At 58.9% G+C, this 56939-nt stretch carries 53 protein-coding genes, 3 tRNA genes, 1 other RNA gene and 1 other annotated feature (2 of these 58 running past the window's edge); of the genes, 36 read left to right on the top strand and 21 right to left on the bottom strand.

The genetic code is table 11. The annotated features are described in order from the left end of the window. Positions 1-1120: the 3' portion of an ABC transporter substrate-binding protein gene (locus tag ACUTSC_RS04130; RefSeq protein ID WP_197772977.1), read on the top strand. Its footprint begins 14 nt before the window's first position; 1120 of the gene's 1134 nt are visible here — the last part of the coding sequence; the start codon falls outside the window, past its left edge; its stop codon occupies positions 1118-1120. A 37-nt stretch (positions 1121-1157) separates the two neighbouring features. Here ACUTSC_RS04130 and ACUTSC_RS04125 read toward each other — a convergent pair whose 3' ends face one another. Continuing rightward, positions 1158-1844, bottom strand: coding sequence for a MarC family NAAT transporter (locus ACUTSC_RS04125; RefSeq protein ID WP_141969165.1), 687 nt, complete (start codon positions 1842-1844; stop codon positions 1158-1160). Positions 1845-1959: 115 nt separating this feature from the next. Next, a complete protein-coding gene (locus ACUTSC_RS04120) occupies positions 1960-2148 on the bottom strand; it encodes a hypothetical protein (RefSeq protein ID WP_197767718.1) in 189 nt (62 codons plus the stop codon). A gap of 224 nt (positions 2149-2372) precedes the next feature. On the opposite strand from ACUTSC_RS04120, the gene ACUTSC_RS04115 reads away from it, so the two are divergent. The 25 genes from ACUTSC_RS04115 (at position 2373) to ACUTSC_RS03995 (ending at position 27751) form a co-directional block, all read left to right on the top strand. Further along, positions 2373-3422, top strand: coding sequence for a hypothetical protein (locus ACUTSC_RS04115; protein WP_039566428.1), 1050 nt, complete (start codon positions 2373-2375; stop codon positions 3420-3422). Between the two features lie 240 nt (positions 3423-3662). Then, positions 3663-4286 (top strand): hypothetical protein, encoded by a 624-nt coding sequence (locus tag ACUTSC_RS04110; RefSeq protein ID WP_197767719.1) that lies wholly within the window; start codon positions 3663-3665, stop codon positions 4284-4286. 215 nt (positions 4287-4501) lie between these two features. Continuing rightward, positions 4502-6430, top strand: a complete 1929-nt coding sequence (gene thrS / locus ACUTSC_RS04105; RefSeq protein WP_025159696.1) for a threonine--tRNA ligase — start codon at positions 4502-4504, stop codon at positions 6428-6430. Positions 6431-6433: 3 nt separating this feature from the next. Next, complete coding sequence (gene infC, locus ACUTSC_RS04100; protein ID WP_048233542.1) at positions 6434-6985, top strand: translation initiation factor IF-3; 552 nt, start codon at positions 6434-6436, stop codon at positions 6983-6985. A 98-nt stretch (positions 6986-7083) separates the two neighbouring features. Continuing rightward, positions 7084-7281: a 50S ribosomal protein L35 gene (rpmI, locus tag ACUTSC_RS04095; protein ID WP_004931418.1), complete on the top strand. Its 198-nt coding sequence runs from the start codon at positions 7084-7086 to the stop codon at positions 7279-7281. A gap of 43 nt (positions 7282-7324) precedes the next feature. Further along, positions 7325-7681, top strand: coding sequence for a 50S ribosomal protein L20 (gene rplT, locus ACUTSC_RS04090; RefSeq protein ID WP_004931417.1), 357 nt, complete (start codon positions 7325-7327; stop codon positions 7679-7681). 113 nt (positions 7682-7794) lie between these two features. Further along, positions 7795-7917, top strand: a sequence feature (Phe leader region). After that, positions 7799-7843, top strand: coding sequence for a pheST operon leader peptide PheM (gene pheM / locus ACUTSC_RS04085; protein ID WP_197767832.1), 45 nt, complete (start codon positions 7799-7801; stop codon positions 7841-7843). It overlaps the preceding feature by 45 nt. A 187-nt stretch (positions 7918-8104) precedes the next feature. Then, entirely contained in the window at positions 8105-9088 is a 984-nt protein-coding gene (pheS, locus tag ACUTSC_RS04080) for a phenylalanine--tRNA ligase subunit alpha (protein WP_004931416.1), read from the top strand. A 14-nt stretch (positions 9089-9102) separates the two neighbouring features. Next, positions 9103-11490: a phenylalanine--tRNA ligase subunit beta gene (gene pheT, locus ACUTSC_RS04075; RefSeq protein ID WP_197767720.1), complete on the top strand. Its 2388-nt coding sequence runs from the start codon at positions 9103-9105 to the stop codon at positions 11488-11490. Between the two features lie 4 nt (positions 11491-11494). Next, positions 11495-11791, top strand: coding sequence for an integration host factor subunit alpha (gene ihfA, locus ACUTSC_RS04070; RefSeq protein ID WP_004931414.1), 297 nt, complete (start codon positions 11495-11497; stop codon positions 11789-11791). Between the two features lie 553 nt (positions 11792-12344). Further along, complete coding sequence (locus ACUTSC_RS04065; protein ID WP_445653108.1) at positions 12345-12755, top strand: DUF2502 domain-containing protein; 411 nt, start codon at positions 12345-12347, stop codon at positions 12753-12755. Positions 12756-12934: 179 nt separating this feature from the next. Continuing rightward, positions 12935-13942, top strand: a complete 1008-nt coding sequence (btuC, locus tag ACUTSC_RS04060; protein ID WP_130017977.1) for a vitamin B12 ABC transporter permease BtuC — start codon at positions 12935-12937, stop codon at positions 13940-13942. A gap of 45 nt (positions 13943-13987) precedes the next feature. Then, positions 13988-14539: a glutathione peroxidase gene (locus tag ACUTSC_RS04055; protein WP_197767722.1), complete on the top strand. Its 552-nt coding sequence runs from the start codon at positions 13988-13990 to the stop codon at positions 14537-14539. 5 nt (positions 14540-14544) lie between these two features. Then, positions 14545-15300 carry a vitamin B12 ABC transporter ATP-binding protein BtuD gene (gene btuD / locus ACUTSC_RS04050; protein WP_197767723.1) on the top strand — a complete coding sequence of 252 codons (756 nt, stop codon included), beginning with the start codon at positions 14545-14547 and terminating at the stop codon, positions 15298-15300. A 398-nt stretch (positions 15301-15698) separates the two neighbouring features. Beyond that, positions 15699-16853, top strand: coding sequence for a UDP-4-amino-4-deoxy-L-arabinose aminotransferase (gene arnB, locus ACUTSC_RS04045; RefSeq protein ID WP_445653107.1), 1155 nt, complete (start codon positions 15699-15701; stop codon positions 16851-16853). Continuing rightward, positions 16840-17820, top strand: a complete 981-nt coding sequence (gene arnC / locus ACUTSC_RS04040; RefSeq protein WP_063989690.1) for an undecaprenyl-phosphate 4-deoxy-4-formamido-L-arabinose transferase — start codon at positions 16840-16842, stop codon at positions 17818-17820. The genes arnB and arnC overlap by 14 nt, the downstream gene beginning before the upstream one ends. Further along, positions 17820-19802: a bifunctional UDP-4-amino-4-deoxy-L-arabinose formyltransferase/UDP-glucuronic acid oxidase ArnA gene (gene arnA, locus ACUTSC_RS04035; protein WP_197767833.1), complete on the top strand. Its 1983-nt coding sequence runs from the start codon at positions 17820-17822 to the stop codon at positions 19800-19802. Before arnC ends, arnA begins: the two co-directional genes overlap by 1 nt. Then, entirely contained in the window at positions 19799-20704 is a 906-nt protein-coding gene (gene arnD / locus ACUTSC_RS04030; protein WP_197767725.1) for a 4-deoxy-4-formamido-L-arabinose-phosphoundecaprenol deformylase, read from the top strand. Before arnA ends, arnD begins: the two co-directional genes overlap by 4 nt. Next, positions 20701-22365 (top strand): lipid IV(A) 4-amino-4-deoxy-L-arabinosyltransferase, encoded by a 1665-nt coding sequence (arnT, locus tag ACUTSC_RS04025; RefSeq protein ID WP_197767726.1) that lies wholly within the window; start codon positions 20701-20703, stop codon positions 22363-22365. The genes arnD and arnT overlap by 4 nt, the downstream gene beginning before the upstream one ends. After that, complete coding sequence (gene arnE / locus ACUTSC_RS04020; RefSeq protein ID WP_033642887.1) at positions 22362-22706, top strand: 4-amino-4-deoxy-L-arabinose-phosphoundecaprenol flippase subunit ArnE; 345 nt, start codon at positions 22362-22364, stop codon at positions 22704-22706. The genes arnT and arnE overlap by 4 nt, the downstream gene beginning before the upstream one ends. Further along, positions 22703-23095, top strand: coding sequence for a 4-amino-4-deoxy-L-arabinose-phosphoundecaprenol flippase subunit ArnF (gene arnF / locus ACUTSC_RS04015; protein WP_063989693.1), 393 nt, complete (start codon positions 22703-22705; stop codon positions 23093-23095). The genes arnE and arnF overlap by 4 nt, the downstream gene beginning before the upstream one ends. Before the next feature lie 176 nt (positions 23096-23271). Beyond that, positions 23272-23736 carry an NlpC/P60 family protein gene (locus tag ACUTSC_RS04010; protein ID WP_016927954.1) on the top strand — a complete coding sequence of 155 codons (465 nt, stop codon included), beginning with the start codon at positions 23272-23274 and terminating at the stop codon, positions 23734-23736. 59 nt (positions 23737-23795) lie between these two features. Beyond that, a complete protein-coding gene (locus ACUTSC_RS04005; protein WP_445653106.1) occupies positions 23796-24809 on the top strand; it encodes a lipoate--protein ligase A in 1014 nt (337 codons plus the stop codon). Between the two features lie 510 nt (positions 24810-25319). Further along, complete coding sequence (locus tag ACUTSC_RS04000) at positions 25320-26051, top strand: EAL domain-containing protein (RefSeq protein WP_197767728.1); 732 nt, start codon at positions 25320-25322, stop codon at positions 26049-26051. Between the two features lie 257 nt (positions 26052-26308). Beyond that, positions 26309-27751: a protein adenylyltransferase SelO gene (locus ACUTSC_RS03995; protein WP_445653105.1), complete on the top strand. Its 1443-nt coding sequence runs from the start codon at positions 26309-26311 to the stop codon at positions 27749-27751. 34 nt (positions 27752-27785) lie between these two features. Here the strand turns inward: ACUTSC_RS03995 and ACUTSC_RS03990 are convergent, their stop codons facing one another. The 9 genes from ACUTSC_RS03990 to ppsR all read right to left on the bottom strand — a co-directional run bounded on the left by ACUTSC_RS03990 (position 27786) and on the right by ppsR (position 36724). Beyond that, positions 27786-28571: a heme ABC transporter ATP-binding protein gene (locus tag ACUTSC_RS03990; protein WP_063989697.1), complete on the bottom strand. Its 786-nt coding sequence runs from the start codon at positions 28569-28571 to the stop codon at positions 27786-27788. Next, positions 28564-29568 (bottom strand): FecCD family ABC transporter permease, encoded by a 1005-nt coding sequence (locus ACUTSC_RS03985; RefSeq protein ID WP_033638351.1) that lies wholly within the window; start codon positions 29566-29568, stop codon positions 28564-28566. The genes ACUTSC_RS03990 and ACUTSC_RS03985 overlap by 8 nt, the downstream gene beginning before the upstream one ends. Then, positions 29568-30398, bottom strand: coding sequence for an ABC transporter substrate-binding protein (locus ACUTSC_RS03980; protein ID WP_197767730.1), 831 nt, complete (start codon positions 30396-30398; stop codon positions 29568-29570). Before ACUTSC_RS03980 ends, ACUTSC_RS03985 begins: the two co-directional genes overlap by 1 nt. Further along, positions 30395-31432 (bottom strand): hemin-degrading factor, encoded by a 1038-nt coding sequence (locus tag ACUTSC_RS03975; protein WP_197767731.1) that lies wholly within the window; start codon positions 31430-31432, stop codon positions 30395-30397. The genes ACUTSC_RS03980 and ACUTSC_RS03975 overlap by 4 nt, the downstream gene beginning before the upstream one ends. A gap of 66 nt (positions 31433-31498) precedes the next feature. Beyond that, complete coding sequence (locus tag ACUTSC_RS03970; RefSeq protein ID WP_197767732.1) at positions 31499-33580, bottom strand: TonB-dependent hemoglobin/transferrin/lactoferrin family receptor; 2082 nt, start codon at positions 33578-33580, stop codon at positions 31499-31501. Between the two features lie 94 nt (positions 33581-33674). Next, positions 33675-33857, bottom strand: coding sequence for a hemin uptake protein HemP (gene hemP, locus ACUTSC_RS03965; RefSeq protein WP_016927944.1), 183 nt, complete (start codon positions 33855-33857; stop codon positions 33675-33677). 171 nt (positions 33858-34028) lie between these two features. Then, positions 34029-34514, bottom strand: a complete 486-nt coding sequence (locus ACUTSC_RS03960; protein ID WP_038871031.1) for a glutathione peroxidase — start codon at positions 34512-34514, stop codon at positions 34029-34031. A gap of 105 nt (positions 34515-34619) precedes the next feature. Continuing rightward, positions 34620-35666, bottom strand: a complete 1047-nt coding sequence (locus ACUTSC_RS03955) for a 3-deoxy-7-phosphoheptulonate synthase (protein WP_445653104.1) — start codon at positions 35664-35666, stop codon at positions 34620-34622. A gap of 197 nt (positions 35667-35863) precedes the next feature. Beyond that, positions 35864-36724 (bottom strand): posphoenolpyruvate synthetase regulatory kinase/phosphorylase PpsR, encoded by an 861-nt coding sequence (gene ppsR / locus ACUTSC_RS03950; protein ID WP_049239973.1) that lies wholly within the window; start codon positions 36722-36724, stop codon positions 35864-35866. A gap of 459 nt (positions 36725-37183) precedes the next feature. Between ppsR and ppsA the strand changes: the two genes are divergently transcribed. Further along, the gene (gene ppsA, locus ACUTSC_RS03945) at positions 37184-39562 is read left to right on the top strand and encodes a phosphoenolpyruvate synthase (RefSeq protein ID WP_060424302.1); all 2379 of its coding nucleotides are present in this window, start codon (positions 37184-37186) and stop codon (positions 39560-39562) included. Between the two features lie 109 nt (positions 39563-39671). Here ppsA and rprA read toward each other — a convergent pair. Further along, an RNA gene (gene rprA / locus ACUTSC_RS03940) (antisense sRNA RprA) lies at positions 39672-39781 on the bottom strand. A gap of 257 nt (positions 39782-40038) precedes the next feature. Continuing rightward, positions 40039-41139 (bottom strand): AI-2E family transporter YdiK, encoded by a 1101-nt coding sequence (ydiK, locus tag ACUTSC_RS03935; RefSeq protein ID WP_025302642.1) that lies wholly within the window; start codon positions 41137-41139, stop codon positions 40039-40041. Between the two features lie 244 nt (positions 41140-41383). On the opposite strand from ydiK, the gene ydiJ reads away from it, so the two are divergent. Beyond that, on the top strand, positions 41384-44440 hold the full coding sequence (gene ydiJ, locus ACUTSC_RS03930) for a D-2-hydroxyglutarate dehydrogenase YdiJ (protein WP_197772988.1): 3057 nt from the start codon (positions 41384-41386) through the stop codon (positions 44438-44440). Beyond that, the gene (gene menI, locus ACUTSC_RS03925) at positions 44437-44853 is read left to right on the top strand and encodes a 1,4-dihydroxy-2-naphthoyl-CoA hydrolase (protein ID WP_445653103.1); all 417 of its coding nucleotides are present in this window, start codon (positions 44437-44439) and stop codon (positions 44851-44853) included. Before ydiJ ends, menI begins: the two co-directional genes overlap by 4 nt. A 45-nt stretch (positions 44854-44898) precedes the next feature. On the opposite strand, the gene ACUTSC_RS03920 is transcribed toward menI, so the two are convergent. Next, positions 44899-45303, bottom strand: a complete 405-nt coding sequence (locus ACUTSC_RS03920; protein WP_004931369.1) for a hypothetical protein — start codon at positions 45301-45303, stop codon at positions 44899-44901. 526 nt (positions 45304-45829) lie between these two features. Here ACUTSC_RS03920 and sufA point away from each other — a divergent pair. The 7 genes from sufA (at position 45830) to ACUTSC_RS03885 (ending at position 52749) form a co-directional block, all read left to right on the top strand. Continuing rightward, positions 45830-46201, top strand: a complete 372-nt coding sequence (gene sufA / locus ACUTSC_RS03915) for a Fe-S cluster assembly scaffold SufA (RefSeq protein ID WP_445653102.1) — start codon at positions 45830-45832, stop codon at positions 46199-46201. Positions 46202-46215: 14 nt separating this feature from the next. Beyond that, positions 46216-47712: a Fe-S cluster assembly protein SufB gene (gene sufB, locus ACUTSC_RS03910; RefSeq protein ID WP_033638360.1), complete on the top strand. Its 1497-nt coding sequence runs from the start codon at positions 46216-46218 to the stop codon at positions 47710-47712. A gap of 43 nt (positions 47713-47755) precedes the next feature. Further along, positions 47756-48502: a Fe-S cluster assembly ATPase SufC gene (gene sufC / locus ACUTSC_RS03905; protein ID WP_004931365.1), complete on the top strand. Its 747-nt coding sequence runs from the start codon at positions 47756-47758 to the stop codon at positions 48500-48502. Continuing rightward, positions 48477-49763 carry a Fe-S cluster assembly protein SufD gene (gene sufD, locus ACUTSC_RS03900; protein WP_197767736.1) on the top strand — a complete coding sequence of 429 codons (1287 nt, stop codon included), beginning with the start codon at positions 48477-48479 and terminating at the stop codon, positions 49761-49763. The genes sufC and sufD overlap by 26 nt, the downstream gene beginning before the upstream one ends. Then, the gene (gene sufS / locus ACUTSC_RS03895) at positions 49760-50986 is read left to right on the top strand and encodes a cysteine desulfurase SufS (RefSeq protein WP_197772990.1); all 1227 of its coding nucleotides are present in this window, start codon (positions 49760-49762) and stop codon (positions 50984-50986) included. Before sufD ends, sufS begins: the two co-directional genes overlap by 4 nt. A 36-nt stretch (positions 50987-51022) precedes the next feature. Then, positions 51023-51439, top strand: coding sequence for a cysteine desulfuration protein SufE (sufE, locus tag ACUTSC_RS03890; protein WP_060432959.1), 417 nt, complete (start codon positions 51023-51025; stop codon positions 51437-51439). A 296-nt stretch (positions 51440-51735) separates the two neighbouring features. Further along, complete coding sequence (locus ACUTSC_RS03885) at positions 51736-52749, top strand: L,D-transpeptidase family protein (protein WP_197772991.1); 1014 nt, start codon at positions 51736-51738, stop codon at positions 52747-52749. 140 nt (positions 52750-52889) lie between these two features. On the opposite strand, the gene ACUTSC_RS03880 is transcribed toward ACUTSC_RS03885, so the two are convergent. The 7 genes from ACUTSC_RS03880 to ACUTSC_RS03850 form a co-directional block, all read right to left on the bottom strand. Continuing rightward, positions 52890-53126, bottom strand: a complete 237-nt coding sequence (locus tag ACUTSC_RS03880) for a major outer membrane lipoprotein (RefSeq protein WP_004931354.1) — start codon at positions 53124-53126, stop codon at positions 52890-52892. Positions 53127-53434: 308 nt separating this feature from the next. After that, on the bottom strand, positions 53435-54847 hold the full coding sequence (gene pykF / locus ACUTSC_RS03875) for a pyruvate kinase PykF (protein ID WP_197767739.1): 1413 nt from the start codon (positions 54845-54847) through the stop codon (positions 53435-53437). Positions 54848-55240: 393 nt separating this feature from the next. Continuing rightward, positions 55241-55546 (bottom strand): cupin, encoded by a 306-nt coding sequence (locus ACUTSC_RS03870; RefSeq protein ID WP_445653101.1) that lies wholly within the window; start codon positions 55544-55546, stop codon positions 55241-55243. A 117-nt stretch (positions 55547-55663) separates the two neighbouring features. Next, positions 55664-55740, bottom strand: a tRNA-Val gene (locus ACUTSC_RS03865). A 20-nt stretch (positions 55741-55760) separates the two neighbouring features. After that, positions 55761-55837: transfer RNA gene (locus tag ACUTSC_RS03860), tRNA-Val, on the bottom strand. Between the two features lie 20 nt (positions 55838-55857). After that, a tRNA-Val gene (locus ACUTSC_RS03855) sits at positions 55858-55934 on the bottom strand. 181 nt (positions 55935-56115) lie between these two features. Further along, a protein-coding gene (locus ACUTSC_RS03850; RefSeq protein ID WP_445653100.1) for an MATE family efflux transporter crosses the window boundary here: on the bottom strand, positions 56116-56939 show its 3' portion. 553 nt of this gene lie beyond the right edge of the window; only the last 824 of its 1377 coding nucleotides appear in the window; the start codon falls outside the window, past its right edge; it ends in the stop codon at positions 56116-56118.

Below are 56939 nucleotides of genomic sequence, written 5' to 3'. Positions count from 1 at the left end.
CACTTTGCCGGCGCTGGTTTGCGCCGCCGTGCTAGCCTCTCCGGCGATGGCCACCACCTATCCGTTGACCCTGACCGACACCTCCGGCCAGACGCTCACCCTCCAGCAAGAACCGAAACGCATCGTGGTGCAGGACGGGCGCGACATTCTCACGCTGGCGCTGCTCGATCGTGCCAACCCGTTCGGCCGGCTGGTGGCCTGGAACAACCTGCTGAAGAAAAGCGACGCGGCGACCTGGACTATCTTGCAGAGCAAATGGCCGGCGGCGAAAAACATCATCGATATGGGCTTTAGCGACAAAGGTGAAGTGAATCTGGAGAGCGTGATCGCCAAGCGGCCCGATCTGATGATCGCCCAGCTGCGTTCCAAGCCTTCGTTGAGCCAAACCGGCGTGCTGGATAAGCTGAAGGCCTTGAATGTGCCGGTGCTGTTTATCGACACCATGCTCAAGCCGGTGGAAAACACGCCGAAAAGCGTGACGCTGCTGGGGGAAACGCTCAACCGCGAAAGCGAAGCCAGGCAATATACCGATTATTATCAGCAGCATTATCAGGCCATTCTGGCCAAAACGCAGGCGGTGGAACCCAAACCGCTGGTATTCTTCGAAGCCAAGGCCGGCCTGAACGGGCTGGAATCCTGCTGCTTCACCCATGCTCACGTCGGTTGGGGGGCGCTGGTAGAGGCGGTCGGCGCGCGCAACATCGGCTCTGCGCTGCTGCCGGGCGCGACCGGCGACGTGGCGCTGGAAAAAGTGATCGCCATGAAACCGGATGCCTACATCGTTTCCGGCTCGCAGTGGGCCAGCAAGACCAACGCCGCGGTGCCGTTCGGCTATGGCGTCACGCAGCAGCAGGTGGATGAGGCGTTCAACCGCATGAAGCAGCGCCCGGGGTTCGCGCAGCTGTCGGCGGTGAAGGAAGGGCGGTTCTACGGCATCTACCATAACTTCTACAACCACCCGTACAACATCGTGGGGCTGGAGTATCTGGCGAAGTTTATCTATCCGGCGCAGTTCCCGGATCTGGATCCGGCCAAGACCTACAGCGAGATCCTCAGCCGCTTTACCGAAGTGCCGGAAGGCAAGGGCATCTTGGGCGCGCAGGCGCCGGCGGGGAAATAACGGCAACGGGCGCGATGATCGCGCCCGTTTTGTAGGGTCAGGCGGCCGGCGTATAGGTGGAGATGATCTCCAGCACGCCGTTGATGATGAACTGCACGCCCATGCACACCAGCAGGAAGCCCATCAGGCGCGAGATCGCCTCGATGCCGCTTTTCCCCACCAACCGCATGATGGCACCGGAACTGAGCAGGCAGCCCCACAGGATCACCGCGACCGTCAGGAAGATGGCGACCGGCGCCACCGCCAGTACCCAGGGTTCAAAACCCAGCGAGTTCGCTTTGACGCTCGACGCCGAGCTGATGATCATCGCGATGGTGCCCGGCCCGGCGGTGCTTGGCATGGCCAGCGGCACGAAGGCGATGTTGGCTGACGTCTTGTGCCGCAGCTCGTGCGACTTGCTCTCCACCTCCGGCGCCTCTTCAGGGCTCTGCTGGGGGAACAACATGCGGAAACCGATGAAGGCGACGATCAGGCCACCGGCGATGCGCAGGCCGGGGATCGAAATGCCGAAGGTGTTCATCACCACCTGCCCGGCGTAAAACGCCACCGTCATGATGCAGAACACATAAACCGAGGCCATCAGCGACTGCTGGTTGCGCTCTTCGCGCGTCATATTACCGGACAATCCGAGCAGCAACGCCACTGTGGTCAGCGGGTTGGCCAGCGGCAACAGCAGCACCAAACCCAGTCCGATGGCCTGGAATAACTGCAAAATACCCGTCATAAAAAACTCCCTGTGCAACGTTCAAGCCGCCAGGCGCCGCCAGGCGGCGGCCCATGAGCTGAACAGCCTAGCCTGCCGCGTGCCTGGCGGCAATGGGGATAGCTCGTAAGGTTAATTAACCGTCGGCCGGCGTTTCATCTTCGCCGTTGCACTCGCCGGCGAGCTCCGGTTCATCCTCACACCCCAGCGGCGCTTCATTGACCGCAATCGCCCGCGGCACTGAACGCGAGCCAAAATGCACCCGCCCATACAACGTCGCTAATACCGCGCATAGCACGACGAGGATTGCGAGTAACCGGTTCATATTATGAGCTCAAGACCTGTTCACCAGTGAATAACGTAAGGATAGTGATGCCAAGACGCTCTGTCAGCGTGTTGTCGCCGAGAGTAGGCACGCCCGTGCTGTAATTATGATTAATTATTTTTAACTGTTTTTACCATTTAACCGCTTAAGAGATTAAACACTTCTATACTGGTAAGGCTTTGTGGCATTTCTTTATAATCGAAAAGCTTAAAAGGAGTTTTACTATGGAAGTGGCAAAAGAATGGGTAGCGGCGAAAAAAATCTCCTGGGGCAGCGTCATTGGTGGTGTTATCACCGTATTGGCTGTTTCACTGTTGCTGTCGACGTTGGGCACCAGCCTTGGATTTTCCATCGTGGATCCGACGTCAGACGATCCAATCAATGGAGCCGGTACCACCGTAGTGATTTGGTCCGCTGTTTCAATCATTATTAGCTTGGCTGCCGGCGCTTTTATTGCCGGACGTTTGGCAGCTAATGACGGCCTGATTCATGGCTTCCTGGTATGGGCTACGTCACTGATTGTGGCGGCGGTGCTGGGCGGGATGCTGGTCGGGTCTGCAGTGAAGGCCACCGGCAATGCGCTGGGTGCTATCGCTTCGACCTCTGGCAGCTTGCTCTCCGGTGCCGGTTCAGCGATTGGCAAAGGGGCAACCGGGTTAGCGGACGTGGGTGGCAAGGTGTTTGACAAGTTGGGTATAGACACCACGTTGGAACCTGAACAGCTGCATGGTGATGTGGTTACGGCGCTTAAAAAAAGTGGTATTCCGTCATTGCAGCCTGAATTCATGCAGCAACAGTTGAATGCGGCCAAGACTGATTTGGCAGACGCAGTAAAAGCTCTGGCACTTCAGCCTGACAACAGCGATGCGATTATTAAGCAACTGGTCGACAAGCTTAAAAAACATGGTGAGGCCATCTCGCAAGATGTGGATCAAGACACACTGAAAAAAGCTCTGGTTGAAAATACCAATATGACGCCGCAGGAAGTAGACCAGACTGTGAAGAATTTGGTCGACGCCAAAAATAAAACTGCGCAGCTGGTTAATCAGCGTTTGGATGAAGCCGAAGCAAAAATCAATCAGGCAAAACAGGAGTATGCTGAGCTGAAACAGAAGGCGCGCGAACAGGCTGCCGCGGCTGCGGACGAATTGTCTCGGGCTGCCCTGTGGTCATTCTTTGCATTGTTGATTGGCGCAGTGGTCAGTGCATTGGCAGGTTTGTGGGGCGTTAACACCAACGCCCGGCGTGTCACCGTATCATCTCCGCAGGCGTAATTTCCAGGCTCGTTTGCGCGTCTCGATGATAGAGGGATGAGAGCCTGAAATACTGACGGTGATGAAATGACAGCCAGGAAAGACTGGCGCTTCCCCCCGGCCATGTGCCGGGGTTTTTATTGTTTGCGGCGTGATTAATGACCACCTTTATCGCTGTGTACGGTATTAGGCATCAATTGCCACGATCCCTGAGAACAGGTGGATAACATAGATGCGCTGTAAATAATAATGAGTGTGATTATGAAACAAGAACTGCATATTTTGCTGGGGAAGGCCGTTGCCTTTCTGTTCTACGGCGCTTTTTTGGCGGCTTTGGTCGGCCTGGTGTTTATCGACGTACACTGGCTGCATAACTTCGTGCATGAAACCTCGCTGACCGAAGCGGCGCAGGAACTGTTGCTGTTCGCCATCGCCGGCGGTTTTTTCGCCGCGGCCTGGCGACAGGCTGAACGACGCTCCGCCTGGATGCTGGTCGGTGGCTTCTTTCTCTGCATGTTGATCCGCGAGATGGACTTCGCCTTCGATGCGCTGTGGCACGGCGCCTGGGTGTGGTTCGCGCTGGCGGTCGCCTTGGTTTGCCTGTGGCATGCCGCCAGGCACATCGCGGCGACGGTGCGCGGCCTGGCCGCTTTCGTGACGCATCCCGGCTACGGCATGATGTGCGCGGGCCTGCTGTGCATTCTGGTGTTTTCACGCCTGTTCGGCATGAGCGCGCTGTGGCAAACGCTGATGTTGGACGGCTATAACCGGGTAGTGAAAAACATGGTGGAAGAGGGCTGCGAACTGCTGGGCTACGGCCTGTGCCTGCTGGCCTCCCTGAGCTACATGAAAACCGTTTTTGCGCCGGATGGCGCGAAAGCGTGAGGGCGGCGCTTTATTTATCCGGAACAATTTTAGTGATACTATTCGCTTAGCCGAATGCGGCTGAGAAGGTATGCGTTCCATTCTGTATACCCAGTGAGGTTTCAATCTGGCAATTGTGGGCGAGATCTGAAACCTGGCTGACCAAACCCAAAACCCAATTTTCGTACTGCATGTGATCTGTCGTGTGGGTCACCACTGTAGATAAGGAATTATTAATGCCTGTTATTACTCTTCCTGACGGTAGTCAGCGTCATTTCGACCACCCCGTTTCCCCGATGGATGTCGCGCGCGATATCGGCCCTGGCCTGGCGAAAGCCTGCATCGCCGGCCGCGTCAACGGCGAGCTGGTTGATGCCGGCGATCTGATCGAATCGGATGCGCAGCTGGCCATCATCACCATCAAAGATGAAGACGGTCTGGAAATCATGCGCCACTCCTGCGCGCACCTGCTGGGTCATGCGATCAAGCAGCTGTGGCCGGATACCAAAATGGCGATCGGTCCGGTGATCGACAACGGTTTCTATTATGACGTGGATATCGACCGCACCCTGACGCAGGAAGACCTGGATCTGCTGGAAAAGCGGATGCACGAGTTGGCCGATAAGGATTACGACGTCATCAAGAAGAAGGTCAGCTGGCAAGAAGCCCGTGACACCTTCGCTGAGCGCGGCGAAATCTACAAAGTGGCGATCCTGGATGAGAACATCAGCCATGACGATCGTCCTGGCCTGTATCACCACGAAGAATACGTCGACATGTGCCGCGGCCCGCACGTGCCGAACATGCGTTTCTGCCACCATTTCAAGCTGCAGAAAACCTCTGGCGCTTACTGGCGCGGCGACAGCAAAAACAAAATGCTGCAGCGTATCTACGGTACCGCCTGGGCAGACAAGAAGCAGCTGAACGCCTACCTGCAACGTCTGGAAGAAGCGGCCAAGCGCGATCACCGCAAGATCGGCAAACAGCTCGACCTGTATCACATGCAGGAAGAAGCGCCAGGCATGGTGTTCTGGCACAACGACGGTTGGACTATCTTCCGCGAGCTGGAAGCCTTCGTGCGCATGAAGCTCAAAGAGTACCAGTACCAGGAAGTGAAAGGTCCGTTCATGATGGACCGCGTGCTGTGGGAAAAAACCGGCCACTGGGAAAACTACAAAGACGCCATGTTCACCACCGCGTCGGAAAACCGCGAATACTGCATCAAGCCGATGAACTGCCCGGGCCACGTGCAGATCTTCAACCAGGGCCTGAAGTCGTACCGCGATTTGCCGCTGCGCATGGGCGAATTCGGCAGCTGCCACCGCAACGAGCCATCGGGTTCCCTGCACGGCCTGATGCGCGTGCGCGGCTTCACGCAGGATGACGCCCACATCTTCTGTACCGAAGAGCAGGTGCGCGCCGAAGTGAACGAATGCATCCGCATGGTGTATGACGTGTACGGCACTTTCGGTTTCGACAAGATCGCCGTCAAGCTGTCGACTCGTCCGGAAAAACGCATCGGCACCGACGACATGTGGACCCGTGCGGAAGAAGACCTGGCCGCTGCGCTGACCGAGAACGGCATTCCGTTTGAATATCAGCCGGGTGAGGGTGCCTTCTACGGACCGAAAATTGAATTTACCCTGCATGATTGTTTGGATCGCGCATGGCAATGTGGTACCGTGCAGCTCGATTTCTTCTTGCCGGGCCGTTTGGGCGCTTCGTATGTTGGCGAAAACAACGATCGCGTCGTGCCGGTAATGATTCACCGCGCCATTTTGGGCTCCATGGAACGTTTCATCGGTATCCTTACCGAAGAATACGCCGGGTTCTACCCGACCTGGATCGCTCCGGTGCAGGTGGTGGTGATGAATATCACCGACAGCCAGTCTGATTATGTCCAGCAATTGACCAAAAAACTGCAGGATGCAGGCATTCGCGTTAAAGCGGACTTGAGAAATGAGAAGATTGGCTTTAAAATTCGCGAACATACTTTACGTCGAGTCCCTTACATGTTGGTGTGCGGTGACAAAGAGGTCGAAGCAGGCAAAGTTGCCGTTCGTACCCGCCGTGGCAAAGACCTGGGAAGCCTGGACGTAAACGAAGTCGTAGACAAGCTGCTGAAAGAGATTCGCAGCCGTAGTCTTCATCAACTGGAGGAATAAAGTATTAAAGGCGGAAAACGAGTTCAACCGGCGCGTCCTAATCGCATTAACAGAGAAATTCGCGCGCAAGAAGTTCGCCTAACCGGCGTCGATGGCGAGCAGATTGGTATTGTCAGTCTGAATGAAGCTCTTGAAAAAGCTGAGGAAGCGGGCGTTGATTTAGTAGAAATCAGCCCAAATGCCGAACCGCCAGTTTGCCGAATCATGGATTACGGCAAATTCCTCTACGAGAAGAGCAAGTCGACGAAAGAACAGAAGAAGAAGCAAAAAGTTATCCAGGTTAAGGAAATCAAATTCCGTCCTGGCACCGATGATGGCGACTATCAGGTCAAACTACGCAACCTGATTCGCTTTCTGGAAGATGGCGATAAAGCCAAAATCACCCTGCGTTTCCGCGGGCGTGAGATGGCGCACCAGCAGATCGGTATGGAAGTGCTTAACCGCGTCCGTAAAGACCTGTGTGAAGATATGGATCTGGCAGTGGTCGAATCCTTCCCTACGAAGATCGAAGGCCGCCAGATGATTATGGTGCTCGCTCCTAAGAAGAAACAGTAAGGCTTACAAGTAATGGAACCCGCGCGGCGCTTGCGCCGTGTGGGTTTTATTCGCCCAACTGATTCGTTGTTTAACAATGCGAAGTGGATTTAATTAAAATGCCAAAGATTAAAACTGTACGTGGTGCAGCCAAGCGCTTCAAAAAAACCGGCAGCGGTGGTTTTAAGCGTAAACATGCCAACCTGCGTCATATTCTGACCAAAAAAGCAACCAAGCGTAAACGTCACCTGCGTCCGAAAGGCATGGTGTCTAAAAACGATCTGGTCCTGGTTACCGCGTGCCTGCCGTACGCATAAGCCATTTTTTTTGAATTTAGAATAAGACTTTAGGAGAGAGCATATGGCTCGCGTAAAACGTGGTGTAATTGCACGCGCACGTCACAAGAAAATTATGAAGCAGGCGAAAGGCTACTACGGTGCCCGTTCGCGCGTATATCGTGTTGCCTTCCAGGCAGTAATCAAAGCAGGCCAGTACGCTTACCGTGACCGTCGTCAACGTAAGCGTCAGTTCCGTCAGCTGTGGATTGCACGTATCAACGCAGCTGCTCGTCAGAACGGTCTGTCTTACAGCAAGTTCATCAACGGCTTGAAAAAAGCGTCGATCGAAATTGACCGTAAGATCCTGGCTGACATCGCAGTCTTCGACAAAGTGGCCTTCGGCGCACTGGTTGAGAAAGCGAAAGCAGCTCTGGCGTAAGTCAGTAGAAGAGGGAGCTTGCTCCCTCTTTTAATCTTTGTTTTCAGCGACAAATATTGACTTTCATTGCCTACCGCTATATCACTGGTGGACAATCATCGACAAGGTACCGCAATCATGCTCGCAGCTATTTTTCGTTTCTTTTTTTACTTTAGCGCCTGACTTCAGGAGGCTTTGCGCGTAAGAAAAGAAACGAAAAGTAGCGCCTAAGCCTCCCTCGTGGAGGCTTTTTTGTTTTTGGCCATCGTCTCGTCTTGCACATTGCTGCGGCGAGGGTGGCAGACGCTCAGCCGGCCCTGTGCCGCGCAGGTGAGTCACCTGGCCGACAGCGCATTGAAAAATCTTTGAAGATTGCTCAAAGGCGTGTTCGAATAATAGATAACAATTACTTAGGGCCATCCCGGCCAGAGGAAGAGGAAAGCAATGCCACATCTCGCAGAGCTGGTTGCCAATGCCAAGGCAGCCGTAGAAGATGCCCAGGATGTTGCCGCGTTAGATTTGGTGCGCGTCGAATATTTTGGCAAGAAAGGTCATTTCACCTTGCAGATGCAGTCTCTGCGTGACGTACCGGCGGAAGACCGTCCGGCGGCCGGCGCGGTGATCAACCAGGCCAAGCAAGAGGTGCAAGACGCTCTGAACGCGCGTAAGAACGCGCTGGAAAGCGCTGCGCTGAATGCGCGCCTGGCGGCTGAAACCATCGACGTGTCCCTGCCGGGCCGTCGCATGGAGAACGGCGGCCTGCACCCGGTGACCCGCACCATCGACCGTATCGAAACCTTCTTTGGCGAGCTGGGCTTCTCCGTTGCCACTGGCCCGGAGATTGAAGACGATTACCATAACTTCGACGCGCTGAACATTCCAGGGCATCACCCGGCGCGCGCCGACCACGATACTTTCTGGTTCGACGCCACGCGCCTGCTGCGCACCCAGACTTCCGGCGTGCAGATCCGCACCATGAAGAACCAGCAGCCGCCGATCCGCATCATTGCGCCGGGCCGCGTTTATCGTAACGACTACGATCAGACTCACACCCCGATGTTCCACCAGATGGAAGGGTTGATCGTCGATAAAGACATCAGCTTCACCAACCTGAAAGGCACGCTGCACGATTTCCTGAACAACTTCTTTGAAGAAGACCTGCAGGTTCGTTTCCGTCCGTCCTATTTCCCGTTCACCGAGCCGTCCGCTGAAGTGGACGTGATGGGCAAGAACGGCAAGTGGCTGGAAGTGCTGGGCTGCGGCATGGTGCATCCGAACGTGCTGCGCAATGTGGGCATCGATCCGGAAGTTTACTCCGGCTTCGCCTTCGGCATGGGCATGGAGCGCCTGACGATGCTGCGTTACGGCGTCACTGATCTGCGCGCATTCTTCGAAAACGATCTGCGTTTCCTCAAACAGTTTAAGTAAGGCGGGAATATCACATGAAATTCAGTGAACTCTGGTTGCGCGAGTGGGTAAACCCGGCCATCAGCAGCGAAGCATTATCCGATCAAATCACCATGGCCGGTCTGGAAGTGGACGGCGTGGATCCGGTTGCCGGCGCGTTTAACGGCGTCGTCGTGGGCGAGGTGGTCGAGTGCGGCCAGCACCCGAACGCCGACAAACTGCGCGTCACCAAGGTTAACGTAGGCGGCGATCGCCTGCTCGATATCGTCTGCGGCGCGCCGAACTGCCGTACAGGTCTGAAAGTGGCGGTCGCCACCGTGGGCGCTGTGCTGCCGGGCGATTTCAAAATCAAGGCCGCCAAGCTGCGCGGCGAACCTTCGGAAGGCATGCTGTGCTCGTTCTCCGAGCTGGGCATTTCCGACGATCATGACGGTATCATTGAGCTGCCGCTGGATGCGCCGATCGGCACCGACATCCGCGACTATCTGAAACTGGACGACAACACCATCGAGATCAGCGTTACCCCGAACCGCGCCGACTGCCTAGGCATCATCGGCGTTGCGCGCGACGTGGGCGTACTGAACCAGGTTGCGCTGACCGAGCCGGACATGAGCCCGGTGGCTGCCACCATCGACGCCACGCTGCCGATCCGCGTTGACGCGCCGCAGGCGTGCCCGCGTTATCTGGGCCGCGTGGTGAAAGGCATCGACGTCAAGGCGCCAAGCCCGCTGTGGATGCGTGAAAAACTGCGTCGTTGCGGTATCCGTTCTATCGATGCCGTGGTAGACGTCACCAACTATGTGCTGCTGGAACTTGGCCAGCCGATGCACGCCTTCGATCTGAGCCGCATCGACGGCGGCATCGTGGTGCGCATGGCGGAAGAAGGGGAAACCCTGACGCTGCTGGACGGCAATGAAGCCAAACTGAGCGCCGACACCTTAGTGATCGCCGATCATCAAAAAGCATTGGCGATGGGCGGTATCTTCGGCGGCGAGCATTCCGGCGTCAACGGGGAAACTCAGGACGTGCTGCTGGAGTGCGCCTTCTTCAGCCCGCTGTCTATCACCGGCCGCGCACGCCGTCACGGCCTGCACACCGATGCTTCTCATCGCTATGAGCGCGGCGTCGATCCGTCGCTGCAGTACAAAGCGATGGAGCGCGCCACGCGTCTGCTGCTCGATATCTGCGGCGGTCAGGCCGGCCCGATTATTGACGTGACCCATGAAAACGAACTGCCGAAGCGCGCTACCATCACGCTGCGCCGCGAGAAGCTGGATCGCCTGATCGGCCACGTGGTGCCGAGTGAGCAGGTTAGCGACATTCTGCGCCGCCTGGGCTGCCAGGTGACCGAGCAGGGCGACAACTGGCAAGCGGTCGCGCCGAGCTGGCGTTTCGATATGGAGATCGAAGAGGACCTGGTGGAAGAGGTGGCGCGCGTTTACGGCTACGACAACATCCCGGATGTGCCGGTTCGTGCCGATCTGGTGATGACCCAGCATCGCGAAGCCGATCTGACGCTCAAGCGCGTGAAGACCATGCTGGTCGATCACGGTTATCAGGAAGCGATCACCTACAGCTTCGTCGATCCGAAAATGCAGGCGCTGCTGCACCCGAATGAAGAAGCGCTGATCCTGCCGAGCCCGATTTCGGTCGAAATGTCGGCGATGCGTTTGTCGCTGTGGACCGGTTTGCTGTCTGCGGTGGTGTATAACCAGAACCGTCAGCAGACGCGTCTGCGCCTGTTCGAAAGCGGCTTGCGCTTTGTGCCTGATAGTGCGGCAGATCTGGGTATTCGTCAGGACGTCATGCTGGCAGGCGTGATCGCCGGCCATACGCACGATGAGCATTGGGATCTGGCGCGCAAGCCCGTCGACTTCTATGATTTAAAAGGGGATCTGGAGTCTGTCCTCGAGCTGACCGGTAAATTATCCGAAATTCAGTTCCGGGCGGAAGCCAATCCGGCCCTGCATCCAGGGCAAAGTGCGGCGATTTATTTGCACGGCGAACGCGTAGGTTTCATCGGTGTGGTTCACCCGGAACTTGAACGTAAACTGGATCTTAACGGCCGCACCGTGGTGTTTGAACTGGAGTGGAACAAGCTTGCGAGCCGCGCCGTGCCTCAGGCGCGGGAGATTTCGCGCTTCCCGGCAAACCGCCGTGATATCGCCGTTGTGGTGGCTGAAAACGTCCCCGCAGAAGATATTTTGGCCGAGTGTAAGAAAGTTGGCGCAAATCAGGTAGTTGGCGTAAACTTGTTTGACGTGTACCGTGGCAAGGGCGTGGCAGAAGGTGACAAGAGCCTGGCTATCAGTCTGGTATTGCAGGATACCGCTCGTACACTGGAAGAAGAGGAGATAGCCGCTACCGTTGCAAAATGCGTAGAGGCTCTAAAACAGCGATTCCAAGCATCCTTGAGGGATTGAACCTATGGCGCTTACTAAAGCTGAAATGTCAGAACACCTGTTTGAGAAGCTTGGGCTTAGCAAACGGGACGCCAAAGACCTGGTGGAACTGTTCTTTGAAGAGGTCCGTCGGGCCCTTGAGAATGGCGAACAGGTAAAACTGTCGGGTTTTGGCAACTTTGATCTGCGTGACAAGAACCAACGTCCGGGGCGTAACCCGAAGACCGGCGAAGACATTCCGATTACGGCGCGCCGCGTGGTGACCTTCCGTCCGGGGCAGAAGCTGAAAAGTCGGGTAGAAAACGCCAGCCCGAAAGGGTGAGTGACGTGACATCAAAAAAGGCCGCTTGCGCGGCCTTTTTCTTTTTTTTTGGAAAATTCAGTTTATTCCTAGTGGGCAATATGAGAATTAAAATTACTCATTAAAGCACTGCGGCGTAAATTTATTTAATCTCATTTGCGGAATGTTCTTATATCTTATCTTATTTGGTGGGTGGCCTTATTTGTCATTTCAATAACGGCCATAATAATGGCCTGGGCCGTCGCCGCGGTGGCCGCCGCCCCAGTGCGGGCCCCAGCAGCAGGCGCTGAGGCTTGAGGCCAGGGCCACAACGGCCAGCAACATACCTATACGTTTAATCATCTTATTACCCTCCAGTGGGAATCCATTTAATTATAATTGTCATGCGGCTTGAGAGACGTCAGTTATTCGTTAAACCTTGTCAGTGGTTATGATAATTAAAGGCGGCGGCAAACAGTGTAGGGATTGTGTAAGGCCGTCGAAAACGATCTGAAAATAGGCATCGACGAGATAGTCGTTAAATAAGCACGCTGATATAACCACTGCAGCAAGAAAAATAGAGTGAGAAGGTCAAATGAAAAAGATCCTGTTGCTGGTGTGTTTTCCGCTGTTGCTGCCGCTGGCGGCGCAGGCTGATGTGTCCGTCGATATCAACGTGCCGGGCGTTTCTCTGCATCTGGGGGATCAGGACCGTCGCGGCTACTACTGGGATGGCTACGATTGGCGTCCACCGCAGTGGTGGCATGCGCACCAGGGCCGCAGTCTGGGTGAGCGCAATGCGCGCGGTTTGTACTGGGACGGCGGACGCTGGCAACCTTCGCCGCCGCGAGGCTATGAGCATCGCGAGCCGGAACGCAGCGGCAATCCGTTCCACGGCGATCGCGATAATCGCGACCGCCGTCATGACGATCGTGGTGGCTCTGATCGCCGTGATGACGGCCGCGGCCAGCCTTATCCACCGGGCAACACTGGCCCGCATCGTTAATTCCCGAGTTTATCGGCGGCTGGTTTTGCCATCACCGTTGTGATGACGGGTAAGGCCAGCCGCTGCTTTCCTGCGCCATCATCCACGCAAGGCTTCCCCTTGCGGCGTTAACCCCCTAATATTCGACTCAAACGTCAATTATCCGGCCACGACAGCGGCCGGCAGGGAATCGCCGCGCCATGCCAACCAGCCGTACCTTCACCTTACTGTTGCAACATCAACGCTATCGCGATAAACGCCAGCTCAGTCTGTTGGCGCTGGGCGTGGTTGTGGCGTTGCTGTTCAGCCTTTGCGCCGGCGATCAATGGATATGGCCGTCAGAGTGGTTCAGCGATCGGGCGCAACTGTTCGTTTGGCAACTGCGTTTGCCGCGCGCGCTGGCAGTAATGCTGGTCGGCGCCGCCCTGGCGGTGGCGGGCGCGGTGATGCAGGCGCTGTTTGAAAACCCGCTGGCGGAGCCCGGGCTGCTGGGCGTCGCTAACGGCGCCGGCGTTGCGCTGGTGCTGACGGTGCTGTTGGGGCACGGTTTGTTGCCGGTGGCGCTGATGAGCGCCGCCGCGATAGCCGGTGCGCTGGCGATGACCTTCTTGTTGCTGGGCTTTGCTCGCCGGCGACGCCTGACCAATGCGCGACTGTTGCTGGTCGGCGTGGCGCTGGGCATCGTGTGCAGCGCGCTGATGACCTGGGCGGTCTATTTCAGCACCAGTCTCGATTTGCGGCAGCTGATGTACTGGATGATGGGCGGTTTCGGCGGAGTTGACTGGCGCCAAAAATGGCTGGTGCTGGCGCTGCTGCCGGTGCTGCTGTGGCTGTGTGGCCAGGGGCGGGCGCTCAACCTGATGGCGCTGGGCGAAGTGCAGGCGCGCCAGCTTGGGTTGTCACTGCATCTGTGGCGCAATCTGCTGGTGCTGGCGGTCGGCTGGCTGGTCGGTGTCAGCGTGGCGCTCGCCGGGGTGATCGGCTTCGTCGGGCTGGTGATCCCGCATATTTTGCGGCTCACCGGCCTGACCGACCAGCGCTATCTGCTGCCGGCCTGCGCGCTGGCGGGGGCCGCGGTGTTGCTGGTGGCCGATGTGATCGCCCGCGTTGCGCTACTGGCGGCCGAACTGCCGATCGGCGTGGTGACCGCCACGCTGGGGGCGCCGCTATTTATCTGGTTACTGACCCGGACAAAAGGCGTAAGGTAGTTTTCTTCATTCACCTGCGATTAAAAAACCAAAGGATGACAACCGATGAGCAAGCCAATCGACAACCTGCCGTTACAAACCATTGAAAATCAGCCGACCACGCTGGGCGCCTATCAGGGCAAGGTGCTGCTGGTGGTCAACGTGGCTTCGGAGTGCGGCCTGACCAAGCAGTACGAAGGGCTGGAAGCGCTGTACGAAACCTATCGCGAGCGTGGGCTGGAAGTTCTGGGGTTCCCGTCCAATGAGTTTCTGGGCCAGGAGCCGGGCAGCAACGAAGAGATCCTGGCGTTTTGCCGCGGCACCTTCGGCGTGCAATTCCCGATGTTCGCCAAGATTGAGGTGAACGGCGAGCGCCGTCATCCGCTGTATCAGGCGTTGATTGCCGCACAACCGGAAGCTGTCGCACCGGAAGGCAGCGAGTTCCTGGCGCGGATGACCAGCAAAGGGCGCGCACCGAAGCACCCCGGCGATATTCTGTGGAACTTCGAGAAATTCCTTGTCGCGCGCGACGGTACGGTGATCCAGCGCTTCTCGCCTGACACCACGCCAGAGGATCCGGCGCTGGTGGCGGCGGTGAAACAAGCGCTGGCAGGTTAATACGGATGCTGCAACTCGTTGAGGTTGGGGTGGCGGGGCGCCTGGCGCCTTTTTCGGCACAGATTGACGGCGGGTTGCAGGTTCACCTGATCGGCCCAAATGGCGCAGGGAAGAGTACCTTGCTGGCGCGGGCGGCGGGCATGCTGCCGGGGTTGGGCGAGGTTCGCCTGGACGGGCGCGCGTTGGCCGATTATCCGGGGAGCGAGCTGTCGCGCCGCCGCGGTTATCTCAGTCAGCAACAGCCGCCGGTGTCGCTGATGCCGGTGTTTCAGTATTTGGCGTTGCACCGGCCTGCCGGCGCGGCGCAAACCGAGGTGGAGCATGCCATTCTCTATCTGTGCCAGCGGTTGAAACTGGTGGATAAGCTGTCACGCATGTTGACGCAGCTATCCGGCGGAGAATGGCAACGGGTGCGGCTGGCGGCGGTATTGCTGCAGGTGTGGCCCAGCGTCAATCCGCACAGCCGATTGTTGTTGCTGGATGAGCCGACCAACAGCCTGGATGTGGCGCAAAAGGTCGCGCTGGATCGCCTCCTGCGCGAATTCTGCCAAAGTGGACGCAGTGCGCTGGTGTGCGCGCACGATCTGAATCATACCCTGCAGCAGGCCGATCGGGTTTGGTTGCTGCACGCTGGGCAACTGGTCGCGCAGGGCATCACCCGTGAGGTGATGGCGCCCGCGCTGCTGTCGCAGATCTATGAAGTGGATTTCCACCTGCAATGGGTGGGGAACCAGCGTTGGATCATGACCCGCACGGCTTAAATTGCGGCGGCGTTGAGCAACGTAAACGAAAACTAAACGTAGTGAATATAAATAGCCGGGTAATCATCGGCTATTATTGTGCTGTCTCTCATTTTCTTGTGGATTTTCTTGAAAAACGTCAATGACGTGCTACGCTTGATTCGGCAAAAATAAAATAAGTAAATAATTATTAATAAATATAAGAAATTGATTTTCATAATAAATTTAAATTAATGATGACGGCGCCTACCTATCAGTTCTCCTACTGATGACAAGTTTCGTCTTAAGGTTTAGTTAAGCTTGCAGCCTTACATTGTCAGTTAATCCACGGAAACGATTCTTCTCTGGCGTTTAATATTCGTTAAACGAAGGGGATTTACAGTGTCATCAAAAGCAGCTCGATACGTTTGGGGTTAACTATGGATCAATTTTTGCCTTTCTCTCGTCCGGCCATCGGCGATGAAGAAATCGCTGCGGTAGAGAAAGTGTTGCGTTCCGGTTGGATCACTACCGGGCCGCAAAACCAGCAACTGGAAAGTGACTTCTGTTCCACCTTCGGCTGCAAGCATGCCATCGCCGTCAGTTCCGCCACCGCGGGCATGCACATCACGTTGATGGCGCTCGGCATCGGCCCCGGCGACGAAGTCATCACCCCTTCGCAAACTTGGGTCTCCACCCTCAACATGATCGAGCTGCTGGGCGCCACGCCGGTGATGATCGACGTTGACCGTGATACGCTGATGGTCAGCGCCGCCGATGTCGAGGCTGCCATCACTCCGAATACCAAAGCGATTGTTCCGGTGCATTACGCCGGTGCTCCCCTGCAAATTGATGCGCTGCGCGCCGTGGCCGAACGCCATGGCCTGCCGCTGATCGAAGACGCCGCCCACGCGGTCGGCACGCGCTACAACGGAGAATGGGTCGGCGCACGCGGCACGGCAATTTTCTCTTTCCATGCGATTAAAAACGTGACCTGCGCCGAAGGCGGCCTGATCGCCACCGACGACGATGCGCTGGCGGATCGCCTGCGTTGCCTGAAGTTCCATGGCCTGGCCGTCGATGCCTTCGATCGCCAGCAGCTTGGCCGCAAACCGCAGGCCGAAGTGGTGGAGCCGGGTTACAAGTACAACCTGTCCGACATTCACGCGGCGATCGCCGTGGTGCAACTGTCGCGCTTCGCTGAGCTGAACGCGCGCCGTAAGGCGCTGGCACAGCGCTACCTGAACGCGTTGGAAGGCTCGCCGTTCCAACCGTTGGGCGTGCCGGATTACCCGCACGATCACGCCTGGCATCTGTTTATGGTCCGTGTCGACCCTGAGCGTTGCGGCATCGATCGCGACCAGCTGATGGAGCGCCTGAAGGAGGTTGGCGTCGGCACCGGGCTGCATTTCCGCGCCGCGCACACCCAGAAATTCTATCGTGAGCGTTATCCGCAGCTTTCTTTGCCGAATACCGAATGGAACTCGGCGCGGCTGTGCACCTTACCGTTATTCCCTGACATGACCGACGCCGACGTGGATCGCGTGGTCAATGCCTTGTCTTCTGTTGTGGAGTCTTTACGTGTCTCGCGTTGAACCGATTAAAAAAGTGTCGGTAGTTATCCCGGTATACAACGAGCAGGAAAGCCTGCCGGCGTTGCTGGAGCGGACTACTGCCGCCTGTAAACAGTTATCTCAACCTTATGAAATCATCCTCGTCGACGATGGCAGCAGCGACAACTCCGCCGACATGCTGACTGCGGCGGCGGAAAAGCCGGGTAGCCACGTGATCGCCGTCTTGCTGAACCGCAACTATGGCCAGCATTCGGCCATTATGGCCGGTTTCAATCAGGTGACCGGCGATCTGGTGATTACGCTGGACGCCGATCTGCAGAACCCGCCGGAGGAGATCCCTCGGTTGGTCAGCGTCGCGGAAGAGGGCTATGACGTGGTGGGCACCGTGCGTGCCAACCGTCAAGACTCCTGGTTCCGCAAAAGCGCTTCGCGCGTGATCAACATGATGATTCAACGCGCCACCGGCAAGTCGATGGGAGACTACGGCTGCATGCTGCGCGCCTACCGTCGTCATATCGTTGAGGCGATGCTGCACTGCCATGAGCGCAGCACCTTTATCCCGATTCTGGCGAACACCTTCGCCCGTCGCACGACCGAGATCGACGTGCGTCACGCCGAACGCGAGTTTGGCGACTCCAAGTACAGCCTGATGAAGCTGATCAACCTGATGTACGACTTGATCACCTGCCTGACCACCACGCCGCTGCGTTTGCTCAGCGTGGTCGGTAGCATCGTGGCGCTGTCCGGGTTTGTGCTGGCGCTGGTGCTGATTGCGCTGCGTCTGCTGCTCGGCCCTGAATGGGCCGCCGGCGGCGTGTTCACCCTTTTTGCCGTCCTGTTCACCTTTATCGGCGCCCAGTTTGTCGGCATGGGGCTGCTGGGTGAATACATCGGCCGCATCTATACCGACGTGCGCGCGCGTCCTCGCTATTTTGTTCAGAAAGTGGTCGGTGCACAGCAGGACCACAATACTCAGGAAGAAGAATGATGAAAGCTATTGTATTTGCTTACCATGATATTGGCTGCGCAGGTCTGAAAGCGCTGACTGAGGCGGGTTATGACGTGCAGGCCGTATTCACGCACACCGACGACCCTGGTGAGAACAATTTCTTCTCCTCCGTGGCCCGTTTGGGCGCCGAATTGGATCTGCCGGTCTATGCGCCGGAAGACGTAAACCACCCGCTGTGGGTTGACCGCATCCGTGCACTGCAGCCGGACGTGATCTTCTCGTTCTACTACCGTCACATGCTGAGCGACGAGATCTTGTCGCTGGCGCCGCAGGGCGGTTTCAACCTGCACGGTTCGCTGCTACCGCACTACCGTGGCCGCGCGCCGGTGAACTGGGCGCTGGTGAACGGCGAAACCGAAACCGGCGCCACGCTGCACAAGATGGTGAAACGCCCGGACGCCGGCGACATTGTCGGTCAGCAGAAAGTGACCATCGCAGACAACGACACCGCACTGACGCTGCATAAAAAAGTGCTGGAAGCCGCGCAGGTCGTGTTGAAAGAGCAGTTGCCGAAGCTGAAGAACGGCACCGCCACCTTCACCAGGCAGGATGAGTCTCAGGCCAGCTACTTCGGTCGCCGCACCCCGGCGGACGGCGAGATCCTGTGGCACAAATCCGCCAAAGAGATCAACAACCTGGTGCGCGCCGTCACCGAGCCGTACCCGGGTGCCTTCAGCTACCTCGGTCAGCGCAAGCTGATCGTCTGGCGCTCTCGCGTGCTGGATACCCAACACGACAAGCAGCCGGGCACCGTACTGAGCACCTCGCCGCTGATCATCGCCTGTGGCGAAGGCGCGCTGGAGATCGTTGCCGGTCAGAACGACAGCGGCCTGTACGTGCAGGGCAGCCGACTGGCGCAGGAAATGGGCATCGTCACCGACGTGCGTCTGGCCGCCAAGCCGAATGCCGTGATGAAGCGCCGCACCCGCGTGCTGATCCTCGGGGTCAACGGCTTCATCGGCAACCACCTGACCGAGCGCCTGCTGCGCGACGATCGCTACGACATCTACGGCCTGGATATCGGTTCTGACGCCATCAGCCGCTTCCTCGATAACCCGCGTTTCCACTTCGTGGAAGGTGACATCAGCATCCACTCCGAGTGGATCGAGTATCACATCAAGAAATGCGACGTGGTGCTGCCGCTGGTGGCGATCGCGACGCCGATCGAATACACCCGTAACCCGCTGCGCGTGTTCGAGCTGGACTTCGAAGAGAACCTGAAGATCGTTCGCGACTGCGTGAAATACAACAAGCGCATCATCTTCCCGTCTACTTCCGAAGTGTACGGCATGTGCGACGACAAAGAGTTCGACGAAGACCATTCGCGCCTGATCGTCGGGCCAATCAACAAACAGCGCTGGATCTACTCGGTCTCCAAACAGCTGCTGGATCGGGTGATCTGGGCTTACGGCGCCAAAGAAGGCCTGAAGTTCACGCTGTTCCGTCCGTTCAACTGGATGGGGCCGCGCCTGGATAACCTGGACGCTGCGCGTATCGGCTCTTCCCGTGCCATCACCCAGCTGATCCTCAACCTGGTGGAGGGTTCACCGATCAAACTGATGGACGGCGGCGCGCAGAAACGTTGCTTCACCGACATCAACGACGGCATCGAAGCGCTGTTCCGCATCATCGAGAACCGCGACGGCCTGTGCGACGGCCAGATCGTCAACATCGGCAACCCGACCAACGAAGCGAGCATTCGTGAGCTGGCGGAAATGCTGCTGGAAAGCTTCAACAACCACCCGTTGCGCGACCGCTTCCCGCCGTTTGCCGGCTTCAAGGACGTGGAGAGCAGCAGCTACTACGGTAAAGGTTACCAGGACGTTGAGCACCGCACGCCGAGCATCAAGAACGCTCACCGCCTGCTGGGCTGGCAGCCGACCATCGAGATGAAGCAAACCGTCGCCGATACGCTGGACTACTTCCTGCGCACTACCGTTCAGGAAGGGAACGGTGCATGAAGAAAGTCGGTCTGCGGGTTGATGTAGATACCTTCAGCGGCACCCGTGAAGGGGTGCCGCAGTTGCTGGACCTGTTCGACAAGTACGGCATTCAGGCCAGCTTCTTCTTCAGCGTGGGACCGGACAACATGGGGCGCCATCTTTGGCGCCTTTTGCGTCCGAAATTTCTGTGGAAAATGCTGCGTTCGAACGCCGCTTCGCTGTACGGCCTGGATATTCTGCTGGCCGGCACCGCCTGGCCGGGGCGCAACATTTCACGCGCGTTGGGGCCGCTGATGAAGCGCACCGCCGAAGCCGGCCATGAAGTCGGGCTGCACGCCTGGGATCACCAGGGGTGGCAGGCCAAGGTCGGCAAGTGGAGCGACGCCCAGCTGACCGAACAGGTGCAGCGGGGCGTCGACGCCCTGAGTGCCAGCACCGGCCAGCCGGTGAAATGCTCCGCCGTGGCGGGCTGGCGTGCCGATACGCGCGTGCTGGAGGTCAAGCAACGCTTCGGCTTCCATTACAACAGCGATTGCCGCGGCACCCATCCGTTCCGTCCGGTGCTGAGCGACGGGCGTCACGGCACGGTACAGATCCCGGTGACGTTGCCGACCTTCGACGAAGTGATCGGTAGCGAAGTCAGCATGGCCGACTTCAACGACTACATTCTGCGCGCCATCGAGAACGATCGCGGTGTGCCGGTGTACACCATTCACACCGAAGTGGAAGGCATGTCGCAGGCGGCGATGTTCGAACAGTTATTGCAACGCGCACAGCGGCAGGGCATCGAATTCTGTCCGCTGAGCGCGCTGTTACCGCAAGATTTGGCGTCACTGCCGTTGGGCCGCATCAAGCGCGCTCCTTTCCCCGGCCGCGAAGGTTGGCTGGGCTGTCAAACCGATGTGAAGGACGTTACATGAAGGCGCTAAAAGGATCCTGGGCCATTCTGCTGGCCGTTTTTTTTGCTCTGGTTTACCTGATCCCGCTTAACGGCCGCCTGCTGTGGCAGCCGGATGAGACGCGTTATGCCGAGATCAGCCGTGAAATGCTGCAGCGCGGCGATTGGGTTGTGCCGCACCTGCTGGGGCTGCGCTACTTCGAAAAGCCGGTGGCGGGTTACTGGTTCAATAACATCAGCCAGTGGCTGTTCGGCGAAAACAACTTTGCGGTGCGCTTCGGCTCGGTGTTCAGCACCGGTATGACCGCTCTGCTGGTGTTTGCGCTGGCGATGCTGATGTGGCGCAATGCGCGCCGCGCCAGCCTGGCAGCACTGATATTCCTGTCGATGGTACTGGTGTTCAGCATCGGCACCTACAGCGTGCTGGATCCGATGATCTCGCTGTGGCTGGCGGCGGCGATGGTCAGCTATTACCTGACGCTGAAAGCCACCTCGGTCAAAGGCAAGCTGGGCGCCTACGCGCTGCTGGGCCTGGCCTGCGGCATGGGCTTTATGACCAAGGGCTTCCTGGCGCTGGCGGTGCCGGTGATCGCGGTGATCCCGATCGTCATTCAGCAACGTCGCATCAAGGATCTGCTGTGCTATGGCCCGTTGGCGATCGTGACCGCTACGCTGCTCAGCCTGCCGTGGGCGCTGGCGATCGCGCAACGTGAACCCGACTTCTGGAATTATTTCTTCTGGGTCGAGCATATTCAGCGTTTCGCCGAAGATAATGCCCAGCACAAGGCGCCGTTCTGGTATTACCTGCCGGTCCTGCTGGCGGCGGTGCTGCCTTGGCTGGCGCTGCTACCCGGTGCGCTGCTCAAGGGCTGGCGCGAGCGCGTGCAGCGCCCGGAGCTGTTTTTCCTGCTGAGCTGGGCGCTGATGCCGCTGATCTTCTTCAGCATCGCTAAAGGCAAGCTGCCGACCTACATTCTGCCGTGTATGGCGCCGTTGGCGCTGCTGATGACCGCCTATGCGGAAGATTACGCGGCCACGCTGCGCGCTCGGCTGTTCAAGGCCAACGCCTGGCTGAACGGTCTGTTCGGTCTGATCGGCATCGTGGCGCTGGTGGTGTTGAGCTCCGGTCTGCTGCCCAAAGCGCATCTGTTTACTCCGCAGGAGTGGCCGAAGGTGGTGCTCGGCCTGATCGCCTTCGGCGGCTGGCTGCTGTTCGCACTGGTTTCCGTGCGCGATAACGGCCGCCAATGGCGCTGGGCGGCGGCTTGTCCGGTGCTGCTGTGCCTGGTGATCGGTTACGCCATCCCGCAACAGGTGACCGATTCCAAACTGCCGCAAAACTTCGCCCGCGCCACGATGGCCGAACTGAGCGACAGCCGCTATGTGTTGAGCGACAGCGTCGGGCTCGCGGCCGGCCTGGCCTGGGAGCTGAAGCGCAGCGACGTGCTGATGTACAGCCAGAAAGGCGAGGTGGCCTATGGTCTGGAGTATCCGGACGCCAAGGGCCACCTGATCAGCGACGCTGACTTCCCGCAGTGGCTGGCGCAGGCGCGCAAGCAGGGGAACGTGTCGCTGGTGCTGCAGCTGTCCCGTGGCGAAGCGTTGCCGCAGGAACTGCCTGCCGCAGACAAGGTGGATCGCATGAACCGCCTGGTGCTGATGTGGTATAAACAGCAACCATGATCGGTTTTCTGTTGGTGATAGTGGTCAGCCTGCTCACCTGTGGTGGGCAGCTATGCCAGAAACAGGCGGCGCACTGTTGGGAACGGGCGGACGAGGCGCGGCTGAAACAGACGCTGCGCTGGCTGGCGCTGGCGGTGCTGCTGCTGGGGCTGGGCATGGCGGTGTGGCTTAATGTGCTGCAACGCCTGCCGCTCAGCCTGGCTTACCCGATGCTCAGCCTGAACTTCGTGATGGTGACGCTGGCGGCGCGCTGGCTGTTTCATGAGCCGACGACCGCTCGCCACTGGTGCGGCGTGGCGTCGATTATGCTGGGGATCCTGCTGATGAGCGTGCATTCATGAAGGGCTATGCCTGGGGCGCCGCCAGCGTTCTGTTGGTGACGCTGGCGCAGTTGCTGATGAAGTGGGGCATGGTGCAGATCCCGCTGATGTCGTTCGCCGATGTCTCGTTGGCATTGATCGGCAATTACTGGCTACCGCTGCTGGCGGTGGGCGGCGGCATCTTCGGCTATGCGCTGTCGATGCTGTGTTGGTTCTTTGCGCTGCGCCACCTGCCGTTAAACCGCGCTTATCCTCTGCTGAGCGTCAGCTACGCGCTGGTCTATCTGGCGGCGGTGATCCTGCCGTGGTTTAACGAGTCCGCTACGCTGCTGAAAACGTTGGGGACGCTGTTTATTCTGTTCGGCGTGTGGCTGATTAACAGCAAATCCGAGACAAAATCGCCGGAATAGGGTCAAAACCGGCGATCCTGCTATTATCTCCCTCATGGCGCTTGCCTTTTTCCCCGTGCGGGAGATAAATTAACGCCAAATAGCGCTCTCCTTACGTGGTGCCGGCTTTGCCTCGCAGGCGGTGTGGTGGTGTACCGGATGGCATAATGCGGCAACGTGTTCAATGAAGGGATATTATGCGGATGCGTGTGTGGTTTTTATTAGCCAGTTTGATCCTCGCCGGTTGCAGCAGCCATGCGCCGCCGCCCAGCGGCCGCCTGGCGGATTCTATCGTGGTGGTGGCCCAACTCAATGAACAACTGCGCCAGTGGTACGGCACGCCATACCGTTACGGCGGCCTGGATCGCGGCGGCGTGGATTGCTCCGGCTTTGTTTACCGCACGTTCCGCGATCGCTTCGACATGCAACTGCCGCGTTCGACCGAAGAACAAACCTCACTGGGCACCAAGGTCTCACGCGATGAGCTGATGCCGGGCGATCTGGTGTTTTTCAAAACCGGCGGCGGTGAGAACGGCCTGCACGTCGGCATTTACGACACCAACGATCAATTTATCCACGCGTCGACCAGCCGCGGGGTGATCCGCTCCTCGCTCGATAACGTCTATTGGAAGCGGGTGTACTGGCAGGCGCGACGCATTTAGCCTTAACCCGTTGATTTGGTGTATCATGGCGGCATCTCGTGTTTTGAACGGTGCCTGCCATGAACAGCCTGCGTTTACTGATCTCCGACTCCTATGATCCCTGGTTCAACCTGGCGGTGGAAGAGTGCATCTTCCGCGAAATGACCACGCAAAAAATTCTCTTCCTGTGGCGCAATGCCGAAACGGTGGTGATTGGCCAGTCGCAGAACCCCTGGAAAGAGTGCAATACCCGGCGCATGGAGCAGGACGGCATTCGGCTGGCGCGGCGCAGCAGCGGCGGCGGGGCGGTATTTCACGATCTGGGCAATACCTGCTTCACCTTTATGGCCGGCAAACCGGGTTACGACAAAAGCGTCTCGACCGACATCATTCTGCAGGCGCTGCGCCAGCTGGGCGTGACGGCCGGCGCGTCGGGGCGCAACGATCTGGTGATGGAAACCGCCGACGGGCCGCGCAAAATATCCGGCTCGGCCTATCGAGAAACGCAGGATCGCGGTTTCCATCACGGCACGCTGCTGTTGAACGCCGATCTGGAACGGTTGGCGGACTACCTCAATCCGGATCCCAAAAAGCTGCAGGCCAAGGGGATTACCTCGGTGCGTTCGCGCGTCGCCAATCTGGCGGAGTTTTTGCCGGGCATCAGCCATGAACAGGTATGCGACGCCATCGTGCAGGCCTTCTTCGCCCACTATGGCGAGACGGCCGAGCCGGAGATCATTTCGCCGGACGTGTTCCCCGATTTGCCCGATTTTGCCGCGCAGTTTGCCAAACAGAGCAGTTGGGAATGGAATTTTGGCAAGGCGCCGGCGTTCAGCCACTTGCTTAACGAGCGTTTCGTCTGGGGCGGCGTAGGCCTGTTCTTCGATGTGGAGAAGGGAGCGATTGTTCGCGCGCAGGTGTTCACCGACAGCCTTAATCCCGCTCCACTGCAGCGGTTGGCGGACATGCTGGTGGGCTGCGCCTACCGCAGTGAGCCCGTCGCCGCCTGCTGTGACCGACTGATGGAAGAGTATCCTCAGCAGGTGGCCGAATTAGCCGAGTTGCGGCAATGGCTGAGCGAAACGATCCGTTAGCGGAGGCCAGATGATGAAGGGATGAGCGTGCTCATCCCTTTTTTTATCGCTGAAATCGGCGTTTAGCAGGGGCGTAGTGCAAATTTTCTGAAAATCAAGATGGGCACTTTTCTACGTTTTCAATGCCGAGAATAACGGGCGGAATTGATGCGTTATTAAATTTAATCAGTCGTCGTTAACGGCGGGAAAAATCGGCGTTAAGAAGGAAAGATTATTTTACTTTATTTAAGATTTTTCTTAAATAAAACAAAGGAGATAAGTCAAATTTAGCGGCCAATCCATTCCACTTAAGCCAAATACCTTTTCACATAACGCGTTTGGCGGCCGCGATGGCATAAGTCAGGCTGCTTTTCTTTGCGCCTTTCACGATTGTCGTATAGCTTTAATCTATCAATTAAATGATATTTCATGGGTATTTACATTGATATTTCCGATTAATCCCAGAAGGATTGATCGATAAAATATATTGATATACGATGATACGCTAGCCATTCATCCTGTGGCATTAAAATGAACATCCAACTCGAAGCTGACTTTATTAGTAGCTATGTTTTTCAACCTGTTTACTCAATGGAGGGCGGGCTGCTGGCGGTGGAAATGTTGAGCCGTTTCAACAGTCTCGATGGTGATTTGGCCATGCCGGCCGAAATTGGGATTAATTTATTGACGCCTGAACAAAGGATTGAGTTATTTAATGAGCAATTGAAACTTGCGGAGCAGCATGCGGCTTGGTTTACCGGTAACAACGTGCAGTTGACCATCAATATCGAAGAAACCATCGTTGAGCTTATTCTTTCCGATTCGGCGTTGTGCCAACGGATCGGGCAATATCCTTTTATTGCATTTGAAATGAGTGAGAGTTTTCCGAATCTTTCGGCCGGGAAGAACAACCCGAGCGTGCGGCGATTAAGCGAAATGTTTACGCTGTGGCTCGATGATTTCGGTTCCGGTAAGGCTACTTTGACCGCGCTGTACGATGGTTTGTTTGACTACGTAAAGATAGACAAGCATTTTTACTGGCAGCTGTTTACCCATCAGGGGTATGACGTGGTCATAGACTCGTTGTTAAAGAATATCAACCTGTTATGTAAAGGCGTGATCGTCGGAGGAATAGAGAAAAAGGAGTACTTTAATAAACTCAGATACGCCGGTGTTTTAGGCCTGCAAGGTTTTTTATGGCCCAGCGTTGGTGTGGATAATCTGCAAGCTTTGCTGACGATGCCCAGCGAGTTCAATAATTAAGAAGTGATATAAAAAACTACACACAATGAGGTAAATAATGCGCGGGGTGAGGTTACCGTGATTCCGTCGCCGTTATTCGCCATCGTTTTATGCTGATAACTGCGTTTGTCAGCCGACGTTAAACCGCGTTTCCACCGCCAGGCGGAAACGCCAAATTCCCTGCATCCGTCCTGACGACAGGCGGATGCGTTCTCCCTGCATTCCTTCGGTGTTAATCCGCCCGTACACGCTCTACACTACGCTGAAACGGAGGGCCTATGCCGCAATTCGATAACGCTTACTACCAACAATTACCCGGTTTCTACACCGCCTTGAACCCGACGCCGCTCAAGGATGCGCGCCTGCTGTATCACAGCGAGCCGCTGGCACGCGAGCTGGGGCTGGACGAAAGCTGGTTTACTCAGGATAAGACCCCGATTTGGGCGGGAGAAACGCTGCTACCGGGCATGCAGCCGCTGGCACAGGTGTACAGTGGCCACCAGTTTGGCGTCTGGGCCGGGCAACTGGGCGATGGCCGCGGCATTTTGCTGGGCGAGCAGGTCATGCCGGATGGCAGCCACCGCGATTGGCACCTGAAGGGCGCCGGGCTGACGCCGTATTCGCGCATGGGGGATGGCCGCGCGGTGCTGCGTTCGGTGATCCGCGAGTTTCTGGCCTCCGAGGCGCTGCACCATCTGGGTATCCCCACCACCCGAGCGTTGACCATCGTCACTAGCCAACAACCGGTATATCGCGAGCAGCCGGAGCGCGGCGCCATGCTGATGCGGGTGGCGGAAAGCCATGTGCGCTTCGGCCACTTCGAACACTTTTATTACCGTAAACAGCCGGAGCAGGTGCGGCAGCTGGCGGATTTCGTCATCGCCCGTCACTGGCCGCAGCTGCAGGATCAGACCGAGCGCTACCTGTTGTGGTTTACCGACGTGGTCGAACGCACGGCGCGCCTGATCGCCCATTGGCAAACCGTCGGTTTCGCCCACGGCGTGATGAACACCGACAACATGTCGATTCTCGGTGTGACCATCGATTACGGCCCTTATGGCTTCCTTGACGACTACCAGCCCGGCTATATCTGCAACCACTCCGACCATCAGGGGCGTTACGCCTTCGACAATCAGCCGGCGGTGGCGCTGTGGAACCTGCATCGCCTGGCACAAACCCTGTCTGGGCTGATGACCACCGAACAGTTGCAGCAGGCGCTGGCGGCGTATGAGCCGGCGCTGATGCGCGCCTACGGCGAACAGATGCGCGCCAAACTCGGCTTCTTCACGCCGACGGCGCAGGATAATGACGTGCTCACCGGTCTGTTGAGCCTGATGGCGCAGGAAGGGCGGGACTATACCCGCACGTTCCGCCTGTTGAGTGAAACCGAACAGCAACAGGCGCAGTCGCCGCTGCGTGACGAGTTTATCGACCGCGGGGCGTTCGACGCCTGGTATCAGCAGTATCGTCAGCGTTTGCAGCAGGAGCAGGTGAGCGATGCGGAGCGGCAACGGGCGATGAAGGCGGTGAACCCGCGGCTGATCCTGCGCAACTATCTGGCGCAGCAGGCGATTGAGGACGCGGAGAAAGACGACGTGGGCCGTTTGCAGCGGTTGCATCAGGCCCTGCTGCGGCCGTTCGACGAGGCGCCGGAGTATGACGATCTCGCCGCGCTGCCGCCGGACTGGGGCAAGCACCTGGAGATTTCCTGCTCCAGCTGAGATGAAGAAAGGGCGCTTAATGGCGCCCTTGACGTTATTGCCGCAGGTAGACCTGCGGCAGCGACACTTCGGGATGATGCACCACGCCGAGATCGGCCTGATACCAGCGGGTGAGGATCTCCGTTTGCAACACGTCCTGCGGCGTGCCGCTCGCCACCAGGCGCCCCTGATGCAACAGCAGGATCCGATCGGCGTACAGCGCGGCCAGATTGAGGTCGTGCAGCACGCAGCAGACGCCCAGTGGCTGTTGGCGCGTCAACGAGCGCAGCAGGCGCAGGGTATGCTGCTGGTGATACAGATCCAGCGCCGAGGTCGGTTCATCGAGGAACAGCCAGGCGGGGGACGGCTGCGGTTGCCACAGCTGCGCCAACACCCGCGCCAGCTGCACCCGCTGCTGTTCGCCGCCGGACAGTTGGCGGTAGTCGCGCTGCGCCAGCGCCAGGCAGTCGGTTTGCGCCATCACCTGTTGGATCGCCTGGTGCTCGTCGCGTTTGCCGTGCGGCGATCGCCCCATGCTGACCACTTCTTCCACGCTGAATGGAAACGCCAAATCGCTGTACTGGCGCATCACGGCCCGGACTTTGGCCAACTGCTGCGGCGCCCAGTGTTCCAGCGGGCGGTCAAGCAGCCGACATTCGCCGCAGTCCGGCGTTAAATAGCCGGTCAGCAAGCGCAGCAGCGTCGATTTACCGGCGCCGTTAGGGCCGATAATCGCCACCATTTCACCGCCGGCAAGGCTGAGCGAAACGTCGTTGATCAACCGGCGCGTACCGAGGCTGTAACGCAGCTCCCGGGCTGTCAGGCAGGCGGCGTTATCCACCGGCTCGCTCCCGCTGGCGCATCACCAGCCACAAGAAATAGGGACCGCCGATCAGGCTGGTCATCAACCCCACCGGCATTTCGGCCGGCGCCACCAGCGTGCGCGCCAGCGTATCGCTGACCAGCAACAGGCAGGCGCCGCCCAGCGCGGAGCAGGGCAGCAGCCAGCGGTGATCGCCGCCGAGACGCATGCGCACCAGATGTGGCACCACCAGACCGACGAAGCCGATCACGCCACTCATCGCTACCGCCGCGCCAATCAGCAGGGCACTCAGCAACAGCAGCTGCAGTTTGGCGCGCTGGACGTTAACCCCGAGGTAGTGGGCCTCTTCGTCCCCCAGCTGCAACAGGTTCAGCCGGCGCGCCTGCAGCAGCGTCAGCAGCGCCGCAGGCAGGATCAGCGAGGCGGAAACCGCCAGGGTCGGCCACTGCGACTGGCTGAGGCTGCCCATCATCCACAGCGAGAACTGGCGCAGCTGTTGATCGCTGCTGACGTAGGAGAGCACGCCGATGGCCGCCATGCACAGGGCGTTGATGGCGATGCCCGCCAGCAGCAGCCGCGACAGATTGCCGTGCCCGCTGCGGCTGATGCCGTAGATCAATAGCGACACCAGCAGGCTGCCGAGGAACGCCGCCAGCATATGGCCGTACAGCGCGATCGTCACCGGCAACGCCAGCGGCATCACGATGAACAGGGCGACAAACAGCGCGCCGCCGCTGCTGATGCCCAGCAGGCTCGGGTCTGCCAGCGGGTTGCGGAACAGCCCCTGCATCACGGCGCCGGACACCGCCAGCGCGCAGCCGATCACCACCGCCAGCAGCACGCGCGGCAGGCGGATGTTCAACCAGATGTGCCAGGCGGCGTCGCTGAAAGGTTCGCGCCACAGGGTGCGAAACGACAGCGTCAGCGCGCCCAGGTTAGCGGCGACCAGCGCCAGCAGCGTCAGCAACACCAGCAGACCGATGATGGCCAACTGAGGCGAGGTGCGACAGCGCATTACTTTTGCTCCGCCGCGTGGCGCAGTTTGGCCAGCGCCGCCGGCGTTTCCAGACCGAAGCCCAGCAGCGCCATGTCATCGACGATCAGCACGCGGCGCTGCTTGCCCGCCGGCGTCAACGCCAGGCCCGGCAGCGCCCACAGCTGCTGTTCGCCGCCGAGGGTGCGCACGCCGTCGGTGGTGACCAGCAACAGATCCGGCGCGCTGGCGATGACGCCTTCCTGCGACAGCGGACGGTAGCGGTCAAAGCCCTGCATGGCGTTTTTCAGGCCGGCGGCGGCGATCACCGCGTCGGCGGCGGTGTGTTGCCCGGCAGCCATCGGCGTAATGCCGCCGTGGCTCATGACGAACAGCACCTTGATCGGCAGCGGGGAGGTATCGACCGCCGCCAACTGCTGTTGATAGCGCTCGCTCAGCTGTTTGCCTTGCTCAACGCGTTGCAGCGCGGCGGCGATCGTAGCGATTTTCTGCGGCACCGCCTGCAGGGTGGTGTCACCCGGCACGCTGACGACTTTGACGCCGCTGTCCGCCAGCTGTTTGAGCACCAGCGCCGGCTGTGCCAGCTCGGTCGTCAGCACCAGCGTCGGCTTCAGCGCCAAAATGCCTTCGGCATTCAGTTGGCGCATATAGCCGACGTCCGGCAGTTTTTTCACCGCTTCCGGATGCAGACTGGTGCTGTCGCGGGCGATCACGTCGTCGCCGGCGCCGAGCGCGAAGGCGATTTCCGTCACGTCACCGCCGATCGAGACGATGCGCTGCGCCGCCGCTGCAGTGAGCGGCAGCGCCAGCGTCATCATCAACGCCAGGCGGCGGATCAAGGAAGATTTCATGCGGCGATGTCCTTGGCGGCGAGCGCGGCAACCTGTTCGCGCCACTGGGTTTGTTCCGGCTGGCCTTCGGTACGCTGGCCATACAGCTGCGCGATCTGCGTGCCGTCGGCGGCGAACAGCTCCAGGCTGGTGACGATGCCGTCCTTGGTCGGTTTACGGGTGATCCAGCTTTCGGCGATGGCGTCTTCGATCAGGTGCAGCGTGAAGCGGCGGTTGAACACGTTGATCCAGCCTTCCTGCGGCATCAAACGTTCAATCTGGCCGGTGAAGATCTGCACGCAGCCGCGGTTGCCGACGAAGATCATGATCTCGTTTTGCTGCTGCTGCGCCGCTTCCAGCAGCTGCGACAGCGCGCTGTTGTCCACCTGATAGGCCAGATCGTCGCCGACGGCGCGGAAGGCCTGCTGGCGCGTCAGCTTGTTGCGGCTGAGCAGCTGGAAGAACTGGTGAACGTCGGTCATCGCGCGCCACTCACCGTCGATTTTGGCATGATCCTGCGCCGTTTCATCCGCAGCGCTCGCCTCGGCGGGCTGCAGCGCCAGCGCCGGGTTCTCTTCGCTCAGGTGGCGCTCTACCAGTGCCATCCAGGCCGGCAGATCGGTCTCTTCGGTGGTGTAGACCTTGTGCAGCGCATCGCCCTGTTGGTCGAAGAACTGAATGCTGTGGCGCACGCCGCGCTTGTTGGTTTCGCTCATGGCGAAGACGCTGGTCCAGTGGTTGAGGAACAGGCGCAGATCCAGCTCGCGCGGGTTGAGGATCAGCCCGGCGTGGCCGTTGAGGTGCTGGTTGCGGTAGCGGCCCATCTGCTCATGCACCGCATAGCTGTTGCGGGTGATGGACTTGGTGACGCCGACCTGCTCAAGCTCGGTCAACAGGGTGCGCGCGTCGGCCTGCAGGCGGCGGGTGTCGTGGCCGACGCGGGCGTGCGTCAGCTCCGCTTCGCTGACGCCGAGGATCGCCGCCAGATCGCGGGCGTATTTGCCGGGGTGGTCGATTTTGGCCTGTTGGTAGCGTTCGTATAGGGTGTTGCTCATGCGGGATTCTCCTGCGCTGTAATGCGAACGGCGGACAACCGGGGTGTCCGCCAGATAGTCAAATGATTACCACTGGTAGCTGACCAGCAGTTTGGCGTTGCGGCCATCCTGCGGGACGCCCTGCGGCGAGTAATATTCTTTGTCGAAGGCGTTGCCCAGCACCACGGTGGTGGTCATGCCCTGCAGACGATCGCGGCCCTTGTAGCTCAGATAGAAGTCGTTGACGCCATAGCCGGCTTGTTCGGCCGTGCCGGTCTCCACGCGCGTCGCGCGTTCGGCGAAGGTGGCGACCCAGCCGGCGGACAGACCGGTTTCGCCCAGCGGCACGTCCAGCGAGCTGGTGACAGTGTCTGGATTGATGCTGCTTAACCAGTCACCGGTCGCTTCATTTTTGCCACGGGTGCGGTTATAAGCCAAATCCCAGCCGAACCACAGTGTTTTATAGCTGAGCGTAGCGTCCCATCCCCAGATTTTGGCGCGATCGATATTGGTCGAGAATGTGGTGCAACTGATGCAATAAGGACCTCGCGGACCGCGTCCCAGTTCCATCGTGACATCGGTGGTGATGTAGTCCTTGGCTTTGGTATCGAAATAGCTGGCTTTGAACTGCAGACTATCATCGGCCAGCATCAAATCATCGAAACGCAGGCCAAACCCGTACTCTTGGGTTTCGTTGGTTTCCGGTTTCAAATTCGGGTTAGGCACCCAATAGTTGGTGATGGTGGTTGGCCCCATTGGAATTGAGAAATGCTTGGAGTCGTTGTACATCTCACCCATCGTCGGCGCGCGGAACGCCTGAGAATAGGAGCCGAACAGCATCAACCAGTCGGTAGGCGTAATGCTGACCGCACCGCGAGAGGACCATTTGTCCGCATCCACATCGGCATAACCGTCGCTTGAGCCCTTGTAATTGTCATAGCGAGTGCCGGCGAGCAGAGTGACAGGCAGATCGCGCAGCGTGATTTCATCTTGCAGCCAGCCTGAAGCGAAATTGATTTTTGCTTGCGGGAAACTTTCGGTAGCGCCGCCCGGCGTTTGTTCCTGTTTGTAGGCCTCGGTGCCGTAGGTCAGCAGGTGAGAGGCGAAAGTATCCGCAAACAGGCGCGTTCGGTTTTCGAGTTTGGCGCCTTTCGTGGTTTGTTTGCGTGCTTCATCTTCGCTGCCACTGGCGTGAGCGTTAATTTTTACGTCTGAATAATACACTTTCGCTTCTGCATCCAGCCAATCTTGGCCGGCCGGTTTCAGTTTGTAACTCAGTGCCGCGTCGCGTTGAATCGTCGAACGATCGGTCATTAAGTTTCCACTGGAGCTGGCTGGAGTTTGCGGGTTTTTCGGCTCCTGGGCGCTGTTGTTGTAGTAACGCAGGTTGCCGCTCAGCGACTGGCTATCGTCGATCTTCCAGGTGCCTTTGGCCAGCACGTTGCTGATGGTTTCGTCGTTAGGCGCATCGAAGCCGTTGCCCTGACGAAGATCGCCGACGTCGCGAGTGCCGAACGACAGCAGGCCGTCGAGGTTATCGGTCTTGCCGTAGGCGCTGGCGCCCATGCCCAGACTGTGATCGCCGGTGCCGGCGGTGCCGTAGACGCGGAACCCGGTATCGTGGCCCGGCAGCAGCAGATCGGCGGCATCGACGGTCTCATAAGACACTACGCCACCCAACGCGCCGCTGCCGTACAGCAACGCGGAGGGGCCGCGCACGATTTCAATGCGTTTCACTAACGCAGGATCCAAAAATGTGCCGTTAATATGGCCTGTATCGGTCCCCTGGCGGATGCCGTCAACCAACGTCAGCACGCCGCGTCGGTCGTAACCGCGCATCATGAGATCTTGCCCATTGCTGCGCCCGGAACCCGTGACGGTAATGCCCGGCACGCGGCGCAGCATATCGGCGGCGGTGCCTGCAGTTTGGCTTTCCGGCGAGTTGCCTTCGATGACCGTGACCATCATCGGCGCTTCAAAGCTGCTGCGCTGGTTGCCGGTGGCGACCACGGTCATGGTCTCGTCGGCGGCTTTGGCTTTTTTAGCCGGCGCCGCGTTGGAAGAGGATGTTGTGCTGGTGTTTTGGGCCAAGGCCACCGTAGGCAGAGCACAGGCAATCGCCAGACTCAAAGCGGAAAAACGCAGCCGGGTGGAAAATGTCAGAGGCATGGTGCAACTCTCCGTATGTAATAAAACATATCAATAGATTTGCTGGCTGCCTGGATCAAAAGATCGGGGTGGCTGGCGTTTGAGGGTTCTGTGGTTATTTGGTCAGGATCAATTTCCCGGCTTTGGTCTGCCGCAGCTGATAGCGCTGGCCCTGATGGGTAATGAACGCGATGCCGTCGGCGCCGAGCAGCTGTGCGCTGTCGTAGCTGGGCGGCGCGTTTGCGCTGTGCTCGGTCGGGGCCGCGGCGGCGGGGGTAGGCGTGTTGGCAGTATCCATCATCATTGTGCTTATAAAACAGACCATTAAATGGTAATTAATATCAAACTGAGAATCATTATCATGTGAAGGAAAGGTTACATCAAGGAAAATTTTCTTACCGATGGAACCTTTTTGTCGAACGGACATCCGGCGGCGGGCCGAGCGCACTCGGCCCGTAAAAAAGGGGCGTTACTTCAGCAGGGTTTCGATGCGGTCAAACAGACGTTCGGGTTTGGTGATCGGCGCAAAGCGCGTGACGCGCTGGCCGTCGGCGGTGAGCAGGAACTTGGTGAAATTCCATTTGATACGGCGGCTGCCCAGAATGCCGGGCGCCAGGCGTTTCAGCTCATTGAACAGCGGGTGCGCGCCGGGGCCGTTAACGTCTATCTTGCTGAACAGCGGGAAACTGACGCCGTAGTTGAGGCTGCAAAAGTTGGCGATCTCCAGCGGGCTGCCCGGCTCCTGAGAACCAAACTGGTTGCAGGGGAAGCCGAGCACCACCAGGCCGCGTTCGCGATAGTATTGCCACAAATTTTCCAGCCCGCGGTACTGCGGGGTAAAGCCGCACTTGCTGGCGGTGTTGACCACCAGATAAGCGCGCGCCGGGAAATCGCCCAGCGTTTTTTGCTCGCCCTGCAGCGTGACGCAGGGAATGGATAACAGAGAGTGAATCATGCCGGGGCTCCAGGTGCTTTTCGGCGGGTGCTAAAGCGTTGCAATCAGTATAGATGAGCGGGGCGGGAGGGATAAAGCCGGGGAGTGGCCCCGGCCTCTAGTGCGTCAGAAACGGCTATCGACCGCATCCGCCAGCATCGCCAGCAGCTGCTCGCTGTCGGACCAACTCAGGCAAGGATCGGTGATCGACTGGCCATAGGTCAGCGGTTGGCCGGCGACGATTTTCTGCGTGCCTTCCACCAGGAAACTTTCCGCCATCACGCCGGTGATGGCGGCGGAGCCGGCGCGGATCTGTTGGCAGACGTTGTCGGCCACTTCCAGCTGGCGGCGGTGCATCTTCTGGCAGTTGCCGTGGCTGAAGTCGATCACCAGGTGCTCCGGCAGATCGAACTCGCGCAGGCTGTCGCAAGCGGCGGCGATGTCGCTGGCGTGGTAGTTCGGCGTTTTGCCGCCGCGCATGATGATGTGGCCATACGGATTGCCGCTGGTCTGGTAGATGGTCATCTGGCCATGTTTGTCCGGAGACAGGAACATGTGCCCGGCGCGCGCCGCGCGAATGGCGTCGATGGCGATGCGGGTGTTGCCGTCGGTGCCGTTTTTGAAGCCGACCGGGCAGGAGAGCGCCGAGGCCATTTCACGGTGGATCTGGCTTTCGGTGGTGCGCGCGCCGATGGCGCCCCAGCTGATCAGATCGGCGATGTATTGGCCGACCACCATGTCCAGGAACTCGGTGGCGGTCGGCAGGCCGAGCTGGTTCACTTCCAGCAGCAGGCGGCGCGCCATTTCGATGCCGCGGTTGACCTGGAAGGTGCCGTCCAGCGCCGGATCGGAGATCAGGCCTTTCCAGCCGACGACGGTGCGCGGTTTTTCGAAGTAGGTGCGCATCACGATTTCCAGACGATCCTGGTAGCGTTCGCGCAGGGCGTTCAGCCGGCCGGCGTAATCGACGGCGGCGTCGAGATCGTGGATGGAGCAGGGGCCGATCACCACCAGCAGGCGGCGGTCTTCACCGGTGAGAATTTTTTCAATGCGTTTACGTGACGCCGTCACGTTATCGGCGATGGCCGCCGAGATCGGCAGCGTGTCCGCCAACGTTTGCGGCGTGACGAGGCTGTCGATGCGCGCGGTCCGCAGTTCATCTGTTTTGTACATGTTGTTCCCTGGAAACTGTTCTTCTCTGCGGCAGGAGTGCCGGGAAGTGATGGCGATCACAATAACGCAAAAAGCGCTGAATTCAACCGTAGAGATTGTGTTCTGTTGATCAAAGCCGCGAAAAAAAGCACAAAAAAATCAGCTGTTGCTGAAATAAACGGCAGGCGGCGGGGCACGGCGGCCCCGCGAGGAAAAGATCAGAACATGCGGCGGCTCATGCCGAGGATGTCGAGGATTTTGGTGGAGATTTCTTCGACCGAATAGTTGGTGGTATTGAGGTAGCGGATCTGATTTTTGCGGAACAGCGCCTCAACCTCGGCGATCTCCATGCGGCACTGGCGCAGTGAAGCGTAACGGCTGTTTTCACGCCGTTCTTCGCGGATCGCCGCCAGGCGCTCCGGATCGATGGTCAGGCCGAATAATTTATGCTGAAACGGTTTCAGCGAGGCCGGCAGGTGCAAATTGTCCATATCGTCGGCGATAAACGGGTAGTTGGCGGCGCGGATGCCGAACTGCATCGCCAAATAAAGGCTGGTGGGGGTTTTACCGCAGCGCGACACGCCGAGCAGGATCACCTGCGCCTGATCGAGGTTGCGCAGCGAAATGCCGTCGTCATGCGCCAGGGTATAGTCGATGGCGGCAATGCGTGCGTCGTACTTGCCGAGGTTGCTGGCGGTCAGGCCGTGGGTACGGTTCGGCACCGGCGTCGGCTCCACTTCCAGCTCACCCTGCAGCGGGCCGACCAGCGCCTGCACGATATCCTGACAGAAACCCTGGCTCTGCACGATCACATCGCGCACTTCCGGCGAGATGATGGAGTAAAACACCAGCGGACGCACGCCGGTTTCATTATAGATATCATCGATTTGTTGGCGAACTGCGCGTGCGCGCGCCTCGGTTTCGACAAATGGCAAGGTATAGGTGGTCGCCGTGACCGGGAACTGCGACAGCACCGCGTGCCCCAGCACTTCGGCGGTGATCGCCGTACCATCCGAAATATAAAAAACGCTTCTTTCCACCCGAGGCTCCTTACCTGAAAACGGTGTTCCTGCTGTCATCACTGTCAATATCATGGGCCGCGGACGATCCGTCGGTAAAGGGGCGAGGGGAAAAATTGTGACGGCGAGGCGGTAAAGCGCGTTGCGGCGGCGCGTGAAGAAAAGCGCGTTTTGCCGGCGATAAAAATCGTAGCGCAGCGACGCTTTTCGAACCGAAACGCAAACTTGCCGCTATTTTCGCCAAAAACGGTAGCGTTTGCGTGGTCATTGAAACAGAAGTTTAAAAAGAACGTAATTTGTTGAGAACTAAGCTTTTCGTGCGATTGGGAACGGTTCCCATGCAAATCAGCCGGTTAGGACATTCTCTTAAAAACCACTTTCTTCAGTGGGTTGATCGATTCACCTTTCCATTTTCCCCAGATCAGTGTGCTAGTCTGATTCGGTTCCGTGTTAGCGGCGCCGTAAAGCAAGCGAATTAAATCCGTCTTTACCCTACTGATAGCAATAAGGATTGTCTCGATGTCCAACAATGGCCCAGACTTGCGTAATGTGCTTTGGTACAACCAGCTTGGCATGCACGACGTTGACCGTGTCGGCGGCAAAAACGCCTCTCTCGGTGAAATGATCACCAATCTTTCCGATTTGGGCGTGGCCGTGCCAAACGGTTTTGCCACCACCGCACAGGCGTTTAACGATTTCCTCGAACAAAGCGGTGTTAACCAGCGCATCTATCAGCTACTGGATCAGACCGACGTTGACGACGTTGCACAACTGGCCAAGGCCGGCGCCCAGATCCGCCAATGGGTGATCGACACGCCGTTCCACGCCGAGTTCGAACGTGAAATTCATCAGGCTTACCAACAGCTCGCCGACGGCGAACCGGAAGCCTCTTTTGCGGTGCGCTCCTCCGCCACGGCGGAAGACATGCCGGACGCGTCCTTTGCCGGCCAGCAGGAAACCTTCCTCAACGTGCAGGGCATCGACGCCGTGATGGTGGCGATCAAGCACGTGTTCGCGTCGCTGTTCAACGACCGCGCCATCTCTTATCGTGTGCACCAGGGCTACGATCACCGCGGCGTGGCGCTGTCGGCGGGCGTACAGCGCATGGTGCGCTCCGATCTGGCCTCCTCGGGCGTGATGTTCACCATCGACACCGAGTCCGGCTTTGATCAGGTGGTATTCATCACCTCCGCCTTCGGCCTGGGCGAAATGGTGGTGCAGGGCGCGGTGAACCCGGATGAGTTCTACGTGCACAAACCGACGCTGCAAAACGGCAAGCCGGCGATCGTGCGCCGCAACCTGGGCTCGAAAAAGATCCGCATGGTGTACGCACCGTCGCAGGATCACGGCAAGCAGGTGCGCATCGAAGACGTGCCGGAAGCGCAGCGCAGCCGTTTCTCGCTGACGGATGACGAAGTGCAGGCGCTGGCGCAGCAGGCGATCCTGATCGAAAAACATTACGGCCGCCCGATGGATATCGAGTGGGCGAAAGACGGCCATACCGGCAAGCTGCTGATCGTGCAGGCGCGCCCGGAGACCGTGCGCTCCAACGAGCAGACCATGGAGCGCTACCAGCTGAACGGCTCCAGCCCGGTGCTGGTGGAAGGCCGCGCCATCGGCCACCGTATTGGTGCCGGTCCGGTGAAAGTGATCCACGACATCAGCGAAATGGATCGCATCCTGCCGGGCGACGTGCTGGTGACCGACATGACCGACCCGGACTGGGAACCGATCATGAAGAAAGCCGCCGCGATCGTCACCAACCGCGGCGGGCGCACCTGTCACGCGGCGATCATCGCCCGTGAGCTGGGCATTCCGGCGGTGGTAGGCTGCGGCCACGCCACCGACGTGCTGAAAGACGGCCAGAAAGTCACCGTCTCCTGCGCGGAAGGCGACACCGGCTTCGTTTACAGCGATATGCTGGACTTCAGCGTGCAGAGCTCCGAAGTGACCGAGCTGCCGGATCTGCCGCTGAAGATCATGATGAACGTCGGCAACCCGGATCGCGCCTTCGACTTCGCACGCTTGCCGAACGAAGGCGTGGGCCTGGCGCGGCTGGAATTTATCATTAACCGCATGATCGGCGTGCACCCGCGCGCGCTGCTGGAGTTCGACCAGCAGACGCCGGCGCTGCAAAACGAAATTCGCGCGTTGATGCAGGGTTACGATCACCCGGTCGAGTTCTACGTCGGCCGTCTGACCGAGGGCATCGCGACGCTGGGCGCCGCCTTCTGGCCGAAGCGCGTGATCGTGCGCCTGTCCGACTTCAAATCCAACGAGTACGCCAACCTGGTGGGCGGCGACAAGTATGAACCGCACGAAGAGAACCCGATGCTGGGCTTCCGTGGCGCCGGCCGTTACGTGGCCGACAGCTTCCGCGATTGTTTCGCGCTGGAGTGCGAGGCGGTGAAACGCGTGCGTAACGAAATGGGGCTGACCAACGTCGAAATCATGGTGCCGTTCGTGCGCACCGTGGCGCAGGCGGAAGCGGTGGTGGCCGAGCTGGCGCGTCAGGGGCTGAAGCGCGGCGAAAACGGGCTGAAAGTGATCATGATGTGCGAGATCCCGTCCAATGCGCTGTTGGCGGATCAGTTCCTCGAGCACTTCGACGGCTTCTCTATCGGTTCCAACGACATGACCCAGCTGGCATTGGGGCTGGATCGCGATTCCGGCGTGGTATCGGAGCTGTTCGACGAACGCAACGACGCGGTGAAAGCGCTGCTGTCGATGGCGATTCAGGCGGCCAAGCGCCACGGCAAATACGTCGGCATCTGCGGCCAGGGCCCGTCCGATCATGAAGACTTCGCCGAGTGGCTGATGGAGCAGGGCATCGACAGCCTGTCGCTCAATCCGGACACCGTGGTGCAGACCTGGATCAATTTGTCGAAAAAGAAATAATGTCTCGGCCTCGCTGAGGCATTAACGTCGGGCCGCAGTTAACGCTGCGGCCTTTTTATTTCTGAATGTAAATAACGGCGCGTAAAATAATCAATTCGACGAAAAAAGAATAAAAAAAAGCCCACCGTAGGAGATGGGCAAAGACTACACACAGCAATTCACATGTATGGCATTACATTGTTCAGAAAGGTTGCTTTAAAATCAGTGATTTGAAGCAATAGATGGCCATAATACTAGATTTTTGAACGCGACTAGTCATTAAGAATCATCCTAATCGATAGCGGCATCACATTTTATTTGCGGGAGTTATCTCTTTTTGCCGTTTGCAACAAACAGGGATTTACATTGCACCTTTCATTCGCCGAGCCTCAATCAATATAGGGCGGCATTATATTTGGCGGAGATATTACTCGAATGAGGTAGGAGTAATGACGGGGCGAAATATTCCGCCCGACGATGCGGGCGGAAGAGGGGAATCAGCGTTTTTCCAGATCTTCGATGACTTGCTCCGGCGCGGTGGTCGGCTCCGGCGCTTCATCCATCCAGGCGGTCAGCAGGCGATAAGATACCGCCAATACCACCGGGCCGATGAACAGGCCAATCATGCCGAAGGCCAGCAAACCGCCGATAACGCCGGACAGGATCAGCAGCAGCGGCAGATCGGCGCCCATGCGGATCAGCACCGGGCGCAGCACGTTATCCAGCGTGGCTACCACGCAGCTCCAGACCAGCAGCACGGTGCCCCAGGTGGTGTCGCCGTGCCAGTACAGCCAGATGATGGCCGGCACCAGCACCAACAGCGGCCCCAATTGCGCCACACAGCAGATAAAGATCAGCATTGTCAGCAGAGTGGCGGCCGGAATGCCGCTCACCGCCAGACCGATGCCGCCCAGCACCGACTGCACCAACGCCGTCACCACCACGCCCAGCGCGACGGCGCGGATCGCCTGGCCGCCCAGCAGCACCGCCGCATCGCCGCGTTTGGAGCCGAGGCGCACCGCAAAGTGACGGATACCCAGCGCCACCTGCTCGCCGCGCGCATACAACAAGGCGCTGAACAGCAGCATCAGCGCGCAGTGCAGCAGCAGACGGCCGATATGCGCCGCCTGCGCCACGAACCAGGTGGCGGTCTGGCCGAAGTACGGTTGCACCTTCGCCAGCAGCGCGGCGCCGCCGGCGTTAACCAGCGTGTGGTAGCTGGTATAGAGCCTGTCGCCGATCATCGGCACGGACTGTAGCCAGGCGAGATCGGGAATATGCAGCTTGCCCGGCGAACTGGCCCAGGCGATCAGCGGCGCGCTGTTATCCACCACGCTGCTGATCAGCAGGGAGATTGGCAGAATGAACAGCAGGATCAGCAGCAGGGTCATGACCAACACCGCCAGCGAGCGGCGGCCCCACAGCAGCTTTTGCAGCTTGAGCAGCAGCGGCCAGGTGGCGATCACCACCATGCCCGCCCAGGCGAAGCCGAGAATAAACGGTTGGATCACCCAAAAACAGGCAACGATCATGATGGCGATAAACAGCACGCCGAAAATAATTCGCGGTAGGTCGTAACGCGATTGCGGGAGTGGCATCAGTGGCTTCTCATCCTGTCAATTAAATCCCTGGCACCGGCGAATCGGGGTGCCTGTCGGTCGGTTTATCACCGCCGGTCGGCCGCCGGTGGCGGCGCTCGCGGGGCGGTAATAATGTGAATGCCTTCACTAAACGAGTATGTTAGTTTTTAGTGTCACTAAAAAATAGGGTGGGTCTGAATTAAAGGCCCGATTCAGCGTACATCAGCGCATAAAAAATAGACGGACAGGGTCAAAAAAGCGAATGATCCCACAGATTTCTCAGGCGCCCGGCCTTGTTCAACGGGTGCTCGACTTTTTGGAAGCACTGAAGCAAAACGGATTCAACGGCGATACCGCCACCAGCTATGCCGACCGGCTGACGATGGCCACCGACAACAGCATCTATCAGCTGTTGCCCGATGCGGTGGTGTTCCCTCGTTCCACCGCCGACGTGGCGCTGATCGCCCGTCTGGCCGGGGAAGAGCGATTCAAGACGCTGACCTTCAGCCCGCGCGGCGGCGGCACCGGCACCAACGGCCAGTCGCTCAATACCGGTATCGTGGTCGATATGTCGCGCCATATGAACCGCATTCTTGAGATCAACGTCGAACAAGGCTGGGTAAAAGTCGAAGCGGGGGTGATCAAGGATCAGCTGAATCAATACCTGCGGCCGTTCGGCTACTTCTTCTCGCCGGAACTGTCCACCAGCAACCGCGCCACGCTGGGCGGCATGATCAACACCGACGCCTCCGGCCAGGGCTCGCTGGTGTACGGCAAAACCTCCGATCACGTGTTGGGCCTGCGGGCGGTGCTGCTGGGCGGTGAGATGATCGACACCCGCGCCATGCCGACGGCGCTGGCGGAAACGATTGCTCTGGAAGAGACCGCCGAAGGGCGCATCTACCGCACGGTGCTCAACCGCTGCCGCGAGCAGCGCGCGCTGATCCTGGAGAAATTCCCCAAGCTCAACCGCTTTCTCACCGGTTACGATCTGCGCCACGTGCTGAGCGACGATCTGCAAACCTTCGATCTGACGCGCATCCTGACCGGCGCAGAAGGCACGCTGGCGTTTATCACCGAGGCGCGGCTGGACATCACGCCGCTGCCGAAAGTGCGCCGCCTGGTCAACGTGAAGTATGACTCCTTCGACTCGGCGCTGCGCAATGCGCCCTTTATGGTCGAAGCCAAGGCGCTGTCGGTGGAAACCATCGATTCCAAGGTGCTGAACCTGGCGCGTGAAGACATCGTTTGGCACTCGGTGAACGAACTGATCGCCGACGTGCCGGATAAAGAGATGCTCGGGCTGAACATCGTCGAGTTCGCCGGCGACGATCGGGCGCTGATCGACGGCCAGATGGAAACCCTGTGCCAACGGCTGGATGAACTGATCGCGCAGCGGCAGGGCGGCGTGATCGGTTACCAAATCTGCGGCGATCTGGTGGGCATCGAACGCATTTACAACATGCGCAAGAAGGCGGTCGGGCTGCTGGGCAACGCCAAAGGGCGCGCCAAGCCGATTCCGTTCGCCGAGGACACCTGCGTGCCGCCGCAACACCTGGCGGACTATATCGTCGAGTTTCGTCAACTGCTCGACGATCACAATCTGAGCTACGGCATGTTCGGCCACGTCGACGCCGGGGTGTTGCACGTGCGCCCGGCGCTCGACATGTGCGACCCGCAGCAGGAGGTGCTGATGAAGCAGATCTCCGATCAGGTGGTGGCGCTGACCGCCAAATACGGCGGCCTGCTGTGGGGGGAGCACGGCAAGGGTTTCCGCGCGCAATACAGCCCTGAATTCTTCGGGGAAACGCTGTATGAGGAGCTGCGCCGCATCAAGGCGGCGTTCGATCCGGATAACCGCCTGAACCCGGGCAAGATCTGTTCGCCGCTGGCGGTGGATGCGCCGATGATGCAGGTGGACGCGGTCAAACGCGGCACTTTTGATCGCCAGATCCCGGTCGAGGTGCGCACCTCGTTCCGCGGCGCGCTGGAGTGTAACGGCAACGGCCTGTGCTTCAACTTCGACGTGCGCAGCCCGATGTGCCCGTCGATGAAGATCAGCGGCAACCGCATTCATTCACCGAAAGGGCGGGCGACGCTGGTGCGCGAGTGGCTGCGTCTGTTGGCCGAGCAGGGCGTCGATCCTTTGGCGCTGGAGAAACAGCTGCCGCAGCAGCGAGTCAGCCTGCGCGGTTTGATCGAAAAGACCCGCAACAGCTGGCACGCCGGCAAGGGCGAGTATGACTTCTCGCACGAAGTGAAAGAGGCGATGTCCGGCTGCCTGGCCTGCAAGGCCTGCTCCACCCAGTGCCCGATCAAGATTGATGTGCCGGGATTCCGTTCGCGCTTCCTGCAGCTTTATCACACTCGCTATTTGCGTCCGGTGAGCGACTACATGGTCGCCGGCGTAGAGAGCTATACCCCGTTGATGGCGCGCGCGCCGAAGGTGTTCAACTTCTTCTTCCGCCAGCCGTGGCTGCGGGAGATGAGCCGCAACGTCATCGGCATGGTCGATCTGCCGCTGCTGTCCAGCCCGACGCTGCGCCAGCAGCTGTCCGGCCACCGCGCGACCACGTTGACGCTGGAACAGCTGGAAGGGCTGAGCGCCGAGCAGCGCGTAGAGCACGTGCTGATCGTCCAGGATCCGTTCACCAGTTATTACGACGCCAAAGTGGTGGCGGACTTTGTCCGGCTGGTGGAAAAGCTTGGCTATAAACCGGTACTGCTGCCGTTCTCGCCAAACGGCAAGGCGCAGCATGTGAAAGGTTTCCTAACGCGCTTTGCCCGCACCGCGCGAAAAACCGCCGATTTCCTCAACCGCGTGGCGCAGCTCGATATGCCGCTGGTGGGCGTCGATCCGGCGCTGGTGCTGTGCTACCGCGACGAATACCGCGAGATCCTCGGCGCCGAACGCGGCGATTTCCAGGTGCAACTGGTGCATGAATGGCTGCAACAGCGGATCGCGGATCGCGCCGAACAGCCGGCGACCGGCGAGCCGTGGTATCTGTTCGGCCACTGCACCGAAACCACCGCGCTGCCGGCCAGCGGCCAACAGTGGGCGGCGATCTTCGCCCGCTTCGGCGCCAAACTGGAGAACGTCAGCGTCGGCTGTTGCGGCATGGCGGGCACTTACGGCCATGAAGCCAAGAACCTGCAAAACTCGCTCGGCATTTATGAGCTATCATGGCATCCGACGCTGCAGCGTTTGCCGCGGCAGCGCTGCCTGGCGACCGGCTATTCCTGCCGCAGCCAGGTGAAACGCATCGAGGGCAATGGCGTGCGCCACCCATTACAGGCACTTCTGGAGATGATTGAGTGAAATTGTGGAAACGTGAAACATCGCTGGACCAGCTGAACCGCGCTGGCGACGGCTGCATGGTCAGCCATGTGGGCATCGAGTTTACCCAGCTGGGCGAAGATTTCCTCGAGGCCACCATGCCGGTCGACGGCCGCACCCGGCAGCCGTTCGGGCTGTTGCACGGCGGGGCATCGGTGGTGCTGGCGGAATCGATGGGATCGATGGCCGGTTACCTGTGCAGCGAAGGCGAGCAGAAAGTGGTGGGGCTGGAGATCAACGCCAACCACCTGCGCGCGGTATTCGATGGCCAGGTGCGCGGGGTGTGCCGCGCACTGCACGTCGGCCGTCGCCATCAGGTGTGGCAAATCGAGATCTTCGACGCGCGAGATCGGCTGTGCTGCACCTCGCGCCTGACCACGGCGGTCATCGACTGATCCCCGCCACTTTCCGCAGGCCGTCGGCCTGCGGAGCTTTTAGCCTTACAGCTGAAACGGCACGCGTTTGACGAAGTCCTTCTGAAACGCGTTCGCCTTCTCCCAGGTGCCCTCCATTGCATATTTTTGGCAGATCAGCGTCAGCGTGTGGCGGGCGAAGTGGTAGCTTTGCACCCGAAACAGCTGGCAGCGCTGCGGGTTGTTGATTTCGACGATCAGCCGGTTATGCAGCTTGCTGAGCGCGTGCAGATAGCTGTCATCGTCGCCGTTTTCCAGGCACAGATTGGCCATGGTGAGGCTGACGCTGTTATACCGCTTCAGGTGGTCGATATTGCATTCCGGGCGCCGCAGCGCCGCTTCGGCCATGTAAAAGTCCACCGTGGCGTCGCGCACGCTGAATTTGTAGTCATCAATCTTGCCCAGCAACCATGCGTTGATCGAAAGAGTCATTGGCTTCGCGCTCAAATTACAATTGAATGATAATCATTATCATATAAACTGCCGCGTTGCCGATCAATCCCCGGCGTGGCGTTTTTTCATCGCGCGGGGTGTAAAAGGCCGCCGACGACCCAACTTAATCCTGAGCGACTAAACTTTAACCTGAGGGTGCGCGCTTGCGTTGCGCCACGAAATGCCGATAAACGCACATTTACGACAGACAGAATGCAGAAATAGGTATTTTCTATGAATGTTTAGATCGGCAACGTACCGCGGCGCTGTAACGCTGACGGGCCACCGGGGAGTGCGGTACGATGATGCAGGATAGATAACGAATTCATAGGGATAGCATGCACACCTTGCCGCCAGACGCCGCAAGCCGCCACGGGTGTCCCGCTGGCTTGCCGCGCGCCGCAGCGAAAAACCGCGCTCGCGGCGGATACCCCCGCAAAACAAACGGTTGAAGTGATAATCGTTATCACTAACATATAAGCAACCCAGATTGGCTGTGGCCAAACACGAGTGTGAGGTAGACCCTATGCAAACGGAAAATGTCGGCACTTTTTCTCTGGATGAAAATGTCTGGCAAGGCATTTCGCTCAGCGATAGCGCCGTACGACAAATAACGAAACTGATGCAGCAGGATCCGCAGGTGAAAGGGCTGCAGCTAGGGGTGAAACAATCCGGCTGCGCCGGCTTTGCCTATGTGCTGGATCTGACCCGCGAACCCGCCGATGAAGATCTGCTGTTTGAGCGCGACGGCGCCAAACTCTATGTGCCGCTGAAAGCCATGCCGTTCATCGATGGCACCACGGTAGATTACGTCCGCGAAGGGCTGAATCAGATATTCAAATTCAACAACCCTAAAGCTCAGCATGCCTGCGGGTGCGGCGAGAGCTTTGGCGTTTGAGCGATGCAATCAACATGACACGAAGCAATGTAGAAATGCCTAATGAAGTGCAGGCTTGGGTCAGCGAAGGTCGCTACAAAGAAGGTTTCTTCACCCAGCTGGCAACCGATGAGTTGGCCAAAGGCATCAACGAAGAGGTGGTGCGCGCCATCTCGGCCAAGCGCAACGAACCCGAGTGGATGCTTGAATTCCGCCTCGAGGCCTACCGCGCCTGGCTGCAGATGGAAGAGCCGCACTGGCTGAAGGCCAATTACGATCGCCTGAACTACCAGGACTACAGTTACTATTCGGCGCCCTCCTGCGGCAGCTGCGACGACGCCTGCGGTTCGCAACCCGGCGCCGAGCAGCAACCGGGCGCGGCGACGGAAAAAGATTACCTGACCAGCGAAGTGGAGCTGGCGTTCAATCAGCTCGGCGTGCCGGTGCGCGAGGGCAGCGAGGTGGCGGTGGACGCCATCTTCGACTCGGTCTCGGTCGCTACCACTTACCGTGAAAAACTGGCGGAGAGCGGGGTGATCTTCTGCTCGTTCGGCGAAGCGATCCAGGAATACCCGGATCTGGTGCGTCAGTACCTGGGGCGCGTGGTGCCCTCCAACGATAACTTCTTCGCCGCGCTGAACGCCGCGGTGGCCTCCGACGGCACCTTCGTCTATGTGCCGAAAGGCGTGCGCTGCCCGATGGAGCTGTCGACCTATTTCCGTATCAACGCCGCGAAAACCGGCCAGTTCGAACGCACCATCCTGATCGCCGACGAAGGCAGCTATGTCAGCTACATCGAAGGCTGCTCCGCCCCGGTGCGCGACAGCTACCAGCTGCACGCGGCGGTGGTGGAAGTGATCCTGCATAAAGACGCCGAAGTGAAATACTCGACGGTGCAAAACTGGTTCTCCGGCGGCGAGAGCAAGGGCGGCATCCTCAACTTCGTCACCAAGCGCGCGCTGTGCGAAGGCGCCGGCTCGAAAATGTCCTGGACCCAGTCGGAAACCGGCTCGGCCATCACCTGGAAATACCCGAGCGTGATCCTGCAGGGTGATAATTCGATCGGTGAATTCTTCTCGGTGGCGCTGACCAGCGGCCATCAACAGGCGGACACCGGCACCAAGATGATCCACATCGGCAAAAACACCAAGTCGACCATCATCGCCAAAGGCATCTCCGCCGGCCACAGCGAGAACACCTATCGCGGCCTGGTGAAAATCCTGCCGGGGGCGGAAAACGCCCGTAACTTTACCCAGTGCGACTCGATGCTGATCGGGCCGGACAGCGGTGCCCACACGTTCCCTTACGTTGAAGCGCGCAACAACAGCGCTCAGCTGGAGCACGAAGCCACCACCTCGAAGATCGGCGATGACCAGCTGTTCTACTGCCTGCAGCGCGGCATCAGCGAGGATGACGCCATTTCGATGATCGTCAACGGTTTCTGCAAGGACGTTTTCTCCGAGCTGCCGCTGGAGTTCGCCGTTGAGGCGCAGAAACTTCTGGCCATCAGCCTGGAACACAGCGTGGGTTAATCGCCGCATTTTTAGCGCCGCCGGCGCTATCTGAGGACACAGCATGTTAAGCATCAAGAATTTGAAAGTCAGCGTGGAAGGCAACGAGATCCTCAAGGGATTGGATCTGGAGATCAAACCGGGCGAAGTGCACGCCATCATGGGGCCGAACGGCTCGGGCAAGAGCACGCTGTCCGCCACGCTGGCCGGGCGTGAAGAGTACGAAGTGACCGAAGGGGAAGTCACCTTCAAGGGCAAGGATCTGCTGGAGCTGGATCCGGAAGATCGCGCCGGCGAAGGCGTGTTCCTGGCCTTCCAGTACCCGGTGGAGATCCCCGGCGTCAGCAACCACTTCTTCCTGCAGACGTCGGTCAACGCGGTGCGTAAATACCGCGAGCAGGAGCCGCTGGATCGTTTTGACTTCGCCGATTTCATCGAAGAGAAAATCGCGCTGCTGGATATGCCGGCCGATCTGCTGACCCGTTCGGTCAACGTCGGCTTCTCCGGCGGCGAGAAAAAGCGCAACGACATTCTGCAGATGGCGGCGCTGGAGCCGGATCTGTGCATTCTCGATGAAACCGACTCCGGCCTGGACATCGACGCGCTCAAGATCGTCGCGAACGGCGTCAACTCGCTGCGGGACGGCAAGCGCGCCTTTATCATCGTGACCCACTATCAGCGCATTCTGGACTACATCAAACCGGATTATGTACACGTGCTGTCCCAGGGGCGCATCGTTAAATCCGGCGATTTCTCGCTGGTGAAACAGTTGGAGGAGCAGGGCTATGGCTGGCTTACCGACCAACAGTAATTCAAACGCGCTGCAGCAGTTGTATCGCCTGTTCGAAGGCCGCGGCGGCGAGCGTTCGCCGCATGCGCTGGCCCACTGGCAGCAGGCGTTGCGCCTCGGCTGGCCGACGCGCAAGCATGAGAACTGGAAATACACGCCGCTGGAGAGCCTGCTGGAGCAGCAGTTCCTCGAGCCGCAGCCCGCATTGGTAAGCGCAGAGCAGCTCGAGGCGCTGGCGCTCGGCATTGATGCCTGCCGGCTGGTGTTTATCGACGGCCGCTACAGCGCCGCGATGAGCGATGGCGATCTGGGCGACTACCAGTTCGAGTTGACCGCCTACGGCACGCCGCAGGCGCTGCCGGAGCCGATCCAGCCGGAGGTTTTCCTGCACCTGACCGAAAGCCTGGCGCAGGAAACCAGCCTGATTCGCTTGCCGGCCGGCAAGGCTCCTGCACGCCCGCTGTACCTGCTGCACATCAGCAGCGGACGCGGTGCCACCGGGGAAGTGAACACCGTGCATCACCGCCATCATCTGGAGATCGGGCGCGGGGCCGAGGCGGAAGTGATTGAACACTATGTCAGCCTGGGCGAGGCCGCGCACTTCACCGGCGCGCGCCTGACCGCCAACGTGGCGGACAACGCCGGGCTGTTGCACTGCAAACTGGCGTTTGAGAGCCAACCGAGTTACCACTTTGCCCACAACGATCTGGTTATCGGCCGCGACGCGCGGGTGAAAAGCGACAGCTTCCTGCTGGGCGCCGGCCTGACGCGGCATAACACCAGCGCGCAGCTGAACGGCGAAGGCGCAAATCTGGTGATCAACAGCCTGGTGCTGCCGGTGGGCAAAGAGATTTGCGATACCCGCACCTATTTGGAGCACAACAAGGGATATTGCGAAAGCCGTCAACTGCATAAAACCGTGGTCAGCGATCGCGGCAAGGCGGTGTTCAACGGCATGATCAAAGTGGCCAAGCACGCGATCAAAACCGACGGCCAGATGACCAATCATAACCTGCTGTTGGGTAAGGTGGCGGAAGTGGATACCAAGCCGCAGCTGGAGATCTACGCCGACGACGTCAAATGCAGCCACGGCGCCACCGTGGGGCGCATCGATGAAGAGCAGCTGTTCTATCTGCAGTCGCGCGGCATCGACAAACACGCGGCGCAGCAGATGATCATCTTTGCCTTCGCCGCCGAGCTGACCGAAGGCATCGCCAACGACATCATCCGGGAACGAGTGCTGGCGCGCATCGCCCAGCGCCTGCCGGGGGAGGCTGCATGAGTTATCCGATTGAACGCGTGCGCAGCGATTTCCCGCTGCTGGCGCGTGAGGTGAACGGCCAACCGCTGGCCTATCTCGACAGCGCCGCCAGCGCGCAGAAACCGCAGGCGGTGATCGACCGCGAGCTGGCGTTCTACCGCCACGGTTATGCGGCGGTGCATCGCGGCATTCACACCCTGAGCGCCGAGGCGACTCAGCAGATGGAAGCGGTGCGGGAACAGGCGGCGCGCTTTATCAACGCCGCCTCGGCGGAAGAGATGGTGTTCGTCAAGGGCACCACCGAAGGTATCAATCTGGTGGCCAACAGCTTTGGTCGCCACCTGCTGCAGCCGGGCGATGTGATTCTCATCACCGAGATGGAGCACCACGCCAACATCGTGCCGTGGCAGATGCTGGCGCAGGAGCGCGGGCTGCAGCTGCGGGTGTGGCCGCTACTGCCGGACGGTACGCTGGATCTGGCGCGGCTGCCGGAGCTGGTCGATGCGTCCTGTAAACTGCTGGCGCTGACCGAGGTCTCCAACGTGCTGGGCACCGTCAACCCGGTGCGCGACATCATCGCCCGCGCCAGAGACCTGGCGCCGAATTTGACGGTGCTGGTGGACGGCGCGCAGGCGGTGATGCACCAGCGCGTCGATGTCCAGGCGCTGGACTGCGATTTTTACGTGTTTTCCGGCCACAAGCTGTACGGCCCTTCCGGCATCGGCATGCTGTATGGCCGCCAGGCGCTGCTGCAGCAGATGCCGCCGTGGGAAGGGGGCGGCTCGATGATTCGCCAGGTAAGCCTGACGGCGGGCACCACCTTTGCCGATCCGCCGTGGCGCTTCGAGGCAGGTTCGCCGAACACCGCCGGCATCATGGGGCTGGGGGCGGCGTTCGATTACGTTGAAGCCCTGGGCCTGAATGCGATCCACGATTATGAACAGTCGCTGATGCACTACGCGCTGGAGGCGCTGAGCCAGGTGCCGACGCTGAAAATCTATGGTCCGGCGCATCGCGCCGGGGTGATCGCCTTCAACCTGGGGGAGCACCATGCCTATGACGTCGGCAGCTTCCTCGACCAGTACGGCATCGCCATTCGCACCGGCCATCACTGCGCCATGCCGCTGATGGCGTTTTATCAGGTGCCGAGCATGTGCCGCGCTTCGCTGGCGTTATATAATACCCGCGAAGAGGTGGACCGGCTGGTGGCCGGGCTGCAACGCATTCATCAGCTATTAGGCTAGGCCGGGGCGCGTCCCCGGCGGTACAAAAGGATCCCCATGGCGAATTTGCCGGACAAAGATAAATTGGTGCGTAATTTCTCCCGCTGTTTGAACTGGGAGGAGAAATACCTGTACGTGATTGAACTCGGCGCCAAATTGCCGCCGCTGGACGAGGCCGAGCGGCAGGCCGGCAACCTGATTTCCGGCTGTCAGAGCCAGGTGTGGATCGTGATGCGCAGAGATGAGCAGGGGCAGGTGGAGTTTCACGGCGACAGCGACGCGGCGATCGTCAAAGGGCTGCTGGCGGTGGTGTTTATTCTTTATCGTCAATTGACGCCGCAGCAGATCGTCGAACTCGACGTGCGGCCGTTTTTCGCCGAACTGGCGCTCAGCCAACATCTGACGCCTTCACGCTCACAGGGGCTGGAGGCGATGATCCGCGCCATTCGCAGCAAAGCGGCGCAGCTGGCCTGACCCATAACGCCCGCATCCTCAAGGCTCATTGATACCTTCGCTTTGTCAATGAGTCTTTACAATCCGCAGTTTTCCCCCGGACAACGCCCTCTATTCAGTGATATTTCAGCAGCTTACCTGTTGACGTTTCGTTGACAATCAGTGGCAGCGATTACGTTATAACGTGTTGATTTTTAGAGGACTTATTGCCTTTGATACCAGCATTGCTAGTATTAATCAGGTATTGTCTGATTTACCCACCGCCAGGCGCTCGTTAGCCTTGGGGGCGAACCGTCATAAAAAATATAGGGATGATAATGAAACGTGCGTTGAGTTTAATGGGCATGGTCTTCGCTACCGTATTGGCCGGCACGCAGGCGGCCAGTGCGACCGAATATCCGCTGCCGCCGCCGGACAGCCGTCTGATCGGTGAAAACACCACTTATACCGTGCCAAACGACGGCCGTCCGCTGGAGGCGATCGCCGCCGATTACAAGATCGGCCTGCTGGGCATGTTGGAAGCCAACCCCGGCACCGATCCGTTCCTGCCCAAGCCGGGTACGGTGCTGACCATTCCGACCCAAATGCTGCTGCCCGACACCAAGCGTGAAGGGATCGTCGTCAACCTGGCCGAGCTGCGCCTTTACTACTACCCGAAAGGCGAGAATAAAGTGATCGTCTATCCGATCGGTATCGGCCAGACAGGGATGCACACGCCGCTGGAGGTGACCTCCGTCAGCCAGAAGATCCCTAACCCGACCTGGACGCCAACCGCCAACATCCGCAAACGCTATCAGTCCCAGGGCGTGACGCTGCCTGCGGTGGTGCCGGCCGGCCCTGAGAACCCGATGGGGTTGTTCGCCCTGCGTTTGGCGATGGGGCGCGGTGAATACCTGATCCACGGCACCAACGCCAACTTCGGTATCGGCATGCGCGTCAGTTCCGGCTGTATTCGTCTGCGTCCGACGGACATCGAAGCGCTGTTTAATATGGTGCCGCGCGGTACGCGGGTACAGGTGATCAACGATCCGGTGAAGATTTCGGTTGAGCCGGACGGCAAACGCTATGTGGAAGTACACCAGCCGCTGTCGCGGGTGGAAAGCGACGATCCGCAGACCATGCCGATTGCGTTGTCTAAAGCGGAGAAAGCCTTTGCTGCGGATGGTCAGACCGATCGCGCCGTGTTCGATAGCGCGGTTGTACGCCGTTCTGGCATGCCGGTACTGGTCAATGTAGGGGAGAGCCCGTCGGCGGTGAGTTTGACGCCTGTAGCGGCGCCTGCGGCGAATAAGAGCCCATTCAAGGCAGCGCCAATCAGTTCCGTGAACTGAGTTTGCAGGACTGAGCGGTCGAAGAGGGGGTCAGCGTGCTGAGCCTCTTTTTTTGTCTGCCGAAGGAGAACCCCCGGGCCGATGAGCAGGCAAAAAAAAACGGCGCACAATGTGCGCCGTTTTCAATAACCAAAGCTAACTTACTTTTTGTAAGCGTGAGCTTGGTTGTCCAGACGCTGGTTAGCGCGTGCTGCGTCGTCTTTAGCAGCTTGAACGTCAGAACGCATTGCGTTCACGTCGTTGCTCAGCTGATCAACTTTAGCGTTCAGAGTCTGAACGTCAGAAGACAGTTGATCGATTTTAGCGTTGCTAGAGCAGCCAGCCAGCAGAGTGGAACCCAGGATTACCGCGCCCAGTACCAGTTTAGTACGATTCATTATAACACCCTCTAGATTGAGTTAATCTCCATGTAGCGTTACAAGTATTACACAAACTTTTTTCGAAAGAGAATAATTTTTTAGTGTTGAGGTGCTTTATTTTGATCGTTCGCTCAAACTTGCATCTGGTTTTACAAATTAGTTAAAAAAACGAGGGAAAACAGCCGGCTTCCATGGGACTACTCCGATTCTTTATTAGCTAAATAATGAGCGGATCGCGGTTGCGTTTTGAGAAAAATAGTTTACTGCCGATAAAAAAAACGCCGCAAAGCGGCGTTTTGATCAAGGCAATTATGTCACGTTTTATATTACAGCACGTGTACCGAGGCCGTGTTGGTGGTGCCGCTCGGCACCAGCGCGCCGGAAACCATCACCACGACGTCGCCTTTCTGCGCCAGGCCGCTGGCCAGCGCGGCTTCTTTACCGATGCGGTAGAAGTCGTCGGTAGAGGCGATTTCCTTGACCATCTGCGGGATGACGCCCTTGCTCAGCACCAGCTGATGCGCGGTAGTTTCATTGGTGGTCAGCGCCAGGATCACCGCGTTCGGGAAGTATTTACGCACGGATTTCGCCGACTTGCCGCCGCTGGTGGCGACCACGATCAGCGGCGCGTCCAGTTTCTCGGCGGTTTCAACCGCGCCGCGGCATACCGCTTCGGTGATGCGCAGCTTGCGACGATCGTTCTGGGCGTCGATGCGGCTTGGCATCACGCGATCGGTACGCTCGCAGATGGTCGCCATGATGTTGACCGCTTCCAGCGGGTATTTGCCCTTGGCGCTCTCGCCGGACAGCATGACGGCATCGGTTCCGTCCAGGATGGCGTTGGCAACGTCGCCGGCTTCCGCGCGGGTAGGGCGTGGGTTCTTGATCATGGAGTCGAGCATCTGGGTGGCGGTGATCACCACTTTACGCGCGCGGTTGCATTTCTCGATCATCATCTTCTGGGCGAAGATCACTTCTTCGACCGGGATCTCGACGCCCAAGTCGCCACGGGCAACCATGATGCCGTCGGACGCTTCGAGGATCTCGTCGAAGTTATTCAGGCCTTCCTGGTTTTCGATCTTGGAGATGATCTGAATCTGCTCGCCGCCGTGGGCTTTCAGGTGTTCGCGGATCTCCAGCACGTCAGAGCGTTTACGGATGAAGGACGCCGCCACGAAGTCGACGCCTTGTTCGCAGCCGAAGATCAGGTCGCGTTTGTCTTTTTCGGCCAGCGCAGGCAGTTGGATGGAAACGCCCGGCAGGTTGACGCCCTTGTTCTCGCCCAGGTCGCCGTTGTTCAGCACCTTACAAATGACTTCGTTTTCGGTCACATTGGTGACTTCCATGCCGATCAGGCCGTCGTCAACCAGCACGGTGTTGCCGATCTTCAGGTCGGCGGCGAAGCCGGCGTAGGTGACCGCTACGCGATCGCTGTTGCCGATCACGCTCTGGTCGGTGGTGAAAGTGAAGGTTTGGCCGGCGACCAGCGAGGCGTCTTTACCGCCTTCAAGTTTCATGGTGCGAATTTCCGGGCCTTTGGTATCCAGCAGGATGCCGGCGTTGATACCGGTTTTCGCCATCACGGCGCGCATGTTCTTGATGCGGTTGCCGTGCTCTTCATAGTCGCCGTGAGAGAAGTTGAGACGCATCACGTTCATGCCTGCATTGAGCAGGTTGGTCAGCATTTCTTCCGATTCGGTTTTTGGACCGATGGTACAAACAATTTTGGTCTTTTTCATGGCGGAGTTTTCTACAAGTTGTGATGGATAAAAAAACGAATTTGACCGGCGCGGTTTACGCCGGTTGGGAATTTGGGTCGTGCCTGGTGGTGAAAAACATAGTTAAGGATAGGTGACGACAGTTGAAGTGGGGCGGAAAAATTCAGCCCGCGCGGGGGCGCGGGGATGCTGCGCAACGGGGTAAGATCAGATCGTGTTGTTATAGCGTTTTCGCAGATCAAGGGCTGAAACCATTCAACTGATAGACGTTGCGCATTATAAAGGCTAAGCGGCGGGAAACAAAATAAAAAACCGCGGCGGTGCGGCGGATATAGCAAAACGGGGCTAAATGTGGCGCAAATGCAACGCGTTGTGGGTTGCTTGTTGCGCAAATAACCTTTTTGTACCTATGGGTTAGCGCGTTTGGGGGATTTCCAGCAGCACGCCGGCGCTCAGGCAGAAGCAACCGCTGGCGACGTTGGCCGGCAATATCAGGCTCTCGCCGGCCCGTACCATCCGGGTGTCGCCGCCGAGGGTAAACTCGAACTCACCGGAGATCACCCGGGTTTGCACTGGATGTGGAGGTTTTTGCAGTTGGCCGAAGTCGCCGGCCTCGAAACGCACTTCCGCCGCCGGTGAACCGTCGCTCATCACGCCTTCACGACGGGCAGGGCCATTGCCAAGCGGTAAAAAGGCGGTTTTGGCGGTAAAGCTGGTCATGTGGCGTTCCTGATGGTTGGTGGCGGTAGCACGGCGCGAACGGCATCATAATCGGGCGGTCGGCAGAGACGATACAACGGGAAGTATAACGCGACAGGGTGAGGTGAATCAGCAATATGGTGCGTCCGAGTGGACTCGAACCACCGACCCCCACCATGTCAAGGTGGTGCTCTAACCAACTGAGCTACGGACGCACTGGGCTGTTTCTGAAATTTGGTGCGTCCGAGTGGACTCGAACCACCGACCCCCACCATGTCAAGGTGGTGCTCTAACCAACTGAGCTACGGACGCACTGTACTGCTTCAGGAATTTGGTGCGTCCGAGTGGACTCGAACCACCGACCCCCACCATGTCAAGGTGGTGCTCTAACCAACTGAGCTACGGACGCATCTTTTCCTGTCTGTCATGGCTGACAGCGGGGACGAATATTAACGAGCTACCCGCGTGCTGGCAAGGGGAAAAGCGCAATTTTATTCGGTATTTCACGCGATTGCTGAGGTTATGCGCAGTCCGGCGTTTTTTTCTGCAAACCGCGGCCCGGCCGGGGAGGAAACCGGCCGGGCGTGGGCTCAGCGCGTGGATCGCTGCAGGATGACGGCGGTCGGCTGTTTCTGCAGCCAGCGCATGCGCAGCGCCATCATGATGGCGGCGAAGGTCAGGCCGATGATAAAGCCGATCCAGAAACCGCTCGGCCCCATCGCCGGCACCACCACGTCGGTTAACGCCAGCAGATAGCCGCTCGGCAGGCCCAACACCCAATAAGCGATGAAGGTGATGAAGAAGATCGCGCGGGTATCTTTATAACCACGCAGCACGCCGCTGCCGATCACCTGGACCGAATCCGAAATCTGGTACAGCGCCGCCAGCAGCATCAGCTGCGAAGCCATCGCCACCACCGCCGGGCTATCGTTGTACAGCAGGGCGATCGGTTCGCGCAAGGTGGCGGTAAACAGCGCGGTGCAGATGGCCATGGTGACGCCGACGCCGATGGCGGAGTAGGCGGCGACGCGCGCGCCTTCGACCGAACCTTCCCCCAGACGGTAACCGACGCGGATGGTGGCGCCGACGCCCAGCGACAGCGGCAGCACGAACATCAGCGCGCTGAAGTTAAGCGCGATCTGGTGGCCGGCGACCGCAACGATCCCCAGCGGCGAAACCAGCAGAGCCACCACGGCGAACAGGGTGACTTCGAAGAACAGCGCCAGCGCCACCGGCATGCCGATGCCGATCAGGCGCTTCAGCGCCGCCCAGTCCGGGCGGCCGAGATCACCGGTTTGGCGTTTGATGTCGCGCTGCGAGGGTGCGCGCTTCACGTACCAGCGCATCATCAGGAACATGAGCCAGTAGACGCTGCCGGTGGCGACGCCACAGCCGACGCCGCCCAGCTCCGGCA

It is taken from the genome of Serratia sp. TSA_105.2, from assembly GCF_052692115.1.
The sequence above is the reverse complement of the archived record's forward strand: the minus strand, read 5'-3'. Positions and strand labels throughout refer to the sequence as shown.

Excerpts from the sequence above, each read along its gene's own strand:
- ACUTSC_RS04055 (WP_197767722.1), top strand. The coding sequence starts at position 13,988 with ATGAGCAAGCCAATCGACAACCTGCCGTTACAAACCATTGAAAATCAG.
- ACUTSC_RS03870 (WP_445653101.1), bottom strand. The coding sequence starts at position 55,546 with ATGACCAGCTTTACCGCCAAAACCGCCTTTTTACCGCTTGGCAATGGC.
- sufD (WP_197767736.1), top strand. The coding sequence starts at position 48,477 with ATGGCTGGCTTACCGACCAACAGTAATTCAAACGCGCTGCAGCAGTTG.
- sufA (WP_445653102.1), top strand. The coding sequence starts at position 45,830 with ATGCAAACGGAAAATGTCGGCACTTTTTCTCTGGATGAAAATGTCTGG.
- ydiJ (WP_197772988.1), top strand. The coding sequence starts at position 41,384 with ATGATCCCACAGATTTCTCAGGCGCCCGGCCTTGTTCAACGGGTGCTC.
- thrS (WP_025159696.1), top strand. The coding sequence starts at position 4,502 with ATGCCTGTTATTACTCTTCCTGACGGTAGTCAGCGTCATTTCGACCAC.
- arnD (WP_197767725.1), top strand. The coding sequence starts at position 19,799 with ATGAAGAAAGTCGGTCTGCGGGTTGATGTAGATACCTTCAGCGGCACC.
- ACUTSC_RS03975 (WP_197767731.1), bottom strand. The coding sequence starts at position 31,432 with ATGAGCAACACCCTATACGAACGCTACCAACAGGCCAAAATCGACCAC.
- ACUTSC_RS03920 (WP_004931369.1), bottom strand. The coding sequence starts at position 45,303 with ATGACTCTTTCGATCAACGCATGGTTGCTGGGCAAGATTGATGACTAC.
- ACUTSC_RS04010 (WP_016927954.1), top strand. The coding sequence starts at position 23,272 with ATGCGGATGCGTGTGTGGTTTTTATTAGCCAGTTTGATCCTCGCCGGT.
- ppsR (WP_049239973.1), bottom strand. The coding sequence starts at position 36,724 with ATGACAGCAGGAACACCGTTTTCAGGTAAGGAGCCTCGGGTGGAAAGA.
- pykF (WP_197767739.1), bottom strand. The coding sequence starts at position 54,847 with ATGAAAAAGACCAAAATTGTTTGTACCATCGGTCCAAAAACCGAATCG.
- ACUTSC_RS04120 (WP_197767718.1), bottom strand. The coding sequence starts at position 2,148 with ATGAACCGGTTACTCGCAATCCTCGTCGTGCTATGCGCGGTATTAGCG.
- pheT (WP_197767720.1), top strand. The coding sequence starts at position 9,103 with ATGAAATTCAGTGAACTCTGGTTGCGCGAGTGGGTAAACCCGGCCATC.
- ACUTSC_RS04005 (WP_445653106.1), top strand. The coding sequence starts at position 23,796 with ATGAACAGCCTGCGTTTACTGATCTCCGACTCCTATGATCCCTGGTTC.
- ppsA (WP_060424302.1), top strand. The coding sequence starts at position 37,184 with ATGTCCAACAATGGCCCAGACTTGCGTAATGTGCTTTGGTACAACCAG.
- ihfA (WP_004931414.1), top strand. The coding sequence starts at position 11,495 with ATGGCGCTTACTAAAGCTGAAATGTCAGAACACCTGTTTGAGAAGCTT.
- ACUTSC_RS03980 (WP_197767730.1), bottom strand. The coding sequence starts at position 30,398 with ATGAAATCTTCCTTGATCCGCCGCCTGGCGTTGATGATGACGCTGGCG.
- sufS (WP_197772990.1), top strand. The coding sequence starts at position 49,760 with ATGAGTTATCCGATTGAACGCGTGCGCAGCGATTTCCCGCTGCTGGCG.
- ACUTSC_RS03985 (WP_033638351.1), bottom strand. The coding sequence starts at position 29,568 with ATGCGCTGTCGCACCTCGCCTCAGTTGGCCATCATCGGTCTGCTGGTG.
- ACUTSC_RS03970 (WP_197767732.1), bottom strand. The coding sequence starts at position 33,580 with ATGCCTCTGACATTTTCCACCCGGCTGCGTTTTTCCGCTTTGAGTCTG.
- arnT (WP_197767726.1), top strand. The coding sequence starts at position 20,701 with ATGAAGGCGCTAAAAGGATCCTGGGCCATTCTGCTGGCCGTTTTTTTT.
- ACUTSC_RS03960 (WP_038871031.1), bottom strand. The coding sequence starts at position 34,514 with ATGATTCACTCTCTGTTATCCATTCCCTGCGTCACGCTGCAGGGCGAG.
- ACUTSC_RS04125 (WP_141969165.1), bottom strand. The coding sequence starts at position 1,844 with ATGACGGGTATTTTGCAGTTATTCCAGGCCATCGGACTGGGTTTGGTG.
- sufC (WP_004931365.1), top strand. The coding sequence starts at position 47,756 with ATGTTAAGCATCAAGAATTTGAAAGTCAGCGTGGAAGGCAACGAGATC.
- ACUTSC_RS04110 (WP_197767719.1), top strand. The coding sequence starts at position 3,663 with ATGAAACAAGAACTGCATATTTTGCTGGGGAAGGCCGTTGCCTTTCTG.
- rpmI (WP_004931418.1), top strand. The coding sequence starts at position 7,084 with ATGCCAAAGATTAAAACTGTACGTGGTGCAGCCAAGCGCTTCAAAAAA.
- ACUTSC_RS03955 (WP_445653104.1), bottom strand. The coding sequence starts at position 35,666 with ATGTACAAAACAGATGAACTGCGGACCGCGCGCATCGACAGCCTCGTC.
- arnB (WP_445653107.1), top strand. The coding sequence starts at position 15,699 with ATGGATCAATTTTTGCCTTTCTCTCGTCCGGCCATCGGCGATGAAGAA.
- sufB (WP_033638360.1), top strand. The coding sequence starts at position 46,216 with ATGACACGAAGCAATGTAGAAATGCCTAATGAAGTGCAGGCTTGGGTC.
- sufE (WP_060432959.1), top strand. The coding sequence starts at position 51,023 with ATGGCGAATTTGCCGGACAAAGATAAATTGGTGCGTAATTTCTCCCGC.
- ydiK (WP_025302642.1), bottom strand. The coding sequence starts at position 41,139 with ATGCCACTCCCGCAATCGCGTTACGACCTACCGCGAATTATTTTCGGC.
- pheS (WP_004931416.1), top strand. The coding sequence starts at position 8,105 with ATGCCACATCTCGCAGAGCTGGTTGCCAATGCCAAGGCAGCCGTAGAA.
- ACUTSC_RS03885 (WP_197772991.1), top strand. The coding sequence starts at position 51,736 with ATGAAACGTGCGTTGAGTTTAATGGGCATGGTCTTCGCTACCGTATTG.
- arnE (WP_033642887.1), top strand. The coding sequence starts at position 22,362 with ATGATCGGTTTTCTGTTGGTGATAGTGGTCAGCCTGCTCACCTGTGGT.
- hemP (WP_016927944.1), bottom strand. The coding sequence starts at position 33,857 with ATGGATACTGCCAACACGCCTACCCCCGCCGCCGCGGCCCCGACCGAG.
- arnA (WP_197767833.1), top strand. The coding sequence starts at position 17,820 with ATGAAAGCTATTGTATTTGCTTACCATGATATTGGCTGCGCAGGTCTG.
- ACUTSC_RS03995 (WP_445653105.1), top strand. The coding sequence starts at position 26,309 with ATGCCGCAATTCGATAACGCTTACTACCAACAATTACCCGGTTTCTAC.
- ACUTSC_RS04000 (WP_197767728.1), top strand. The coding sequence starts at position 25,320 with ATGAACATCCAACTCGAAGCTGACTTTATTAGTAGCTATGTTTTTCAA.
- rplT (WP_004931417.1), top strand. The coding sequence starts at position 7,325 with ATGGCTCGCGTAAAACGTGGTGTAATTGCACGCGCACGTCACAAGAAA.
- arnF (WP_063989693.1), top strand. The coding sequence starts at position 22,703 with ATGAAGGGCTATGCCTGGGGCGCCGCCAGCGTTCTGTTGGTGACGCTG.
- ACUTSC_RS03880 (WP_004931354.1), bottom strand. The coding sequence starts at position 53,126 with ATGAATCGTACTAAACTGGTACTGGGCGCGGTAATCCTGGGTTCCACT.
- btuD (WP_197767723.1), top strand. The coding sequence starts at position 14,545 with ATGCTGCAACTCGTTGAGGTTGGGGTGGCGGGGCGCCTGGCGCCTTTT.
- ACUTSC_RS04115 (WP_039566428.1), top strand. The coding sequence starts at position 2,373 with ATGGAAGTGGCAAAAGAATGGGTAGCGGCGAAAAAAATCTCCTGGGGC.
- btuC (WP_130017977.1), top strand. The coding sequence starts at position 12,935 with ATGCCAACCAGCCGTACCTTCACCTTACTGTTGCAACATCAACGCTAT.
- ACUTSC_RS04065 (WP_445653108.1), top strand. The coding sequence starts at position 12,345 with ATGAAAAAGATCCTGTTGCTGGTGTGTTTTCCGCTGTTGCTGCCGCTG.